This is a genomic window from Endozoicomonas acroporae, from assembly GCF_002864045.1.
Taxonomy (GTDB): Bacteria; Pseudomonadota; Gammaproteobacteria; order Pseudomonadales; family Endozoicomonadaceae; genus Endozoicomonas; species Endozoicomonas acroporae.
Map to the genome: position 1 here is coordinate 1 of NZ_PJPV01000053.1, position 49,422 is coordinate 49,422.

The 49,422-nt window shown below is 49.3% G+C and carries 32 protein-coding genes and 2 CRISPR repeat arrays; of the genes, 11 read left to right on the forward strand and 21 right to left on the reverse strand.

What is annotated here, in order from left to right; translation table 11 throughout:
- Positions 1-482: 482 nt before the first annotated feature.
- The 3 genes from CX664_RS09325 to CX664_RS09335 all read right to left on the reverse strand — a co-directional run bounded on the left by CX664_RS09325 (position 483) and on the right by CX664_RS09335 (position 3,980).
- Positions 483-1,712, reverse strand: a complete 1,230-nt coding sequence (locus tag CX664_RS09325) for a hypothetical protein (protein ID WP_101746474.1) — start codon at positions 1,710-1,712, stop codon at positions 483-485.
- A gap of 235 nt (positions 1,713-1,947) precedes the next feature.
- Positions 1,948-2,874 (reverse strand): Dyp-type peroxidase, encoded by a 927-nt coding sequence (locus tag CX664_RS09330; RefSeq protein ID WP_101746475.1) that lies wholly within the window; start codon positions 2,872-2,874, stop codon positions 1,948-1,950.
- Between the two features lie 371 nt (positions 2,875-3,245).
- Positions 3,246-3,980: an SPRY domain-containing protein gene (locus tag CX664_RS09335; RefSeq protein WP_180966440.1), complete on the reverse strand. Its 735-nt coding sequence runs from the start codon at positions 3,978-3,980 to the stop codon at positions 3,246-3,248.
- A 352-nt stretch (positions 3,981-4,332) separates the two neighbouring features.
- On the opposite strand from CX664_RS09335, the gene CX664_RS09340 reads away from it, so the two are divergent.
- On the forward strand, positions 4,333-5,673 hold the full coding sequence (locus tag CX664_RS09340) for an MATE family efflux transporter (protein ID WP_101746477.1): 1,341 nt from the start codon (positions 4,333-4,335) through the stop codon (positions 5,671-5,673).
- A gap of 32 nt (positions 5,674-5,705) precedes the next feature.
- On the forward strand, positions 5,706-5,984 hold the full coding sequence (tusA, locus tag CX664_RS09345) for a sulfurtransferase TusA (RefSeq protein WP_101746478.1): 279 nt from the start codon (positions 5,706-5,708) through the stop codon (positions 5,982-5,984).
- Positions 5,985-6,214: 230 nt separating this feature from the next.
- Here the strand turns inward: tusA and CX664_RS09350 are convergent, their stop codons facing one another.
- Together CX664_RS09350 and CX664_RS09355 are read right to left on the reverse strand one after the other, a co-directional pair.
- On the reverse strand, positions 6,215-6,499 hold the full coding sequence (locus tag CX664_RS09350) for a hypothetical protein (protein ID WP_101746479.1): 285 nt from the start codon (positions 6,497-6,499) through the stop codon (positions 6,215-6,217).
- 40 nt (positions 6,500-6,539) lie between these two features.
- Positions 6,540-9,809, reverse strand: coding sequence for a hypothetical protein (locus tag CX664_RS09355; RefSeq protein ID WP_101746480.1), 3,270 nt, complete (start codon positions 9,807-9,809; stop codon positions 6,540-6,542).
- A 325-nt stretch (positions 9,810-10,134) separates the two neighbouring features.
- Between CX664_RS09355 and CX664_RS09360 the strand changes: the two genes are divergently transcribed.
- Positions 10,135-10,968 carry a hypothetical protein gene (locus tag CX664_RS09360; protein ID WP_180966441.1) on the forward strand — a complete coding sequence of 278 codons (834 nt, stop codon included), beginning with the start codon at positions 10,135-10,137 and terminating at the stop codon, positions 10,966-10,968.
- 228 nt (positions 10,969-11,196) lie between these two features.
- Here the strand turns inward: CX664_RS09360 and ovoA are convergent, their stop codons facing one another.
- From ovoA to CX664_RS26320, 3 genes are all read right to left on the reverse strand, one after another.
- Complete coding sequence (gene ovoA, locus CX664_RS09365; RefSeq protein WP_101746482.1) at positions 11,197-13,371, reverse strand: 5-histidylcysteine sulfoxide synthase; 2,175 nt, start codon at positions 13,369-13,371, stop codon at positions 11,197-11,199.
- Between the two features lie 749 nt (positions 13,372-14,120).
- The gene (locus CX664_RS25620) at positions 14,121-14,744 is read right to left on the reverse strand and encodes a hypothetical protein (protein ID WP_145999912.1); all 624 of its coding nucleotides are present in this window, start codon (positions 14,742-14,744) and stop codon (positions 14,121-14,123) included.
- 119 nt (positions 14,745-14,863) lie between these two features.
- Complete coding sequence (locus CX664_RS26320) at positions 14,864-15,031, reverse strand: hypothetical protein (protein ID WP_163369798.1); 168 nt, start codon at positions 15,029-15,031, stop codon at positions 14,864-14,866.
- Between the two features lie 137 nt (positions 15,032-15,168).
- Between CX664_RS26320 and CX664_RS09375 the strand changes: the two genes are divergently transcribed.
- The 4 genes from CX664_RS09375 (at position 15,169) to CX664_RS09385 (ending at position 18,313) form a co-directional block, all read left to right on the forward strand.
- Entirely contained in the window at positions 15,169-15,801 is a 633-nt protein-coding gene (locus tag CX664_RS09375; RefSeq protein ID WP_145999913.1) for a hypothetical protein, read from the forward strand.
- Positions 15,802-17,070: 1,269 nt separating this feature from the next.
- A complete protein-coding gene (locus tag CX664_RS26325; RefSeq protein WP_163369794.1) occupies positions 17,071-17,232 on the forward strand; it encodes a hypothetical protein in 162 nt (53 codons plus the stop codon).
- Positions 17,223-17,852: a glutathione S-transferase N-terminal domain-containing protein gene (locus CX664_RS09380; protein ID WP_101746485.1), complete on the forward strand. Its 630-nt coding sequence runs from the start codon at positions 17,223-17,225 to the stop codon at positions 17,850-17,852. Before CX664_RS26325 ends, CX664_RS09380 begins: the two co-directional genes overlap by 10 nt.
- A gap of 38 nt (positions 17,853-17,890) precedes the next feature.
- The gene (locus CX664_RS09385) at positions 17,891-18,313 is read left to right on the forward strand and encodes a ClpXP protease specificity-enhancing factor (RefSeq protein WP_101746486.1); all 423 of its coding nucleotides are present in this window, start codon (positions 17,891-17,893) and stop codon (positions 18,311-18,313) included.
- Between the two features lie 38 nt (positions 18,314-18,351).
- On the opposite strand, the gene CX664_RS09390 is transcribed toward CX664_RS09385, so the two are convergent.
- The gene (locus tag CX664_RS09390) at positions 18,352-23,799 is read right to left on the reverse strand and encodes a hypothetical protein (protein ID WP_101746487.1); all 5,448 of its coding nucleotides are present in this window, start codon (positions 23,797-23,799) and stop codon (positions 18,352-18,354) included.
- A 166-nt stretch (positions 23,800-23,965) separates the two neighbouring features.
- On the opposite strand from CX664_RS09390, the gene CX664_RS09395 reads away from it, so the two are divergent.
- The 3 genes from CX664_RS09395 (at position 23,966) to CX664_RS09405 (ending at position 27,465) form a co-directional block, all read left to right on the forward strand.
- Entirely contained in the window at positions 23,966-24,568 is a 603-nt protein-coding gene (locus CX664_RS09395; protein WP_101746488.1) for an NADPH-dependent FMN reductase, read from the forward strand.
- 254 nt (positions 24,569-24,822) lie between these two features.
- Entirely contained in the window at positions 24,823-26,217 is a 1,395-nt protein-coding gene (locus tag CX664_RS09400) for a hypothetical protein (protein WP_101746489.1), read from the forward strand.
- A gap of 162 nt (positions 26,218-26,379) precedes the next feature.
- The gene (locus CX664_RS09405; RefSeq protein ID WP_101746490.1) at positions 26,380-27,465 is read left to right on the forward strand and encodes an ankyrin repeat domain-containing protein; all 1,086 of its coding nucleotides are present in this window, start codon (positions 26,380-26,382) and stop codon (positions 27,463-27,465) included.
- A gap of 84 nt (positions 27,466-27,549) precedes the next feature.
- Here the strand turns inward: CX664_RS09405 and CX664_RS09410 are convergent, their stop codons facing one another.
- From CX664_RS09410 to CX664_RS09425, 4 genes are all read right to left on the reverse strand, one after another.
- On the reverse strand, positions 27,550-28,134 hold the full coding sequence (locus CX664_RS09410; RefSeq protein WP_101746503.1) for a BON domain-containing protein: 585 nt from the start codon (positions 28,132-28,134) through the stop codon (positions 27,550-27,552).
- A 45-nt stretch (positions 28,135-28,179) separates the two neighbouring features.
- Positions 28,180-28,764 carry a phosphoheptose isomerase gene (locus CX664_RS09415; protein WP_101746491.1) on the reverse strand — a complete coding sequence of 195 codons (585 nt, stop codon included), beginning with the start codon at positions 28,762-28,764 and terminating at the stop codon, positions 28,180-28,182.
- Between the two features lie 98 nt (positions 28,765-28,862).
- A complete protein-coding gene (locus tag CX664_RS09420) occupies positions 28,863-29,237 on the reverse strand; it encodes a YraN family protein (protein WP_101746492.1) in 375 nt (124 codons plus the stop codon).
- A complete protein-coding gene (locus tag CX664_RS09425) occupies positions 29,215-31,194 on the reverse strand; it encodes a penicillin-binding protein activator (RefSeq protein ID WP_101746493.1) in 1,980 nt (659 codons plus the stop codon). Before CX664_RS09425 ends, CX664_RS09420 begins: the two co-directional genes overlap by 23 nt.
- A 275-nt stretch (positions 31,195-31,469) precedes the next feature.
- Between CX664_RS09425 and CX664_RS09430 the strand changes: the two genes are divergently transcribed.
- A complete protein-coding gene (locus tag CX664_RS09430; protein WP_101746494.1) occupies positions 31,470-32,405 on the forward strand; it encodes a T3SS effector IpaJ family cysteine protease in 936 nt (311 codons plus the stop codon).
- A 15-nt stretch (positions 32,406-32,420) separates the two neighbouring features.
- On the opposite strand, the gene CX664_RS09435 is transcribed toward CX664_RS09430, so the two are convergent.
- The 8 genes from CX664_RS09435 to cas1f all read right to left on the reverse strand — a co-directional run bounded on the left by CX664_RS09435 (position 32,421) and on the right by cas1f (position 48,041).
- Positions 32,421-33,443, reverse strand: a complete 1,023-nt coding sequence (locus CX664_RS09435) for a hypothetical protein (protein ID WP_145999915.1) — start codon at positions 33,441-33,443, stop codon at positions 32,421-32,423.
- 114 nt (positions 33,444-33,557) lie between these two features.
- Positions 33,558-35,924: a hypothetical protein gene (locus tag CX664_RS09440; RefSeq protein ID WP_101746496.1), complete on the reverse strand. Its 2,367-nt coding sequence runs from the start codon at positions 35,922-35,924 to the stop codon at positions 33,558-33,560.
- Between the two features lie 433 nt (positions 35,925-36,357).
- Positions 36,358-39,209: direct repeats of the CRISPR family, unit length 28 nt; unit sequence TTTCTAAGCTGCCTGTGCGGCAGTGAAC.
- Between the two features lie 410 nt (positions 39,210-39,619).
- The gene (gene cas6f / locus CX664_RS09445) at positions 39,620-40,192 is read right to left on the reverse strand and encodes a type I-F CRISPR-associated endoribonuclease Cas6/Csy4 (RefSeq protein ID WP_101746497.1); all 573 of its coding nucleotides are present in this window, start codon (positions 40,190-40,192) and stop codon (positions 39,620-39,622) included.
- A gap of 2 nt (positions 40,193-40,194) precedes the next feature.
- Positions 40,195-41,214, reverse strand: coding sequence for a type I-F CRISPR-associated protein Csy3 (csy3, locus tag CX664_RS09450; protein ID WP_101746498.1), 1,020 nt, complete (start codon positions 41,212-41,214; stop codon positions 40,195-40,197).
- An 18-nt stretch (positions 41,215-41,232) separates the two neighbouring features.
- Positions 41,233-42,168, reverse strand: coding sequence for a type I-F CRISPR-associated protein Csy2 (gene csy2, locus CX664_RS09455; protein WP_101746499.1), 936 nt, complete (start codon positions 42,166-42,168; stop codon positions 41,233-41,235).
- Positions 42,165-43,520: a type I-F CRISPR-associated protein Csy1 gene (gene csy1, locus CX664_RS09460; RefSeq protein ID WP_101746500.1), complete on the reverse strand. Its 1,356-nt coding sequence runs from the start codon at positions 43,518-43,520 to the stop codon at positions 42,165-42,167. The genes csy2 and csy1 overlap by 4 nt, the downstream gene beginning before the upstream one ends.
- A 237-nt stretch (positions 43,521-43,757) precedes the next feature.
- Positions 43,758-47,093 carry a type I-F CRISPR-associated helicase Cas3f gene (cas3f, locus tag CX664_RS09465; RefSeq protein ID WP_101746501.1) on the reverse strand — a complete coding sequence of 1,112 codons (3,336 nt, stop codon included), beginning with the start codon at positions 47,091-47,093 and terminating at the stop codon, positions 43,758-43,760.
- A gap of 6 nt (positions 47,094-47,099) precedes the next feature.
- A complete protein-coding gene (cas1f, locus tag CX664_RS09470) occupies positions 47,100-48,041 on the reverse strand; it encodes a type I-F CRISPR-associated endonuclease Cas1f (protein ID WP_101746502.1) in 942 nt (313 codons plus the stop codon).
- Between the two features lie 335 nt (positions 48,042-48,376).
- Positions 48,377-49,245: direct repeats of the CRISPR family, unit length 28 nt; unit sequence GTTCACTGCCGCACAGGCAGCTTAGAAA.
- The last annotated feature ends 177 nt before the right edge of the window (positions 49,246-49,422 follow it).

Below are 49,422 nucleotides of genomic sequence, written 5' to 3' on the forward strand. Positions count from 1 at the left end.
TATCGGGAGCATATAAGTAGCTAACCATATGGAATCATATATTTCTGACTCCTTGTTCAGGCACTCTGCTTCGTTACAACTCCGGTCACATAGCTACGGCTATGCTCCCTCCGTTGTGCCTCGCATAGTACCTGCCCAAGTAGCCAGAAATATATGATTCCATATGGCCAGCTACTTACTCAATACTCCGCCGATCCCGCGGCAATCATACAGAAATATAAGAGTGGCTGCTAATGCTTTTTCGGTCTTTACTGGTGTGTTCTGTCAGCTTTTTTAAGAGCTGGGTACCTGACTGGATTGCCCAGAACCGGTGATGATGCTGGACATCCAGTCAGGGATATGTCCCGGGGCAGGGGGCTGGCAACGATACCTTCCACCCAGTGAGGTATCCCCGGGTTCTGCAATTTTCCGGACAGCTTTTTGGTTAGTGGATCAGATTGGCCCAAACGTCAGTTTGTCTATCTGATCCGTAAACGCCTGATTCAACCGGATTGATTGGACTCCGCCAGCCATAAGGCAATTCTGGCAAACGGTGGCTCAGCCTTGTACTTATTGGCAGTCTCGCTTTTGAAGAACGTTCTGGTGAAATCATCACTGTCTTTCAGGCCCTTAGCGGCAATCTCGTTGCTGAGTTCTTTCTTCTCGTCAGCCTGGCCATGGTTCAGTATGCTGTGTGCTTTGGCTAAATGTGTAAGATTCTCCGGATTGATACCAAGTTTGGCAAATTCGTCCGCAAATATTGAATTTCTTGCGACAAATGAAACCAGCAAGGCTGCATCATTGGTCAGGGTAGCGCGGTTGTCTGCACCCTGTCTGGCCAGTAATTGTTTCAGGTGATACGGTTGATTACCCTGCAGCAATTTAGTGATGCCTTCATTATTGCCCAGCATGTCGATCAGCCCTGAGTCGGAGTCGAACAGCTGTTGTTGTAACGCCAGGATCTCTTTTGCCAAATTATCTGCACACAGCTTCTGCCGTGGGTAGATCAGGCTTCCTGTTAGCTTGCTGACTTGTTCCCGGTCGAATTGGTCAAAAGTTATTGACTCTTTGAAGTTACCGATTCCGGTATTGCCAGCGATCTGCATTTTGGCCATCCTTAATGCATCTTTCAGTTGATCCTTTTGTTCCTTGTCAAAGTTTGCTTCCGAGAATTGGGAGTCAATAAAACTATTCATTAACTGATCCCGAAAAAAACTGAAATTTTGCGATGTCATGCCATAGCCCGGAGGCAGGGTAATCGGATTATCGTTGTCCATGTCGGCGCTATCCTTTAACTTCTGGCAGTCATCCTGATTGTCAGGATTCTCATCCAGTTTGCTGTTAGCAAACGCTTTGAGGGAATTAATGTCATGGCAGTTGGTGAGGGTCAGGAGGATTTGAATGGCTTTGAGCTGGCTGGACTCTTCAACCAGGATATCATCCAGATTAAAAGCACTGGTGAAATTTTTGCACATTAGTGCAATATCGCTAGCGTCTAGCCCTTCAGTATCTGGCTTTTCAGTACCTGTCTTTTCAGTTTCAGACTTTTTAGCATTCAGGATGGCCGATATATTCTCGTTGAATGTGTTCAATCGGGTTGCCAGAATTTCGGCTCCCGGCCGATTGTCGAAGCTGTCAGCTGTAAACTCAGGGACTGATTGTGCTGCTGGGGCCGGTTGTTCGGTTGATTGAGTTGATAAGGGTAATGGGACTTTTGCAGATTCAACGTGCATGTAACCACCTGTTTCGTAGGAGTTTTGTTGTTATGGCTTATTGTCAAAACTGGCAATGTTTTGGGCATAAACCGGTTGGTCTTTGTGTCCATCTGCCTGCGTTGCAGCAATCCGGACACTATCGTAGACCATTGACTACCGAATTAGTTTCATAAGTCGTGCGATTTGCTCAGTTGATTACCAGCATTAACCAAGCACCTCAGAAGAGGTGCTGACAGTGGTTATTGATTGTCGCTCAATTATTCAATGCCAAAAATTCACGAGAGGGCGCAAAGAAGGCACAGCCAGTGACTGGTGTTGAAAAATTCATCAAATGATCATAGTGACCATGGGCATCGGCTTTAATCATCGCTTTCAGCATCAGATTAAAATGTTTTGGTGTCTTGCCATAGGCAATAAAGAACAGGCCTGACTCCCTGGCGTCACCATAAGGCATACTATGGCGGAGAATCTCCATACTGTTGCCGTGTTCGTCTTTCAGGTTGACCCGTTTGATATGGGCTATGGGAGCCTTCTGTTCAGCACTGAACTCAATATTGTCCTCCTTGGTGCGCCCCATAATGGTTTCCTGATCTTTCAGCGGACACTGTTCCCACTCTTTTAAATGGTGAACATAGCGCTGGGTGTGGATATAGCTGCCCCCTGCAAACGGGCTATCTTCTTCCCCCACAAGCGCGACATCTGCACGGTGCTCACCTTCAGGGTTTTCAGTGCCATCGACAAATCCGGTCAGATCACGGCTGTCCAGATACCGGAAACCGCTGATGTCTTCCTGAACCTGCACGTTATTGCCCAGCAGGCGAAGCACCTGGCCCATCAGCAGAAAATTGATGTCCTTTCGGTCTGAGCGAATGTGCAGCAGCAAGTCGCCGGGAGTTGCAGGCGCTTCCCGATCAGCGTCCTTGGTGGCCATAAAAGGGCGCAGAGCCCCGGGTTTGCTGCCGGAATAAAGCCGGTCCCAGGCAGCACTGCCAATACTGATGGTTGAGCTGAGCCTGGCATTGGGGTATTGCCTCGCCAGAGTTTCAGTAAGCTCTGGAATGCCGGAGAGCGTCTGGCGGATTTGCGATAGGCTGTCGCTGTCGTTTTCTTTGATCGTCAGTATCAGAAATTGAGCGTTGGTATTGGCATCCGGAGTGATGCCGGACTGAGGCGTTGGCATGGTCTTGAACCTTGAAAGTCTATGTATCGAATAAAGTCGGTGTCTGGTTGTGGTGGACTGATCATTATATTAAGTAGTTGGCCAAATGGAATCGTATATTTCTGGCTAAGTGGGCAGTTGCTATGCAAGGCGCAACGTAGGGAGCATAGCCGTAGCTATGTGACCGGAGTTGCAACGCCGCACGACTGCATGGATGCAGGAGATAGAGCAACGCAGGAGCAGTTGCCGGGAGTGACTGACAACTTAGTCAGAAATATATGATTTCATTTGGTTAACTACTTACCACCACGGAGCATTGGTTACTGTCAGGGATCAATGTTGTATAGACGTCAGGGTTAAATCATTTTGGTGATGAAAGCAGCCAGTGAAGATTAGTCACTCTGCGGGTGAGTATTTTCATCAATGCTATCAAGGTCAGTTATTGATTTGTCAGCAATGAGTTTTTTCAGTCCCGGAGAGGTAGGAAGGTGGTCGATCTGCTCTGCAAATTTCACCCGGTCTCTTAATGTCAGTTTTGACAGGTCTTGCAGCGAGAGAGGAGTGTTATTACAGCCTTTGTTATACGCGACCGAGATTTTTGCGCCCTCCCTAACAGCGGACACAGCCAGAAAAACGGTTTTATGCTTTAGTCCCGAAAACGCATCTCCCAAATATTCCCCGTTGGTTTTGAAGCCTATGGTTCCTGTAATCATATCTATTATGCAGCTTATCTTTTTGGGTACTTCAAATACCCCATCCACTTTGTCTTTGGGGTAATTGCCTATGGTTTGGCCGTTATGAATCAGTTTATTGTTATTTATGTCCCAGCCCCAGGAGGACTCTGTGCTACCAAGAAGATTGGTATAAAAGTTTGCATGTTTAGGAGCTTCTGCCAATGCAACCCCAATCACCGCATGAGATCCTCGCATCTCGGTCGACCATTTAACATCCAGAATATGCAAGCCTTTAGAAAAGCCGGTATCTGACATGGCAAGCTCGGTACTAAGCAAAGCAGGTTCACAATATAATTTTGATGGCACCCCATCGATGATGCGAACATTGTGACTGCTTTTGTCCGGATCCCAGGTGGTGCAGATAGAGACACAGGTATACTTATTTCTTTCCATGTCTTCCAGACGTATGCCTGTAGGGCTGCACTTGGGCAATGGAACCATTTGCCTGACACTCCTTCCTTCCCGGCTGTTTCCGGTTGCTGCCTGTTGTCGGCAGGGAATATCTTGCAAACGCTTTGGCCAACACGGCAGACAATGTGAAAAAAGACTTTTCAGGTTCACGAATTGATTCTTACAGTTGCAAATTACTAATCAGTCAGACAGCTTTAGAATGAAAAAGTTCTTATTCTTACTGCTATGGGAGAAAATGGTGTAAGTGATGAACGTGAATGATTACTTATTTCTGTTCATAAAGACGCTCTATAAAATACTCCCTTGTGATTAAGGCGCAGAAGGAGTTGACCCCTTGCTATCGGCTTCGGCAACTTATCAGCGGGTGTGGCATTTTGCCTGGCCTGCCATTATTTCCAATATTTCGGTACCGCTGCTGGGGTTGGTGGATGCGGCTGTCCTTGGTCATCTCTCTGCACCGGAATATCTGGGTGGTGTTGCCGTTGCGGCAACCATGTTCAGCATGATTTTCTGGGCTTTCGGTTTTCTGAGAATGGGGACCACCGGGCTGGTTGCCCAGGCAAAGGGCCGCAATGACCGTTACGCCCTGAGAAAGTGGCTGTTACAGTCGGTGGTTTTTGCCGCTCTCACAGGCTTGCTGCTGATTCTCTGCTCCCCGTTGATTTTACAATTGGCGTTGCCTTTATTTGCCGCCAGTGATGTGGTGGCGAGGCAGGCTGAAATCTACTTTCAGATCCGGATATTGTCGGCACCAGCCGTATTGGTTAACTATGCGTTGATTGGTTGGCTGATAGGAATGCAGATGCCGAAGGGGCCGTTGTTTATCCTGGTTGTGGGTAATGCCGTCAATATTGTGCTGGACCTGTTGCTGGTCCTTGGTCTGGGCTGGGCAACCCAGGGTGCCGCGTTGGCAACGGTGATTGCTGACTATCTGGCGCTGGCTCTTGGGTTGTTGCTGGTGAGGCGAATTCTGGCCGGTGATGATGGCCAGTTCAGTACTGACATGGTGTTTGATATGGCTGCGTTTCGTCGGCTGATCATGCTCAATCGCCACCTGTTTGTCCGCACATTGTGTCTGTTATCAGTACAGGCATTTTTTACCGCCCGGGGCGCTCGCCTGGGGGATGAAGTGCTCGCTGCCAATGCGCTGCTGATGAATCTGATGGTGCTGATTTCCAATGGCCTGGATGGATTCGCTCACGCAGCAGAAGCCTTGACCGGTGAGTCCATTGGCAAAGGTGATCGCCGACAGTTTCATCAGATAGTCCGGGTAACCGGCTGGTGTTCCCTGATCTGTGGCGGGCTGTTCTGTCTGTTGCTTGGCCTTGGCGGGCAGGCTTTGCTGGGTTGGTTGACCAATATTCCGGAGGTTGCAGAACAAGCCTCTGTTTACCTGCCCTGGCTGGTAGCCATGCCGCTGATTGCCGTTTGGTGTTTCTGGCTGGATGGCGTCTTTATTGGCGCGGTCAGAACCGATATGATGCAGAACACGATGCTGATTGCCACGGTTCTGGTGTTTCTCCCGGTCTGGTTCCTGTTTCGTGATATGGGAAATCAGGGCTTGTGGCTTGCTTACACGGTTTTTATGGCCGCCCGGGGCCTGGGCCTGATCTGGGTGTATCGCCATTTTAGTAACAACGATGTCTGGTTTGCAGCCCGACATGACCTTTTATGAGGAGCTGGTTTGAAAGACTGGTTTAACGTTTGATGTCAGACATGTTGCTTGAAGAGAACGCTGGCACTATTGAAGTGCAGCATGAGCTGGATACCTGTGGCCTGTTTTGTCCGGAGCCGGTGATGCTGCTGCACAATAAAATCAGGGATATGGCTTCCGGTGAGGTGGTTCGGGTTCTGGCGACTGACCCTTCCACTAAACGTGATATCCCCAGGTTCTGTAATTTTCTGGAGCACCAGCTTCTTCAGCATCAAGAGACAGATGCTGTTTTTTCTTACTGGATCAGAAAGAAAAAGGTGGAACGGGTTTAAGGCGCTGTCCTGAAATAATTTCCACATTTCTGAGTTTCAAAACTACGTTCGCCCTGAGTGCTGAGCTTGTCGAAGCATCGAAGGGCGTGAACTCCGGCCTCATGTATTGTGCCAATCACCCTTCGACAAGCTCAGGATGAACGGAGATCGAGTTCAAAATGTGGAAATTATTTCGGGACTTCCTAAGTGCCCCTTGAAAATATCAAAGGGCGGCATGGGATCGGAAAGGCTTAAGCCATTGCAGCCATATCTTCAGGCAATGGCGTCAGACTATTTATCAGCGCGTCAGCAGCACTGCTGGCGGCGGATTTTTCGCCGTCTTGATAATGCTCTCTAACCATGGCATCACTGCGCTCCAGACCCATTGCCAGGGCAGTGCTATCTGAGAGTGCTGGATTGTCTGCCTGCGCCTGTGTTTTCAGTGATAAAACCTGGGCAGCTTTCAAATAAGACTTCAGGTGTTCCTCCGAGTGGTGCGTGATGATTGAAGCCAGCACCATTGCTTTTGTGGTCATCTCAGATACAGGGTGGGATCATCAAGCAAAATGATTTTTTTTAAAAATATTGACTTGCAAAGACTGCGCATCCGTCAGGAGAATCACTGATAAAGGCATTTTCTCGTTTAAACAGTAAACAATCCAGTACACTGTCTTCGGAGCGGCATTGTTCAAACCATGAGCCTAAAGCCTTACGCAGATTGCTGCCTTCAGGAAAATTCTTAAGGTATTCCAGTACCTGATCTTTATCGATCTGTCGTTCATTAACAGGCTGGCCGGTGATACAGCAGTGTGCCAGGAAGAAAAAATGGATTTGAGATTTCTGAAATGAGCACCTGAGGGTTTGGATGGATTGCCATACCTGCGCTGCCGACACTTTTTGATGGTCAATTGGCAGTTCAAGCTGCATAGCTATGAATTGCAGAATACATTGCAAACGACGTTGCTCTTCTTTGACCGGTACGCTGTTTAAGATTTGCCAGGCCTGGTGAATGATCTCCCTGGCCTCTTTGATGGCATTGTACCGTTGAGATTGAACCAACCTTTGTATCAGGTATTCGGCTTGCTTTAACGAATAATTCCCGAGGGATTTATTAAACGCTGATAATACTTTCTGGTTATCCAGATAGCTGCCATTCAATGCTCTGTCATTCAATGCCAGCAGAGCATAAAAAATAGCGTTTTCGAACAACCAGCCACCGCGTTGAAAGTCCTTGATCACCTCATCCGGTGTAACCGGCTGGCCAGCTAATGGAAGGCCTTTCAGGCAACATTCCGCTTTGAAGCGCACTAACCCCAGTTTGCCTTCCGGATTATCCGGGAAAGCTGTAACGACCAGATCCGGTGTGAGCTGCTCGCCATTTAACGGCAGGCTCCTGAGACAACAATCTGCTTTGAAGCGTGCTATGCCCAGTTTACCTTCCGGGCTATTCGGGAAACCCTGAACCACCTCATCCGGTGTGACCTGCCTGCCATTCAATGGCACGCCCCTCAGGCAGCATTCTGCTTTAAAATGCGTTAACCCCAGCTTGCCTTCCGGGCTATCCGGGAATTTCTTGACCACCGCCTCCGGTGTAACCCGCCGACCACTTAACGCCAGGCCCTTCAGGCAACATTCTGCGGTAAAGCGTGCTAACTCAAGTTTGCCTTCCGGGCTATCCGGGAAAGCCTTAACCACTGCCTCCGGGGAGACCAGCCGACCATTTAACGTCAGCCCCTTCAGGCAACATTGCTCTTTAAAGCGCGCCAGCGCCATTGTTGCTCTGGTGGTCTGAAAACCCTGAACTACCGCCTCCGGTGTGACTGGCAGGCCATTGAGCATCAGGCCCCTCAGGCAACATTCCGCTTTGAAGAATACCAGCCCCAGTATGCTTTTCGGACTATCGGGGAAATCCCTGGCCGCCTCATCCGGCGTGACCTGTCGGCCATTCAACAGCAGGTTCTTCAGGCAGCATGTGGTTTTGAAGCGTGCTCTTGCCAATTTGCCTTCCTGAGTATCCGGGAAACCCTTAATCACCAGGTCCGGTGTGACCTGTCGACCATTCAACTGCAGGCCTGCCAGACAACATTGTTCCTTAAAGCGCGCGAGCTCCAGAGTTGCTCTGGCTGCCTGATAATCCTTGACTACCGTTTCCGGCGTGACCGGCTGGCCATTCAACGAAAGGTTTTTCAGGCAACATTCCGCTTTGAAGCGAGCCATTGCCAGTTTGCCTTTCGGGCTATCAGGGTAAGCCCCGGCCACTTCATCCGGCGTGACCGGCAGGCCATTGAGCAACAGGCCCCTCAGACAACATTGTTCTTTGAAGAGCGCGAGCTCCAGTATTGCTCTAACTGCCTGATAATCACTGACTACCTCATCCGGCGTGATCGGCTGGCCATGTAACGGAAGGCCCCTGAGGCAACATTCCGCCTTGAAGCGTGCAGGCTCCAATGTTGCTCTGGTTGCACGATAATCCCTGGCTACCGTCTCCGGTGTCACCTGCTGGCCATTCAATGGCAGCCCCTCCAGGCAACATTCCTCTTTGAAGCGCGCTATCCCCAGCCTGCCTTCCGGACTATCCGGGAAACCCTTGACCGCCGCATCCGGTGAGACCTGCTGGCCATTCAACGCCAGGCTTTTCAGACAACAGTCTGCTTTGAAGCGCGCCAGCTCCAGTGTTGCCCCGACCGCCAGATATTCCCTGACCACCGTATCTGGTGCGACCTGCTGGTCGTTTAACGGAAGGCCTTTCAGGCAACATTCCGCTTTGAAGCGCGCCAGCTCCAGTGGAGCCCTCGCCGTCTGATAATCCATAACCACCTCATCCGGTGTCACCAGCTGGCCATTTAGCGGCAGTTTTTGCAGGCAACATTCTGCTTTGAAGCGGGCCAGCTCCAGTGGTGTACCGGCTGCCAGAAAATCCTTAACCACTGCATCCGGTGTGATCTGCTGGCCATTCAATGCCAGACCTTTGAGGCAGCAGTGTTGCTTAAAGTGCGCTAGCTCCAGTATTGCCCTGATCGCCTGATAACCCTTAACCACCTCATCTGGTGTGACCTGCTGGCCATTTAACGGAAGGTTCCTCTGGCAACATTCCCCCTTGAAGCGCGCCAGCTCCAGTTTTGCCCTGATTGCCTGATAATCCCTGGCCACCGCATCCGGTGTGACCTGCTGGCCGCACAACGCCAGGCCCCTCAGGCAACATTCTGCCTTAAAGCGCGCTATCCCGAGCCTGCCTTCCGGACTGTCCGGAAAAGCCTTGACCACCGAATCCGGTGTGACCTTCTGGCCGAACAACGCCAGGTCCTCCAGACAACAATGTTGCCTGAAGCGTGCCAGCTCCAATGCTGCCCCGATTGCTCGAAAATTCTGAACCACCGTCTCCGGTGCGACCCGCTGGCCATTCAACAGCAGGCCCTTCAGGCAACATTCCGATTTGAAGCGTGCTATCGCTAGTTTGTACTTATGATTTTGACCTGGCTTGCGGTTGAATTCCCGAATGACCTGGTCCGGGGTGACTTTTTTATCATCATAAAGAATGTTCTCTAAGCAGAGTTTTAGCAGAAAGAAACCACCCCTAAGCGATGTGGTGTCTCTGCCATAGGCTGTGAGCACATCAGCCGGGGTGATTTGGCGTCCTTGTAATGGTTTTTTTTCCCAGAAAGCATCTTCAGTACATTTGCCATGATCCGGGGGGCGAGCTGTGCCACTACTATAAGATGGATGATTTTCAACTTTTTTACCGTTAAAGGCCCTTCCGGGGCGGTCAGTAAACCGGCTTGAGCCAACATGTCGGTTATACCGGCCAGCAGGTTTTGGGTGGGATCTGGTTGATGCTGTGGCTGGCAAAATAAACCCTTCACACCAAGACAATAAATACCGTCATTGGACTTCAAAATAGCGGTTAGGTTCCGTTTACGGTGTATCAGGGCAAGCCGTAAACATGAGACAAGACCCGTTCCTGATTGCATGGCAATCATCTTGCGTAACCAGAAATTTTCGGCAGTGGAACTTTTTTCTGGGCCCGGGCTCAAAACAACCCGGAATAAAAGACGAAGGTTGACTTATGCATCAAGCCGCTGATGTTTCGCTCCAGCTAAAATCATTTATTCTGAATCCTCAAATAGAGGATTCAGATATTCCATTCGCTTTTTTCGGTTTCAGGAAGGTGCATGTGCAGGAAGTACGTAACCAACCGGATACCTGTCATTTGGCGGCACTTCCTGACAAAGCACTGGAACTCATTGCCCGGCAGTTGAGTTTTTCTGATTTCGTCAATTTCAGTGCGACGAATACACGTCATATGTCGTGCCTCCGGTCAGATTCCCTGATTAAAGAAATTTTTGACCGCGATACATCCATGACATCGCTGCTCTTGGAAAGGGCGAACAACAAAGCGAAATGTTACCTGGGCTGCCTGCAGTGGAATGACCAGTGGCTCACACCGGATGCAGTGATTGAGGCCTTCCCGGATTGTCCACAAAGCAAGATGGGAATAGCGCAGTTCAAGGCAAAATGTTGCCTGAGAGGCACGCCGTTGAATGGTCGGCCGGTCACTCCGGAAGCAGTGGTTGAGGCTTTTCCGGACACTCCCGAAGGCCGACTGGCGCTGGCCCTCTTCAAAGTGGAATGTTGCAAGATGGAGCTGTCGCTGTATGGCCAGCCGGTCACCCGGGAAGCGGTGGTTGAGGCTTTTCCGGATACTCCGGAAGGCCAGCTGGAGCTGGTGCACTACAAAGTAAAATGCTGCCTGAGAGAGCAGTCGCTTTATGGCCAGCCGGTCACCCCGGAAGAAGTGGTTGAGGCTTTCCCGAATACTCTGAAAGGCAAGTTGAGGAGAGCGTGCTTCATAGAGAGATGTTGCCTGAGGAACCTGCCGTTGTATGGCGAGCCGGTGACACCGGATGCGGTGGTCGAGGCTTACACGGATTGTCCGAATAGCAAGATTTTGATAGCGCGCTTCAAAAGGGAATGTTACCTGCATGGCCTGACGTTGAAGGCGGTTTGAGCAAGTTTGTAGTAGCGGTAGTGAGCAAACTTATACCAATTCCGCCTTCTAAATATGAGATCGAGCAAGTCATTTTGGACAGCTGGGCAAGGCGGAATGACGAGTAATAGCAGGGCTATTGCGAGGAATTCCAACGAAGACCAGCTGTTCAAAATGGCTGCGCAGTTCATATTTAGAAGGTGGAATTGGTATTACACAACCGGCCTTCAAGTGAGGCGCGGGGCCGGATTACAGCGTTTTATGCCGCCACACTGTGCACTGGGCAACCGAATGCTGATATTTTCGGGCTGTTTCCCTGATCACAAACGGGAGATCAACGGGGGGGCGAACCTCTTCAAAATGTTTGCTCAACGCTCTTTGCAGTCCGGTATAGGTGTCCAGGGCTTCACCATTTTCACGGATGCCTCCAAGCCAGTTCTGCCGGGGCGTATACTCTTCCAGCCAGGTATAGGGCGAAGTGATCACGAGGATGCCGCCGGGGCGTATGCGCTCATGAATCATGTCCAGAAATTGCGCGGGGTTATTCAGGCGATCAATCAGGTTACCGGCAAAAACAAGATCATAGTCGTTAAACATGGGTTTCAGGTTGCAGGCATCCCCCTGGGTAAAGCGGATACGGCTGGTATCGATATTATCCAGACCCATCTCCGTGGTATCGGCAATAAAGTAATCACCCAGTTCGCCTTCTGTGGTCAGGTGGTAGCGTATTTTTCCGCGCTCCTGCAACTCGGCCGCCGCAGAAATGAATCGGGCAGAGAAGTCGATGCCGTCCACATGTTGAAACCAGCGGGCCAGTTCAAAGCTGGTGCGTCCTACTGAGCAGCCCAGGTCCAGTGCCCGTGTTCGAGGTGTCTCGCCACTGACTTCATGGCAGAGGCGGGCACAGGCTTCGGGGTAGTTGGGTACATCAAAGTAAGACTCCCCAAAATGGAACGCCAGATATTGGGCAACCAGGGCATCGCTCTCATAAGGGTTGCTGGAGGTATTGGTCATGGCACTGGACTCTACGTAACGGAAACCGGCATGCTGAAAGAAGTGGCGGCGAAAGGCGTAGCGGGATTCTTTAATAGCGTAGTTGCCGGTTGATATCCAGCAACCCCCTTTAATCAGATTGTGTCGTCCATCAAAGGTCGGGGTTGAGAAATCATCGTAGCAGGGGTGGACACGGAATCCTTCATAACCGTCAATGGGGGTGGTGGTCCATTGCCAGACATTCCCGATAATGTCACACAGCTCCCCGGTTCTGAAGTGGTCAACCGGGCAGGATGAAGACCAGTATTCGAGATTGATATTTCCGGGGGCTTTATCCCACCGGGGCTGGTCAGTACTGATGGCCTCCCTCAGGTGGTACCATTCGGCTTCACTGGGCAGCTGAATCTGTTTGCCGGTCACTTCTGATTTCCAGCGACAAAAGGCCTGGGCTTCATGACAGTTGACGTCTACCGGCCAGTTCCAGGGCATGTCGATCTCTGCCAGCATGGTGCGGTAGCGATAACTGTCCCCATCGGGGATCCAGAATTCGGGGTGGCGCACTTTACCATCGGTGTTGCTGAATGTGTTCCAGGCCCAGCCTTCATCTGTCCACCAGCGTTCATTGTCATAACCACCGGCATCAATAAAGGCTTTAAACTCCTGATTGCTCACCAGGTATTCGCTGGCTTTGAAGGGGGCCACCTCAACCTCGCAGCGGCCATATTCATTGTCCCAGCCGTAGAGCGAAGCATCGTAATTTTTGCCCAGGCGCAGTGATCCTCCGGGCATCTCAATCAGGCGGTTGTCCGGTGCTGACCCTGTGTCTGTGCAGTGTTGCCAGTAACTGTGTGGCTTGACGCAGGCGATTGGCAGCTGGCGAATCAGTACTGATGAGGTTTCCAGATGAATGCGTTCATGTTCAATGCCCATCAGAATGATCCAGGCCTGACTCTCCCAGTTGATGGGTATCTCCAGTGGCATGGTCCGGATGAAACCGGAAACCAGTGCCCTGACTTTACTGCGGTAGTCGCGGACCTGTTGCACGGTTGGCCATTGGTAATTGTTGTCGTCCAGATCATCCCAGGACATCTCATCCACACCAATGGCAACGGTGGACTCAATATAAGGGTCAACTCGTTCCGAGATCAGTTTTGCGGTGATCAGTTTGTTCACAAAAAAAGCGGCAGTGTGCCCGTAATAGAAAATCAGCGGGTGACGGAGGGGGATTGCCTTTTCGTACCAGGCTTCCTGGCAGGCCAGGGTTTCAAACAGCAGCTCATATTGATCAAACGTCTGGTGGAAATAATTTAATAACTCCTGTCGTTTGTTCTCAGGACTGCCGTCGTTTAAGACTATGGTTCGAGTTATTTTTTGGGGATGAGCGTCCGGGGTGACACTGTGGTCTATTTGACTCGCAGTATTCTCAGCCACGTTTCCTCTCCTGAATGTTGGTGTGTGGGGCGTTGAGCAATCAGTTAGCCGTCAGCAGAACCAGCACTAAACAGTATGGTGTGCTTCATTATAGAGAAACAGCATATCCACGACTTATTGCTGTCAAACGATAGTGTACGGAGCAAATGCAATAGGTGATCAAACTTACTGATTTGTCTTGCTACTCCCTTCAGGCTCCTGGTACATGGTTTCAATGATTTTGACGTGCACAATCTCAGTTCACCCTGAGTGCTGAGCTTGTCGAAGTATCGAAGGGTCGTGCCACCGAACTTCGACAAGCTCAGTCCAGTCAGGCAATGAAAATAGGGAAGTTATTTCCAGACAACTCCTTAATACCAGGCCATGTATGGCAAGCGGATGGAGCAGCTGCTGAACTATCTGGAGGAAACCGAAGATGCGGCTACTTTTCGGCATAAACTGGTGGAGATGATGAAGGAAGCGCCTGCGGATGAGGCGGTGTAGACAGTAAGGAATGCTTCGTTTTTTGGGCAGTTGATGGGGTTGATGTCAGGTGGGAATTCAAGATTCAAGACCTAATGGAATGGTCCACCCCGCTCCCAAAACGGCTTAAATGAGCCAAGATAGAATGAGTTTTGCGGAACATCATTCAGAATAAGAAACGGAGCGAACCATTCATGGGCAAGATTAACAAATCAGGAGCAAGCCAGAAAGATCAGGTTGTTTTTTTCACTTTTCATCAGCCAACCAGCGAAAGCCCCCATTATTAATTACCAAAAGCCGAAGCCTGGTAAACCCAGAGAGGTTGAGCCGCCAGAAGTCAGCCTGTAGGCACCGGACGCTACTTCCGAGGTTGATCTACCACTGACGATTTGAGAGATAGCATGAGTAGTAGGGTGAATGGAGCTAAAAAAATTGTCGATGCTTGGCAATGGAGAAGAAGAGTACAGTCCTGGCTGGGACTGAACTGGTGCTGTGCGGATGGAACCAGTTCCCGGGTAAGGCGGTGGTTCAGCCGATAGTGGCTCCTGTTTATGTTGCTGCCTAACAGCAAGGGGGGGCAGTTCGGTGGAGGTGGTGATCTCTCGATTACCAAGCTTAATGTAATCGCAGTCATCTGAGCAGGCATTTACAAAAAGACACATGGCGCAAGAAAAGCAAACGCCAACAGACAGGCCGCTGAAGACACCAACGACAGTGTTACCAACTGTGCCTGCAGTATTATAGGCTACAACACCACCAATAGCAGCACCTCCAACGGCAGCCAACGGTGTAGTGATGCCACACGCAAAGCGATCTTGTTTAATTCGCTCACAATTAAGGGTGTAGTCACATAACCGGTGAGCCTCTGGTTGTGTTGTTACCGTTAAAGACCTGGAATTAGAGAAATTCATATACCTTATTATCCTCAGATTATTTGATACTTCAGATCCATAATTTTTATCAGCAATAATTTTGGCTGCGGACAGATAAAGTTATCTGACTTAATGATTCCCAAAAAGTTCCTTATGAATTACCACAGTAAAAGATAATTTCCTGTGGCGAATGATCGGAAGCAACTTGCTGGAATTTCCTTATTCATGTGCTCAATTGGCAGGCTCATCAAATCAGGAAAGCTGGTGTCGGAAAGCTGGAAAGCTGGGAAAAGGGAAAAGGGAAAAGCTGGTGTCAGGTCTTTCATTGTGCAAACGCCTCCTCTTATCTCTATAAACGACAATTGTTATGCATTATGAAAGACCTGCCCCCAGCTTTTGATGTGGAACTATTCCTTGCATACCTTGTCCGAGAAATCACCTATTTAATTTAAAGTGGTAAATTATGAATGTATCCAATTTAGGTAGCGCTTCAAGCTTACCGCCTGCCTATGAAGCTGTTATGGCCGAGACATTAGGTCCAGAGGTTACCCGATTTATTGAATCAATAGGTGGATATGCCACGGAATTACAGAGCAAAAATTTGCTCGATTATTTGATCAAGGCACATAATGCCCGGCACGGTCAAAACTACTGCTTATCTCGCGGATCAGTGACTCAAGAGATTTTTTCCGGTGGTGTATCAGTTGCAGAGAAGACGCGACAGAAAATACAACAGAAATATCCAGATATGGACAGCAAAATTGCTGAAATTTCAAGTTGTATATCCCATGGCAAGGACGTGTTGAAAGACGTTACACGAAGAAACTTGATCTTTTTGCATAATCTTGTTGAAACATATGTTCAGCAGGAGTTAATTAACGTAAACAACAAATGTGAACGTTTTAAGGATCTTGATCCGTACGCTTCTACCGCATGTCTGAAAGTTGATGATTATCGAGCAGTGGATAACCCACAGAATGCAAAAGAACTATTAATGGAGGGTTTAGATATTCCTTTTTTTCGTTGCGGGGATAATCAGGCTAAAGCGAGAATAGAAGCCTTATTCAAAGCAGCTCTTGGTATCGACCTATCGTAATTGGCCGATTTTATCCTCCTGATCATTCACGAAGCTTGTTTTAAATGGCTGTGACCTGACGTCGGGTCAATAATTTCAGTTATTCGAGTGCTAAAGTCGTTTTAATATCTACTTTTTGTCATTAACTGATCACTGAGTAAAGAGATATTTGATTACCTGAAGGCTATTTCTGTTGCAACCCCTCACTTTTCATCAGCCAACCTGCGAAAGCCCCCATTATTAATTAGCAAAAGCCGAAGCCCCCGGCAAACCCAGAGAGGTTGAGCCGCCAGAAGTCAGCCTATAGGCACCAGACGCTACTTCCGAGGTTGATCTAACACTGACGATTTAAGAGATAGCATAAGTAGTAGGGTGAATGGAGCTAAAATCGTCGATGCTTGGCAATGGAGAAGAAGAGTACGGTTTTGGCTGGGACTGAACTGGTGCTGTGCGGATGGAATCTTTTTCCGAGTAAGGCGGAGGTAGTTCTGACAGGACCCAAACAGACGCTGTAGGGTTGCAACCAGTTCCCGAGTAAGGCGGAGGTTCAGCCGATAGTTGCTCCTGTTTATGTTGCTGCCTAACTGCAAGGGGAGCCAGTTCGGTGGAGGTGGTGATCTCTCGATTACGAAGCTTAATGTAATCGCAGTCATCTGAACAGGCATTTACACAAAGACACACGGCGCAAGAAAAGCATCCGCCAACAGACAGGCCGCTGAAGACACCAGCGACAGTGTTACCAACTGTGCCTGCAATTTTATAGGCTACAAAACCACCAATAGCACCACCTCCGCCGGCAACCAACGATGTAGTGATGCCACACCCATAGCGATCTTGTTTAATTCGCTCACAATTAAGGGTGTAGTCACATAACCGGTGGGCCTCTGGTTGTGTTGTCACCGTTAAAGACGTTCCATTAGAGAAATTCATATACCTTATTATCCTCAGATTATTTGTTACTTCCGATCCATAATTTTTATTAACAATTATTTTGGCTGCGGACAGACAAAATTATCTGACTTAATTATTTCCAAAAAGTTCCTTATGAATTACCACAATAAAAGATAATTTCCTGTGGTGAAAGATCAGGTTGTTTTTCTCGGAATTCTGAACAAAAGTTAATTGAAGTTTTGAAAAAAACTGATCAATACATCATTATCAATTATGCCCGTGAGGTTTTCGGTCAGTAGCCCGGTGGCCATATCTCTCCTGTAGCTACTTATGTGCTTGTCAGTGACACTCTGCCAAAATAACAACAGGAAAGTAAGTATTTGCGTTGCTGGGACTATTATGGCAGGTACAAAGTTTGCTATGATAGTGCGTTATTTCGCGGGCGGCTGTTTTACCCGTTATGCGGTAGCCTGTGGTCATCCTTCGGCTATTGTCATGGCCGGGATTGTTGCCGAACTCTCTCATCCTTTGCATGAAGGCGGGGGTACTTCATGGCTGTAGTTGCCAAAAAGTCATCCATGATTTTTTTCTCGGATCCAGCTGACCATTACTGTCACCGTGTTCGTATTGTACTGGCAGAAAAGGGCGTTGCGGTTGACGTTCAGAATGTAAATCCGGAAAACCTTCCTCGGGAGCTTTCCGATCTGAACCCCTACAACAACGTTCCTACGCTGGTTGACCGGGAACTGGTTCTTTATGAACCAAACGTCATGATGGAATATCTAGACGAACGTTTCCCACATCCACCGCTGCTGCCGGTTTATCCAGTCAGCCGCGCCCAGAGCCGACTGATCATGCACCGCATTCAGAAAGACTGGTGTGCCCTGGTGGATACTATTCTGGATCCCAAAACCAAGGAGACGCCTGCGGCTCGTGCTCGTAAAGAGTTGCGGGAGAGTCTGTTGGCGGTTGAGCCTGTTTTTGCTGAAATGCCGTTCTTCATGAGCGAAGAGTTTACCCTGGTGGACTGCTGTGTGGCACCGATTCTCTGGCGTCTGCCGTTGCTGGGTGTTGAGCTGCCGAAACAGGGTAAGTCTATTCTGGACTATGCTGAGCGTTTATTTGAGCGTGAGTCGTTCCAGGAAAGCCTTTCTGAAATCGAAAAGGAAATGCGTGAGTAACCTGGCTGGCGGCGTGAAGTGTTTGTCCGGAGGCTGTTATGACAATGACCAGTAGCCGTTCGTATATTGCCAGAGCACTGTATGAATGGATTCTTGATAATGATTGCACACCCTATATTCTGGTGGATGCCTATCGCCGTGGCGTTGAGGTTCCCCAGGAGTTCGTCAAGGATGGCCAGATCGTTCTGAACATCTCGCCAACCGCGGTACGGGCTCTGAATATTGGTAATGATTACATCATGTTTGACGGTCGCTTCGGTGGTCGCGCCCTGACGATTACCGTACCTGTTCCGGCATTGATGGCTATTTATGCCCAGGAGAATGGTCAGGGAATGGTCTTTGAGGCGGAGCCGCTTGATGAGCAGGAAGAGGCAGAAGAGGTTCAGGCAGAAGTGCCGGATGAAGAGCCTCCTCCACCACCGAAAAAGCCGGGGCGTCCTCACTTAAAAGTGGTTAAGTAGCCCGTTTCTGATCCAAAGAGCCGCGATGCGGCTCTTTGTCAGGATGCTTCGATTAGCCTCTGTACAAAATTTCTCTGTTTCGGCATAAGCAGGCGATCTTTGAAATTTTCCATCGCCTGGGCAAGTGTTTCCATTTTGTTGCGGATTTCCGTGATGGAATTTTCGGGCAGGGTTTCTTCCGGGGCTGCATTAAGATTGCTTTTCGCACCAGATGATCTGTTTTTCGAAGCGTCACTGCCGACGGCTGGCAAACCGGGCTGACCTGAAATTGATTTCCTGGCCATTACTTCCTTTATAAGCGCCAGCAGTTGCCTTCGGCAGTTAAGGAGCGCTATCAGATTTTCACTGGCTGTTTTTATATTGGATACAAAGCAGGTAATACGATCCTGTGCTTCGATAATCAGTTCAAGGTCAGATTTGATCAGTGATAAATCCTGTGTTTCCTGATCACTGTCGAAGGTGAATAGTTGCAGTACATTGATGATCTCTTTTTGCAGTGTAAACGCATCTTGCAGTATTTGTTGATGTGTTGAGAATAATGTTGCCAGTTCAAAAACTTTATCACTGAGATTACGTATCGGCTGTTTTTGTACAGTGATTTTTGTATTTTTATCGATTTTTGACAGTTCTTTTTGTTTGGCCAGATCGGCTTCCACTTTTTTCAGATAGTCAGTGGAGCACACTAAAATACCCCGGCTTCTCTGCATACCCTGAAGTACGACATCAAAAAATTGTTTAATCAGTATCTCGGATCGTAACGACTTAATCTGAACAATCAATAGTGAGTCGTCCGGCGGGTTATTAAGCATCTCCAATACAAGGGTGTTGGCCTGTGATAGCTGACCACTCCCAAAATGTCGCCATGCCATTTTCAGTGAATCCAGTGAGCCAATTTCGATGTCCAAAGAAGCGATGTCTATATGGTCATCAACGTGATCACTACTGGCACTGCAGGGTGGTTGATGATTTTCCCCTGAGGTGGATTCTTCGCTGTCAGATTCATCGGGTTTCACAGTGTTTTGGTTCTTTTGTTCTGAGGTTATTGTTGACAGTTTGCGATTGATAATGGATTCTAATTTTTTCTGTTCCCTGGCATTATTTTCCTGCTCTTCCCTGATTAAAATATTCCAATACTTTTCTGCTTTGGCATTTTTAATCTCCAGCTCCTGACTGGTCATTTTTTTGAGTCTTTCTAATTGGGGTGACCAGATGGACTGGTAAAAATTGATCTGCTCGGTTGAATTAAATTTTCCCAGTATTTTTTCAACATTTTGGTAGAGAATCAGTTGGTCCTCTTGATCATAACTATCGTCTTGTTTTGCAGTTAAGTACTGAATTTTCAGCAATATTGTATCAATAAGAGGGTTAAACTGTGTGATGAATTCATGGTCACTCAAGTCCAGCGTAATGATCAGCTCCAGTGTCTCCAGCAGATTGCTTTCATCGTGGCAATAGGCTATCCACTGTTTGATCAGAGCTTGTATGGAGGCGACATTTCTATCGCTTAAACAGCTTGCAACAAGGCGCTTACAGGAAACCAATATCAATACCATGTTTTTTAAGAATTGTTCAGATATATCGGCGTACTGTAATGGGTCCAGCAATTCGATGAAGTTGGCTACCAGTTTTTCCAACTTATGATGTTGTTTGACGGTAATGTATTCTGCTGACTCTTTGGTAAGCAGGGTATTGTGAAATTCTACTAATTTCTGCGTCACCTCCTGTTCAAACAGAAGCTCTTCTTTAATATGAGCCAGTGCAGCAAAACCGTACAGTGTGTTGTAGGTTAACATGGCTTCTTGCATTTTGGTTTTTTCCAGAAAACTGTTTTTTGCCCTGTTTTTGGAGGCGTTTTCGAGTTCGCGGGTAATGATGGGGATATCCCGGGTGGCCAGTTCAATGCTCTGGTCAAGTAACTGAATGGCCCGGACATAAATATTGGCAGTGTTTCTTGCTTTTTTGGGGTTGGCATCCTGATATAACTGAATAAAGTCATCTGACAAAAGGTCAACACGTTGTTTCAGGGTTCGAACAATCTCTACCGCTTTTCTGGTTTGTTTTTTTGCTTCCAGTTTCTCGCTGATTTTGTACTTTGCCTGCAATACCGGGTCTGCGCACTGGGTTTTATGGCCACTGGCCAGTCTGTATTCCCTACTGTTTCTGGCGACGAGTGATGTTGTGTCTGTCGTATCGGGTTTTTGTCTGGCTTCGAGAGCCGGGAGTTCGCGGATGGGGCTGCCATGATCAAACAGGAATTTTGTCTGGTGATCCATTAACGACCTAAACGTCTCAAAAGACTCAGGCAGTGTCTGCCCCATCAGTGTGGCTGTTTTGCTGTAGGCGTAGGTAAACCAGCTGTGAGTCCATAGTGTTTCGGTAGCTCGTTGAGCCTTGATAGCGTAGAGCAATGTGTTCAGGCTGGCAGTCTCAAGGCGGTGTCGGATAAGATCAATATGGGGCATCCAGCTATGCAGAAACGGCGCTTCTGTCTGCAGGTTGCACTGCGGATCAATACGGGAAATCAGGCGAATGGTCATATAAATAGCCGAGAGGCCCGCCGCCTCTTCATAATGACTGATATCAGCCCCGTTATCAGTGGCCATTATGTAGGCAATGGCCGATTTTAAAAAGAACGTCAGGGACCGTGGAGTATCACCTCGGTGCAGGGATATATGGCCCTTGTATGCACAGTTCAGCATTGCCGAGCGTATTGTGGTGATGTCGGTTTTAGCATATTCAGGGGAATCACTGATTAACAGTGTCGGGGTTAATAAGCGGTTGATCTCTTCATTTACCGGAAAATGCACATCAATCTCTTGCCAGTCAGCGGCAGAAAAATTCTTTTTTTCTATATAATGCCCAGCATTGTGAATATGTTGGGGAATAATGGTCCTGTAATCAGGGTAGATCTCGTCGAACTCGGCAGGAAGAGTGAAGCGCAGCTTATGATATGTCTGGTTGCAGAAAGTCGGGTAGAGCGGCTGCATGGCAAGATTGAATGCTTCAGGAGATCCGGTCCGGGCCGCCAGAATCGCCAGTACAACGGGGGCTTGTATGTGCCATGCACGGTTGACGGTATGCAGGTCCCTGAGTATTTCAGTCATGAATATCGGGTTGTTCGCGTCACAGTGATGAATGATCTTATGCAGTGCCAGAAACAGTATGGATTCTATGTGATTTAACCGCTTTCCTGTTTCCAGTGCTAACAGTGTCGTATCCGAAAAGGCTTTCATATCAACGGTTATCGGATTCGTCTGGTCGGGTTCCTGAATAACCTTTAACACCTCATCAAATAAACTGTCGCCCAGGTTATCCAGTTTTTTCTTGCTCAGGCTATTACTGGTTTTCGGGTTGGAAATTATGGTTAACACGATCTGGATTTTTTTCCTGATGCGTTCCTCTCGGTCTGACTCTGTGGTCTCTGCCGGATTCGCTGGTCCGGCTGTTGTTTCTTTTGATGGCGTGTTTATTTTTGCAACACTGCTTGCTGGTCTTTCCGGGGGTAGGCTTTCGGTTTTCTGTTCGACAACATCTGAGCTTTGGTGCGCGCAGCCCGCTGTCTCTTCAGAGATGGCCTGCTGATGAGCCGGTGGTTGACTGGCGTCATGTTGTGGCTGTTTACACTCAGTTTCTTTAGCCCGGAAAGGCGCAATAAGATAATGTTCAGTCAGCATATAGGGCCTGAAAACGTTAATCAGCCCTGGCGATGGTGAGGCTGCATAATAATGGTCTCCTCCGGAGTGAGCAATAAATAATAAACTGGTTATTCGTGGATCATTTGCATCGCTATTAAACAGTGCTGGCTGTTTAGCCCTTAATGTTTTAATCAGATTTGGTGTTAATTGATTGGCTTCATGAATACTGTGCTTATGTTTCTCAATGTTTTGTTTTTTGGGATTGACTTTCAGCAAGATAATGGTTGTCCCGGTGACAATAGCCATTATGTGCAATAGAGAGCTCCATCCGTAGTGGCCGGTATCATTGGGATTAGCTGCCGGATTGGCAATGAGTCGGCTCTTCAGCAGGTCATGGATGGATTTGCCCGGCTCCGGAAGGATCAGAGTATTCAGTTCCTCGTACTCAGAGGCGCTCAATCCGGCGTTAAGTGCAGAGGCTATCCAGCAGTGGATCATACACCTAACCATATCAGGACGGATAACAACCTGCTCATGTGCAGTATCGTGGAGCGAGGTGCCCAGCAGAACATTATAGGTTTTCAGGAAGTTGGTTGCTGCTGCTCTGTTTTTATTCAGTCCACTGGCCAGGGACGCATAAAAACAATTGCCATCTTTTGCCGTATTTTCCAGATCAAAATCATTTCTCAGCAAAATCATCAGTTCATTGAATGAGTAGGCCGTTTCATGCCTGCATTTATCGGACGAAAGAATATTGATCAACGCCCTTTTTTCCTGGGATCTGGAATGTTTTAGCTGATAGGGTGAATCAAAAAAACTGTGATATAGCTGATCAGCAGAGTAGATGTTCCTGATTAAAGTAATTGCTTCAACAAACCCACTATTCAGTGCCTTAAAGGGTTCTGACTTATGTAAACCGGGATTTTTTGGGTGATAGTAAAGGGTGAAAACGTGCTTCTCTATTTTTGAAAGAGTCATTGCGCTATTGAGTATGACTCTCAGTTTTTGATTGTCTTCTGTCGTTGTGATTAAGTTGTCATGAAGTTTTTTCAACGAAAAAAGGTCGAGAGCCAGATAACCCATTGTCGACAAAACAGGAATAGTGCCTTTGTACTCTGTACTTATATGGGTGGGGATTCTGATGACATAATCATCCCGGGTGAGGTCCAGTTCTTTCATCCATGCGGTTTTAACCGAGCATTCAATTTTGATCCAGGGTTTTCCGGTATGAAACAGGGTTAACTGCCCTGATAAAGGTGATAGCTCACCATGATACGGTTGGTTACCAACAAGACGGAGGTTCGGGCTACAGTCTTTCCAGGGGAAATCTTTGCTAAACACAATTTGTTGCAGTCTTCGATTGAGTTGAATAAGTAGATTGTTGGTGGTTTTTTCATCATTCAACAGTATATCAATATCATTTACATTTTCATTGATACGAGTGTGTAGCAGGTCAATACCGCAGGAACCAAAGATAACCAGTTGCCCCGGATTATTACAGTGAAAGTACATGATTTCCGTCAGCACTTCATAGAAAATAGACCGTTTGGTTGTTGCCAGAGAGGGTTGTGTTATTTTTGCCGCACTGGCTAACGGCAGGTCTTTTTGTGCGATTTCCGGGGGAGTGCTTGATGCTGCCTCATGCTCAGCAGTTGCTTTAACGGGTGATGCAGGGTTCATTTCTTCGATTTTATAGCGGGTTAGCGGTTTTTCCAGCGGAGTATTTAACGGTGGAGTCTGACGATTTAATTGTCTCTCAACAGTATCGGCGCGAGCAGGGCCACTGGTGTTGACCCCGGTTAATAATGTTGTTGATGGCGCTGCGTTATTTGCCCCATTGGAAACCTGCATGGTGAGACCTTGTCAATTTTATTTATTTAGAATACCTGAAGGCCTAATCATAGCAGTGCAGGAAGCGGTAGTGACGATCCTGCAAGATTGATAAAAATAATCCCGGATGTTGAAACTCTCTGTTAAAGTTCTCAGTGCAATTGTCCAAAGCAGAACAGGAAGAAAAATGAAGCTTGCAATTATCAGTGGCAGTCATCGATTGGAATCCCAGAGTGAGCGGATAAGTCAGGTTTTGGCGAATCGTGTGCTTGAGCTTTCCCTGTTTGACTCGGTTGAGATTCTATCGCTGGCGGGCAACCCGCTTCCCCATTGGGATGAGTCCATCTGGCGTGGTGATGAGCAGTGGCAGGCCAGACTGGCACCCTGGAAACAAACATTGAAAGAGGCGGATGCGCTGATTGTCGTGGCACCGGAGTGGAGCGGCATGGTACCGGCGGGGTTGAAGAACTTCTTTCTACTGTTTGGTACCGCCGAGCTGGGCCATAAACCCGCATTGATTACTGCGGTTTCTGCCGGGCAGGGTGGGGCCTATCCTGTGGTGGAACTTCGTACCAGTAGTTACAAGAATTGCCGTATCTGTTATCTGCCGGATCATGTGATTGTCCGTCATGTCGGGCAGGTGTTCACTGGAGAGGATCCTGAAGGGGATAAACATTTGCAGGACCGGGTGGACTACTGCCTTAAACTGCTGAAGGCGTATTCAACAGGGTTGCAGCACGTCAGAGAGAGTGGGGTTGTTGATCACAAGACATTCCGCAATGGCATGTAGCTGTGATACTCGGGAGACTGTTTTCGGCAGCCTCCCGGTTCCCGCATTGCCTTACCATAGAATTCAATGGCTATCTCCCGCCTGGTTGAATTTCCTTTTGTTATAGAACTATTTAAGCCAACGTGTAGTCCACCATCTGGTCTGGGGTTGATCGGTGGTTGCTGTTTTTCATTTTTCTATAAAGGTATCTAAAGCTGATGATCAGCCTCCTGGTCCATGCCACATATCAATTCATCAGTTGAAGAGGTGCTCAAATGACTGTTGGCAATGCTTCCCTGGCTCCCTTGCCCAATGTCTCATTTCCTGTTGGTGCTGAGGTAGCAGGATCACCGGACGTTGGAACCTTTCAATCCAGGTCTGTGGATGCAATCGACCCGAACCTGCCTCTGACTGGAGGGGATGTTGGTAAGGCAAGGATTTTATCTGAGATAGAGAAAGACGGTGGCAAATCAATACACGACAGATTGCTGGAAAAGCTTCACCTGAATGCCACAGGCTGTGCAAATGACTCTGTGGATGGGGTCGGCCGGGAGCGTCGCAGTGCTGATACCGGGCAACGGTATGTCTCACGCACGCGGACTTCAGTTCCTGTCATTATTGATTCGCAGAGGCCGCTGGGGCCTGAAGATCTTACGGCGGATGATTCGTACATGCGGGTAGGTGGCAGCAGGAATCCGGATAGCTTACAGGTCAAGATTGATCGGGATAACGAGGTTGTATTTCGAATGACGCATCATGACTCTCACGGTAATGCCACGGTATCAGCAGATAACGATATTGGTGTCAGTCCCTGCTTTGTGTCCCGGGGCGAAGACGTCACTAATCCTGATCTGGGCAGGGCCATGGGGGTATTCCATGATCAGTATCGGTGCAGTAATCATTTGTCCTCATACGGTGAGCTGACCCTTAAACTGCAAGCCGGTGACGAACCCGTTGAGGGAACGCTGTTTTCGCTGGAGGAGACCGTTGATTCCAGGCTTTATAAGAGCGCTGATGGCTATCTGTCACACCTGACACCGGATGCGTCGGTGGCAACCTATGAAGCATTGAAAACAGAAGGGGTGACATGGGAAACAGGCAGTGTGTCTCCCATTGCCCTCAGGGTCATGAGTCATGACGGTAAAAACTACCTGACTCTGCAGGCCAGCGCCTACTATGAGCAGTTTAATACCGGGAATCAGGAGTGCATGCCCTCATTTGCAGGGGCGGCCACCTCGCTCAATCAGGCGAAATGTTGTGATGGCGTTCAGGATGGTAAGTATCTTGCCGTGATGCCTCTGCCTAAAGGCTGGTTTGAAATTAAGTATCAGGTTCAAAAGAGTGTGTTTTCAACCACCGGGGGGGCATCTGGCGGGAAGGTGAAACTGTGGGTGGACGGTGAGTTAAAAGCAAGCGCCTTTTGTCGTAACGGTAATAATAACCAGTTGGTTTTTGGGGGTGGTGATCTGCGCCCCAAATTTGGCTTGTTTGATGTGTCGGCCAAAGAGCTGAAGGCCAAATTCAAAAAAACCTCGTTTTCTGACTCCTTCCAGAGTAAGAGTGCTTATGAAGATGAACGGGCAAATTATGTAGGTCATCCACATGTCAAAGGCCAGTGTGACAGACCGGTTGGAGGGTCCGATAATGATCCAAGAAACCCATACTGCTAGTTAGAGGTTGGCTTAACCTGAACAACATTCGGGTTGTTGGCCGGGGGCTACCACCCTTGGCCCTTGTCGATTGGTCTAAAAATTTCCGATTTTTTATCCTCAATTTTCTGCCACCCTCGCTAAGGGTGCTTTTCTACACCAGACCAGACAATGAGGTGATCTATGGAGTCAATTAGAAGGTTTATTGGATTGCCCTCCTATCAGCGATTTGATAAACCCGATTCTGCCAATTCTAGAGCAAGCTGTGCCAATCCCTACAATGAGCCCGAACCACTGGCGGCCTGCAGGGTCGGTGATCTCGGCCGTCTGGATAGGGAACTGCAAAAGAACAGATCTATTGTTTCCCAGGATTACCGATCGGTAAAATCCGGGGATATCGTTTCCTTGCTGGTTATTGCAGTTGCTGGAAGTCATGTTGAGCAGGCTCGACTACTGATCGATCAAGGGGCTTATGTTGACTATGTCACTAAAGATGGGTTCACGCCGCTCAGGTATGCTGTGCAAGTAGGTCATGTTGAGCTGGCCCAGCTGCTGATCGACAACGGGGCTTGTGTTAACCAGGCTGGTAAAAAAGGGTACACGCCGCTCTATGATGCTGCGACAAAAGGGTATGTTGAGCTGGCCCGTCTGCTGATCTACGAACGGGCTGATGTTAACCTGAAAACTAAAAAGGGGTTCACACCACTCTCTTATGCTGCGGAAAAAGGGCATGTTGAGCTGATCCGGCTGCTGATCGACGAAGGTGCTGATGTTAACGTGGCTACTTATAAGGGGGCTACGCCGCTCTATTTTGCAGTTCAGGAGGATAATGATGAGGTGGCCCGGCTACTGATTAGCAGGGGGGCTAAAGTTAACCAAGCTAATGAAGACGGGGTCACGCCGCTCTCTTATGCTGCGGAAAATGGGTATGTTGGGCTGACCCGGTTGCTGATCAACAAAGGGGCTGATGTTAACCTGGCTACTAAAGAGGGGGCCACGCCGCTCTTTTATGCAGCTCAGAATGGTAATAATGAGATTGTCAGACTCTTATTAGCTAATGGAGCAGACCCAGAGAAAAAATTGAAAATATTGAACTTGGGGCGTTATTCTTTCACCAAGGCACCTCTTAGCGCCGCCCTATTCAATCGCGGAGACAAAGAAACTGTGGAAATGATAGAAAAAGCCATAAGAGAAAGAAAAATCCATTCATCCAGTGAATGCACATCACTGCGTGCTGGTCAAAATGTTTCTTACGGTGCAATTCGATAAGCTGGCATCAGTTGTGTTGATCGGCTTCCAGCTCATCAAAAAAACATACCAATCGAAAGTTCAATTGGTATTCCTCTATGCTGATTATTGAACGTACTCAAACACCTTTACAACGCGAGACACTCCGTAGGTATTGGCGGCAATCGATACGGCCTCCTGTGCCATTTTGGGAGTAATGAGTCCCATCAGATAAACCGTTCCCTGTTCTGTATTGATTTTGATTCTGTCAGCGACAACGGCTTCACTGGTCACCATTGAGGTTTTGATTTTGGTAGTTAACCAGCTGTCATTACTTTGCACCAGGATATCGGCGTTTGGGCCAATTTCCAGCTCATTGTAGACTTGACGGACCTTTTCCACCCTCTGTGCAGTCTGACCAGCCAGCCTTTTCAGGTTGGCGTTGGGAACCTGGCCAATAAGCAAGACAGTACCGTTAAAGCTGATCACCTTGACTCTTGACTCTCTCAGGGCCGGATCTGCCTTGTTAATGTTCACGGCGGTGACGGTTTCAATGGTCTGGTCATCTACCCAGGACCCCCAGGTGCGTTTGCTGTTATCAATGTTGACCGGCTCTTCGTTAACGGAGTCAACCAGCGCGGCGCAACCACTTAACAGGGTCAGTAATCCGGTGAGCAGGCAGGTAGAGAGCGCAATGCCGATAGGTTTCATGGTTACCCTCATGCATAGTGAAAAATTACTGGAGATAATGCCAGATTATTCAGCGGAAAACAGGAACTCATCAATCAGATCGCACAGGCAATGAATAACCAGGGTATGCACCTCCTGTATGCGCTGTGGGCTTATGTCAGGCACCCTGATTTCCACCTCTTCCGGGTGGAGCAGGCGCGCCATGTCACCGCCGTCCCTGCCGGTCAGGGCGATCACCTGAATGCTCCTGTCATGGGCGGCCTGTATGGCCTGAACCATGTTGGGGCAGTTGCCGTGGGCTGAGATGGCCAGCAGTATGTCACCTTCATGACCCAGTGCCCGTATCTGTTTAGAGAACACTTCGTTGTAACTGGAATCGTTAGCGATGGAGCTCATGGTCAGGCTGTCTGCGCAAAGTGACAGGGCTGGCAGGGCAGGGCGTTCACGATCAAACCGGTTAAGCAGCTCAGAAACAAAGTGCTGGGCATCGCCGGCTGCGCCACCATTGCCACAGGCCATGATTTTTCCCTCGTTCAGCAGAGATTGAACCATCATCTCTGCGGCGTCGGCAATGAGCGGAGGGAGCGTATCGGCCGAGCGGATTTTGGCGTCAATGCTGTCGGAAAAGTGTTGCGTTATACGTTCATGCATGCCTGAAACCTTGAAATGAAAACCATCCGGTTTTCTTTCTTCTGAAGTCGCTCTTCTGAACAGCGATCAGAAGATTTCTCTGCTTCTAAGATAACTTCTTAAAAAGCACTTTTAATCCATTTTAAGCTGTTTTGCCCTGTGCCGTCATGATTGTCAATGGATATTGCATCAAATCGACAGATCCTGTGGCAGTGCTGGCGGTATTTTTGCAAATAAACGGCGGCGGTCTTGCGAATTTTCTGTTGCTTGGTTCGGTCAATTGAGCTGGCGGCATTACCGAATTGGACATGGCTCCGGGAGCGAACTTCGACAAAAACCAGGGTGGCATGGTCCAGCATAATCAAATCAACTTCACCGGCTTTGCAGGCAAAGTTTCTATGCAAAAGCGTCAGCCCCTGCTGCTGCAAAAACAACAGGGCGCTTTTTTCTGCCTCGGCACCCTTTCTGCTACTAAGGTTGAGCTTCCAGGGCATAGAGGGCGGAAGTAGTAGTGGTTGCTGGTTTGGTCACTCTGTTTTTCACAGAGGTGACACGTTCCGGGGTTTTGGGCTTCACAATAGGGAGTGGCGTGAGTCGGCCATTCCTGAATATTTGCCACGAGAGTTCACGACGGACTTTTCCACTCGGAGCAATACTCAAAGATCCGGTCATTCCCGGCAGTTGGCTGCCTTGCAGGTTTGCCAGTTGCTGGAGTCTTGGGTAGAGCCTATAGGCATCGGCACCCAGTGCGTAAAGTGTGCCCAGTTGGCCTTTGGATTGTTGCCACAGGGTATTGATCTGTTGTTCCAGCGGGTCTGGTGTTCCGGGAATTAACCACGGCATAACAGGAACCCGAATACCGTCCATATCCTGATCCTGACTGGTATTGGTGATGCCGGAAAATGCGCTGGATGTTGCATAGACCGGAATATTGCGCGCGTATTGATAGGCCAGGGCAGGTTTGATCTGTCTTGCTTCCTGGGGGCTGGCACCAATAAAGACCATGTCCACGTCCTGGCGTCGACGAGCCTGGAATCCCAGGTCTTCGCCCAGAACACGGTTCAGCTGTCTGGCTCTCGCTTCGCTTTGATCGGTGTGCAACAGGCTGCCAGCCAGGGTACTGAACTGGGTTCGCGGGTCAAATTCACCGGAGCCGACAACTTCACCGCCGAGCTCTGCCCATCGGGCAGCAAAAGTGGCGTTGATTTTCTTGCCCCACTCGGTGTTCGGCGTAATGATAATGGCCGTCCTGTGTCCATCCAGTTTGCCTCGTTCAGCGGCCATAATGGCTTCATCTTCTGCCGAGAGCCCGAATTGGTAGAGACCCGCACGATACCCGGCCGGTGTTGCCGATGCGCCATCGACGGACAGCGGGTCGGCTGCGTCCTCAATATAGTTCAGCGCCAGAACCGGGATACGGTTGGTAATATCACTGTTTATCGCTTTTACCCGGCTTTTACTCAGAGGGCCAATAATCAACTGTGCTCCTTCCTCAATGGCCCGGGTGGCCAGATCGTTGATATCGGTGTCCTGGGTATTATAAAACTGAAGTTCCGGGAGAGGGTCTCCTGCTCCCATGGCTTCATAGTGAGAGGCCAGCAGGCCGTCTCTAAGGGCTTCCCCGACCTTGCTCAGCCTTCCGGACAGGGGCAATAGAAGAGCGATTTTGTCAGGACGACTGGTTGAGCTGCTCTTCAGGGTTTCAAAGTCCCCGGGCAGATACTTGTGCGCCGGATGGGATGACCAGTCCCGCTTCCACTGTTCAAGTCCGGCCAGTTGCTGATCCAGGCTGCGACCGGTTTGATAGATTAAGGCCAGAGCCAGCCAGCCTTTCAGTTTTTGTGACTTTTCCTGTTGAAGCAGGCTGTTGAGCCGCTCTGCCGGGACATGCAGGAGTGTCTGCCAGAAACTGTCGTAATGGGGTTCACGTTCTGCTTCTGTCAGGTAGGGGCCAGCCAGCAGCCACTCATCCAGGGAGGCCTGATATTCACCAAATCTGGCATAGGCCAGTGCTTTCAGAGTGCGCGCCCGGGCATTAACGGAGGTGCTGTTACTGACAATGACCGCCTCGCGATCAAGCCACTCAAACACCGCCCAGTCCTGACTATTGATCTGGGCAATCTGAGCCTGCTGAACCGCCAGTTCTGCCTGGATTGGCTTGGGCAGTTGCTGGTACGGCATTTGATCCAGAATCTGCTGTGTGCGGGTCGGTTCTTCACTCAACAGCTCTCTGGTGATGGCAAGCGTCCGGGTGGCCCGCTCCGGGTAACTGAGCCGCGCTGCCTCGGCCAGCTGCTGGTCGAGGCTTTTGATCGATTTTGCGATTGGTGCAAGTGGGCTTTTGGGCTGTGATGAGCAGGCAGTCATCAGTGCAGGAATCAGCGCAGCGATAGCAATGGCTGCCAGCTTTCGGGGCAGGCTGTTACTCAGAGCAGTTGTATAAGTCATCATTTGCAGTCGTGGGCCAGGGGGGCTTTGTTAATTGCTTCGATTGTACACAGGCCATGGAATCGACACTATAGGTTATGGCTATTGTTGGTTCGAATTTATTTATCTGCTTTCATACCGTTTCCCCTTTTGTGGGAGGCAAAGTGATACTTACGTTCAGTGGTATGAATTGTCAGGTTTACTTGCTGTTTCGTTACTCAAGTTTTGGTAATGACGAAGTAAGATATTCCAAATGCCCAACCATTGTTGGGTTGTGACAGCTATTCAGGGAAGAAAATATGGGTGTTGCTATCAGTGAAGGTTATGTGCAGTTTTCCGGTCGTGATGCTGGATCCTTTATCTACAATACCGGGAACGGATTGGGCAGGCTTAAAGGGTTTGCCTATTGGCTGTTTCGCTGGAAAGTGACGGTGCCGGAATCCGATGTGGTCAGGCAAATCTGGGATTTGCGTGATGCCAGATTTATCAAGTCTTACCTGGGCAGCAGGCGCGTAACATTGGTGGGTGCAAACCACTTCAATACCTTGCCAAAGCAACAGTACAACAATAGCTGTGCGGCCAGGTGCCTGCAGCAGGCAGCTTATGAGCTTGGTATAAAGCAAATATCCAACAATAGACTCTATCAATTTAATGGCCAGTCCATTCTGGACCGAAGTGCTGAGGCGGCGATTTATGCAATTACCGGCAGACTGGTCAGCGGTAATGGGGAGTTGCAGCCTGATCTGCTGGGAGACCTGAATAACGGCCCTGCTTCCGGTCCGGTGGGTATCAGGAATGCGGCCAGACTGCTTGGGCTGGACAGTCGCTTATATTGCTCATCATGGCTTACCGAGTGGTATTTCGGGCAGAGAGATCCTGTCAGCTGGAGAGAAATTAAACAATATTGTCCGGTGCATCGCACTTCACCGCCGAGGTTGTGCCAGAATGAGCGGCTGCTGGTACATGTTTGCAATTACTCGATGCTCGGTCTGGACGATCATGGTCTCAAAGTCCGGCGGGATCACTATATTATGCAGCGGCCAGATGGCAGTTGTTATAATCCGGAAACAGGAATCAACTACCCTTCCGTGAAAGCTTACGCCAGGCGAACGGGAATAAGGCCCAGTGGTGTTTATATGCTGGTCAGCGATAAAGATTCCTATGCAACACTGCCTTCCCTTAAAAGCAGTGCAGGTAATGTTGGAACAGGCAGGAGTGCTTTTGCTGGTGGTTAAAACTAATCGCTTCTATTACTTCCTTGTTATCCGGGCAGGAATTTTCGATCCTCTTGTACTTAATCTCAGGTGAGAACAAAAAATATTTCTTTCACGCCACCAGCCACCCCGTTCATATTCCCTGACCACCACATCCGGAGTGACCAGCTGGCCATTCAACGGAAGATGTCTCAGGCAACATGCCTCTTTGAATCGTGCCAGTTCCAGTGTTGCCCCGACTGATCGATATTTCTTAACCACCTCATCCGGAGTGATCGTCTGGCCATTCAAGGGCAGATGCCTCAGGCAACATTCTGCTTTGAAACGTGCCTCCTCCAATGTGGCCCCAATGGCCCGGAAATCCTTAACCACCTCATCCGGAGTGACCGGCCGACCATTCAGCGGCAGCCTCCTCAGGCAACATTCTGCTTTGAAGCGCGCTATCCCCAGAGGTGCCCAGGTGGCCTGAAAACACTTAACCACCATTTCCGGAGTGATCGGCTGGCCATTCAGTGGCCGCCTCCGCAGGCAACATTCCGCTATGAAGCGCGCCAGCGACAGCGCTGCCCCGGTTGCCTGATAACCCTTAACCACTGCATCCGGTGTGACCTGTTGACCATGCAACGGCAGTCTTCTGAGGCAACATTCATCCAGAAAGCGCGCTATCGCTAATTTGTACTTATGATTTCGGTCTGGCATCCGGGTGAATTCCTGAATGACCTGATCCGGAGTAATCTTTCTTCTGTTACATCGCATGTTCCGTAAGCAGAGCTTTTGCAGGAAGAAGCCGCTTCTAAGAGAACTGGTGTCCATTCCGTATACGGTAAGCACATCCGCCGGGGTTACTTTACGTTTTTGTAATGGTTTTTTTTCCCAAAAGGCATCCTCAACATCTTTGCCATCCAGGGGAATGGCTGTACCTCGATAATACAGATGGCTGGTGACTCTTTTACCGTTAAAGGTACTTTCGAAGCGGTCAGGAAACCGGCTTGAACCGGCTTGTTGATCAACCCGGCTGGCAGGCCCCGGGTGATAGTAAGCTGAGGCTGTTGCTTGCAAAATAAACCCCTGACTGCAAATAACGACATTTGACCTCAATATAACTGTCAGGTTCCATTCATGTTGGGGGAGGCCATCAAACATACCGCTCTTTGTTGCAGCATGTTCATGAAATCATGAAATACTTAAAAATAACTCAGATTTTGCAGGCAATGGCAGATGATAATAAAAAAAATCCCGGTCATCTAACCAGCCTCCCCGTTCGTATTCCTTAACCACCTCATTTGGTGTGACCAGCTGGCCATTCAACGGCAGGCCCCTCAGGCAAAATTCCGCCTTGAAGTGTGCCAGCTCCCGGGTTGCCCTGACGGCCCGGTAACCCTTAACCACCTCATCCGGTGTCACCAGCTGGCCATTCAACGGGAGATGCCTCAGGAAACAGGCCGTTTTGAAGCGCACTATCCCCAGTTTACCTTCCAGACTATTCGGGAATTGCTTGTCCAGCTCATTCGGTGTGAACTGCTGGCCACTCAACGGCAGGCCTTTCAGGTAACATGCCGCTCTGAAGTACGATAACTCCAGTTTGGCCTGAAGTGCCTGATAGTGCTTAATCACTGTATCCGGTGCAACCTGCTGGCCACCCAACGGTAAGCCCCTCAGGCAGCATTCCGCTTTGAAATACGCCATTCTCAGTTTGCCATCCGGACTCACCGGAAAACCCCTGACCACCTCATCCGGTGTGACCTCCTGGCCATTCAACAACAGCCCCCTCAGGCAACATTCCGCTTTGAAACGTGCCAGCTCCAGTGTCGACCTGGCTGTCTGAAAATCCTTAACCACCTCATCCGGCACGACCTTCTGGCCATTCAACGCCAGGCCATTCAGGCAACATTGCTCTTTAAAGTGCATTGCCCCCAGTTTGCCTTCCGGACATTCCGGGAAATCCTTCATCACCTCATCCGGTGCAACCTTTTGGCCATTCAACAGCTGGCCCCTCAGGCAACACTCTGCTTTGAAGCGTGCCAGTTCCAGTGGGGCCCTGGCGGACTGATAATCCTTAACCACTGAATCCGGTTTGACCGGCTGACCATTCAACGCCAGGCCCAAAAGGCAACATTGTCCCTTAAAGCTGGCCAGTTCCAGTATTAATTTGGCGGCATGAAAGTCCTTAACCACCACATCCGGTGTGACTGGCTGGCCATTCAATGGCAGGTTTTTCAGGCAACATTCGGCTTTGAAGCGCACTAATTCCAGTGTTGCCCTGATTTCCTGAAAGTCCCTGACCACCTCATCCGGTGTGACCTGCTGGCCATGCAACAGCAGGCCCCTCAGGCAACATGCCTCTTTGAAGCGTGCTTTGCCCAGTTTGCCTGCCGGGCTGTCCGGGAACTCCTTGTCCACCTCATCCGGGGTGACATGATGGCCATGCAACGGCAGACCTTTCAGACAACATTCCGCTTTGAAGCGCACCAGCTCCAGAGTTGCCCTGGCTGCCCGAAAATCCTTAACCACCGCATCCGGTGTGACATGCTGGCCATTCAGCGTCAGCCCCCTGAAACAACAATCCTCTTTGCAGCGTGCCAGGTCCAGTGTCGTATTGGCTTCCTGAAGATCCCTGGCTATTGTCCCCGATGCGACCTGCTGGCCATTTAAAGACAAGCCCTTCAGGTAACATTCCGCTTTGAAACGTGCCAGCTCCAGTACTGCACCGGCTGTCTCATAATCCTTAATCACCTCGTCCGGTGTGACCTGCTGGCCATTCAACGGCAGGCCTTTCAGGTAACATATCTCTTTGAAGCGCGCCAGCTCCAGTATTGCATTGATTGCCAGATAACCCTTGGCCACTGTATCCTGCGTGACTTGCTGGTCATCCAACGCCAGCCCACTCAGGTAATATTTCTCATTGAAGCGCGCTATCCCCAGTCTGCCTTCCGAACTATCCGGGAAACCCTTAACCACCTCATCCGGTGTGACTTCCCTGCCATTTAACGGCAGGTGCTTCAGGCAACATTCCTGCTTGAAACGGGCTAGCTCCAGTATGGCTTTGGCTGCCTGATAACCTTCAACCACTGCTTCCGGTGTGACCTCCCGGTTATTCAACAACAGACCCCTCAGGCAACATTCCGCTTTGAAGCGTGCTATCGCTAATGCCTGCTTGTTGTTTTGAACTGGTTCCCGGTTGAGTTCTTGCATGACCTGATCCGCGGTAATCTTTTTATTGCCATGTAGAATGTTCTGCAAGCAAAGTTTTTGCAGGAAGAGGCCAGGCCTCAGAGAGCTCTTGTCATATTTATAATAAGCTTGAAGCACCACCGCCGAGGTCACTTGACGCCCGTTTAATGGTTTTCTTTTCCAAAAGGCATCCTCAATCCATTTGCCTTCATCCGGGGCAGTGGTTCTCTTTCTGTGAGACTGAAGATTTGAAATTCTTTTACCGATAAATGTGCTGCCGGAGGGGGCAGGAATCCCGCTGGAGCCGGTTTGTCGACCGGCCCGGAAAACAGGCTTCGGGTGAGAGTGGGTTGATACTGTTGCTTTCAAGATAAACCCTGCACACTTGGCTATAAACACCGCCTTTCGACCTCAATATGATTATTTGGTTCCATTTATGGTGTTGTGGGGGGAGGTGTAAGCATCCCTCTATATCCAAAAAGTTGTTGATAGTGGTGAGGCGTTTGTCTTGTTTTCGGGGTGGCTTTGAGGTAGTGAACGCAAAAGTAGACGCCATTGTCGTAGAAATCGACTTTCTAAGCTGCCTGTGCGGCAGTGAACTGGCCCTAGTACATGGTTTCAATGAGTTTGACGGGTTGTCGTGCCTCCGCACTCCGTTCGTCCTGAGCTTGTCGAAGGGCGGAAACTCCGGACTCTGATAGATCGTGCCAAGCACCCTTCGACTCCGCTCAGGGTGAACGGAGATCGTACACGTCAAACTCATTGAAACCATGTACTAGGCACATTGGATCAGAGGGCTTGCTTTCTAAGCTGTCTGTGCGGCAGTGAACCGGACAGGCCGGCCAGACTTTCCTTTCTGACTTTTCTAAGCTGCCTGTGCGGCAGTGAACAAATTACGGCCACTGATTCGTTGTCCCATGGTTTTCTAAGCTGCCTGTGCGGCAGTGAACATGGGAATCAATTATTACAGTGGTACTGGGTGCTTTCTAAGCTGCCTGTGCGGCAGTGAACACGGTCCAGGGCAGGGGCGTTGCGTTCCGAGTTTTCTAAGCTGCCTGTGCGGCAGTGAACGCAGCTGCACGTCGTCGGCCTTGATGTTCAGCTTTCTAAGCTGCCTGTGCGGCAGTGAACCGAACTTATCAAACATGATGTTATGTATGTTTTTTCTAAGCTGCCTGTGCGGCAGTGAACTGGAATGTAAAGCTATGTTAGAAAGTGTGAAATTTCTAAGCTGCCTGTGCGGCAGTGAACTCAAAAGCATGTCGTTCATGATGACTGCTGGTTTTCTAAGCTGCCTGTGCGGCAGTGAACCGTCGGGGACAGCTGGTGGTCAGGCCGTCGGATTTCTAAGCTGCCTGTGCGGCAGTGAACCTGGCGGGCCGTGAGTTCCGGTTACTGCTGGTTTTCTAAGCTGCCTGTGCGGCAGTGAACAATCAGAGACTGAAGAAAGACGCAACTTTGCTTTTCTAAGCTGCCTGTGCGGCAGTGAACTCTCCCTTTCTTTTTCCGGAGCCAGGGCCGTTTTTCTAAGCTGCCTGTGCGGCAGTGAACCGGGCGACTAGATCTAATAGCGCATAGAAAACTTTCTAAGCTGCCTGTGCGGCAGTGAACTGAATCCGTTCTTTTCGAGTTGGCTTATTTCTTTTCTAAGCTGCCTGTGCGGCAGTGAACTCCATCGCCAACAAGCACTGGGAAAGCACCGTTTTCTAAGCTGCCTGTGCGGCAGTGAACTGTACGACGAAACAAAGATAGACCTCATGTGTTTTCTAAGCTGCCTGTGCGGCAGTGAACCTTTGTCTCTTGGCATAACAAAAGCTTCGTGCTTTCTAAGCTGCCTGTGCGGCAGTGAACGACACCGCGCCCGTATGACCTTCACTCTCTTTTTTCTAAGCTGCCTGTGCGGCAGTGAACAGGTGTCCAACACGCCTTCGGAAAGTTTCAGATTTCTAAGCTGCCTGTGCGGCAGTGAACTTGAAATCAAACGCCACCGCACCGCCACCGATTTTCTAAGCTGCCTGTGCGGCAGTGAACTCGGGGCTGACTTCCGGATTCATTTGGCCAATTTCTAAGCTGCCTGTGCGGCAGTGAACGCAATCAGACAGCAACAATCGGAATGCCGGTTTTTCTAAGCTGCCTGTGCGGCAGTGAACTTTGGAAACTGTTTTAGTGCTGTGTAGCCGTATTTCTAAGCTGCCTGTGCGGCAGTGAACTTCGTGGGAAAAGTCGTGACCGTAGCAGATGCTTTCTAAGCTGCCTGTGCGGCAGTGAACGGCTCCCGGTCCGTGGCGGCAGCTGGGGCAACTTTCTAAGCTGCCTGTGCGGCAGTGAACATGGCCATATCCAGCTCGCGGCCTGTGCTGTCTTTCTAAGCTGCCTGTGCGGCAGTGAACACTGGATTGCTACCGTGGTTCCCCTGGCCAGCCTTTCTAAGCTGCCTGTGCGGCAGTGAACACATTCATGCCTCCGTTAGCGGCCCTGCTTCCGTTTCTAAGCTGCCTGTGCGGCAGTGAACGTTAACAATTTTTTACGCAGTGCATAGCTGTTTTTCTAAGCTGCCTGTGCGGCAGTGAACAATCCAGGCCAAGCTCCACACGCTCAGGTAGTTTTCTAAGCTGCCTGTGCGGCAGTGAACGGTGATGATCGCCATGAGCGTTGGTATCGGTTTTTCTAAGCTGCCTGTGCGGCAGTGAACAGTTTCCAGAGAAAGCCAAGGAAGTAAGAACGTTTCTAAGCTGCCTGTGCGGCAGTGAACGATATCTGATAACTGGGTTCTGAAGCGTGCGCTTTCTAAGCTGCCTGTGCGGCAGTGAACGGTCTAAGAAACTGCCGGTAAGCAGAACTATCTTTCTAAGCTGCCTGTGCGGCAGTGAACTTATCTGAATGACCAGCTTATTGAGAGTGTAATTTCTAAGCTGCCTGTGCGGCAGTGAACCGGTACCAGTATGCGTTCCGGTACGATCCAATTTTCTAAGCTGCCTGTGCGGCAGTGAACGGCAGAAGCCATGCCGGATGGCGCTCCTGAATTTTCTAAGCTGCCTGTGCGGCAGTGAACGATACCTGGGACGGGTTTGGTAGAATGCAATGTTTCTAAGCTGCCTGTGCGGCAGTGAACTTATGGACAATTAGACTCTCAAATGCAATCTTTTTCTAAGCTGCCTGTGCGGCAGTGAACATGCAGAACGCCAAAGAAGATATCGTCAAAATATTTCTAAGCTGCCTGTGCGGCAGTGAACGTCTTTGACCCGGCCATCGGCGGACAGGGTTTTTTCTAAGCTGCCTGTGCGGCAGTGAACAATGTCTCCCTGATCATCACTACCGGATACACTTTCTAAGCTGCCTGTGCGGCAGTGAACGTCTGCACATAGATATCTGCCCGCACCCGGTATTTCTAAGCTGCCTGTGCGGCAGTGAACAATTACGACACCGGCAACGGCACCGCCCAGGTTTTCTAAGCTGCCTGTGCGGCAGTGAACACGGAAATCAAACTTGTATTCAAGGATCTGGTTTTCTAAGCTGCCTGTGCGGCAGTGAACATCAAAATCAGGAATTATACATTGCCCAGTCTTTTCTAAGCTGCCTGTGCGGCAGTGAACACCAGACTGCATATTGGAATCCTACTAGTGAACTTTCTAAGCTGCCTGTGCGGCAGTGAACAAAGACAATATGCGCAAAGAGTAGTTGCTGCAAGGGTTCCATCGAAAAAAGGGAGAGTCACCCTATTTTTTAGAGTGAATTTAAGTCATTGATTGTAAATATATTTTTAGAGGGCGAAAAAAAAGGGTCTTTGAGTGCCGCTGGCGACAGTGGCTTCCTATAGGCATTAATGTGGCCGCGCTTTGTTATGCACACAGACCCTCATTCCCAAGGTCCCGAGGCTGTTCAAGCCCTCCGAACATATTCCCACGGACTCCCGTGAGAATGCACACCGAACCGCTGCACAAATTAGAACCTTCGTTTAACTTCAATGATTCCGGGTAGAAATGGATTGTTCCACATCCAGAAGGCTCCGGTATGCACTCCCACGCAAGCATGGGAGTGTGTATGGGCATTAGCGCTTTTCTGTACTAGAACTCAGGAACAGTGGCGTGATCCAAAGCCAGCCCGTAGCTGTTAAATTGGCCATCTACAGCCCTGGCTTTGTTATGGCGCTCTATAAACAGCAGAAAACTTTGCCCGTTGCTGCTGCTCTTCAGGCCAACATGAGGAAGACGCAGTGGTTTCGAGATTTGTGCATGCATAGCCTGCTCCAATGTCTCTGACCAGGTTCCCCGCTCAAGGTGGCGCTTTTTTTGCCTCTGGTAACGGCTGTTGCCCTTAGGTTGCTTTCGAGAGTAGCAGCTGTGTTTAGAGATCCCTTCAGGTATCCCACTGACTGGTGTCAGCAGAGCGTAATCCCGGATAACGGAATGGTTAGCCAGCACCGAATGGAAGGCATCAATATCCACCTTTTTACCAAGGATACGTATTATGCCACCCAGTGTGTGCTGTTGTCCTTGTCCATAGGCAGGGAAAGCAAGACCGATTCGCCCCTCATAGGTTGGCAACAGCTTGTGCAGTGCCTGCATGAGTGCCGACACCACAGCAGACTGGATAATCTCTGGGTCAGGCAGTGCTTTTAGCTCACAGTAGCTGTCCATAATTACTCCTTGCCGGATTCACCAAAGACGCCACCACGGATCAGGATAGCCATTACATAGTGCTGTTGCTCTACAGAAGGTTCTTTATCCTTGAGTACCCAGTTATCAAACAGGCTGTAGAAATCCATCTTTACCTTTGGCTGCCGGAACGCCATGCCCAGGGTTGTTACAGAGCCATAGGGCTCAATGGCGATGGGCATCATTGCATCGTCACTGTACCAGGTATCAATGGTGCGAATAGCATTACCGACTTTTTGGGAGTGCATGCCGGCTTGACGAGTGGATTCATTGACAACATAGAGCTCTTTGCTCTTGGTCTTTCCTGTATCCAGTACCAGCTCCTGAGAAGGGTAAACTTCCTGACCAAAGCCGAGGCGGGCATGAGCCTCAATATTGAGAAGAATAAATTGCTCACCACGCAGACCAGATGCTATCCATTGAGCAACAGTGGTGATGTCATCGGACTGGTGATCAAAATTCTGCAAGCTCAGTTGACGGGCATTATCGATGGCGACACTCTTCTCAGCGCCATCTATTTTGCAGCGCACAATGACTGAAACCGACTCACTGCCGATACGGTTACGCCACAGCCAGCGGGCGTTAAGAATATTGGCTGCGTAACGCCTTGCCAGTTCTTCTACACCATGCTCCTGAATATATTGAGCAACAACTTCTTTCACCTTGGCCTGATAGGGTTGGTTATTACAGACACTGGGGGTGCCATCAAAAGGGATAACCTTGCAGGTGAAGTTGACCTTGAGAGTGTCATTGTCATTATTCAACATGGCTACATCGACGGTTTGCAGGTTAGGTACCTGAATTTTTGCGTCCAGTTTGGCCGGGTCGCTGGCATCCTTGTTTTTCAGGCGATTGGAGATGGTGCCCCGAATGGATTTGGTGCGAATGGCAATCACAGACTCCTGAGGGTGATCCAGTTCACTGTTGAACTGACTGAATACCCCATCGGAGATATCCAGATTACGTTCGAAAGCGAGAACTGAGGCGGTTGTTAGTTTAGTCATTGCATAACTCCTTTGTTATCAGTTGCCATTTTGCTCAATCAGGTACAAGCCGTTTTCACCGGTGTTCATCCGCCAGAAGGCGTTATCCAGTGAGTTAAGGCTATAAGGAAAAACCCAGCGGCCAAGGCTGTAGAGTGTCTCGACATACTGGCTTGGGTAGTGGGGAGCCCGGCTATGTTGCATGGCTTCCGGTTCAAAAAGCGGTGAGATTGGCTGATAACCGACCGGTATTGGCACCAGCCAGCCACGACCATGTTTGACACTGGTCGTCTTCCAGTGCACGGTTGGTTCTTTGTCTTCACCCCTGGTGGGCCGCTGCTCGGGAATATGATGCAATATCGCCGTTTCGAGAAGTGCATCAAGTGCGGTTGCATCGGGTGATTGCTGTTGTAGCTGTCTGGTAATCTCTATCAGTTCCTGACGGGCATCCATAAGAATAAAGGCTGGTGCCAGGCGGGCTTTCAGTTGATCCAGATTTTCTGCCGGTACCAGCTCAACCGTTTTGATACCAAACACACTGCCACTCGCCATTCTCTGTTGCTGCAGGGTTTGGCTGACCCAGTGACAAAACGCTTGCTCATTGTCATTAAGCCAGTCTTCGTCGTCGTAGTCTGCACAGAGTATGGGGAGGACCAGGCTGATGGTCATATCAACCTTGCCTTCTTCGACTATTGCTGCGGTCTCTCCGTTTTTCCTGATTGGGTTGCGGCTTTGATTTAATGTGTAATCGCTAAACGCATGGGGACGATACCGCTTTACCCGGCACTCATGACTGGCGATTAATACGCCGTCAAACGTCAGGCTGACAGGAAACCGGATTTTACGTTCAAGAGCGTGAGCAGCACCCAAAAAGCCAGTGAGGGCAGGAAAGCCATAACTGAGGGGGCCGGAGATCGCGTTGGCACCTTGTACCTTTATCTGGGAAATATGCAGGTAGAAGTCCACATCACTCATGAAAATATCCCCGCATTATTTCGCTGGCTGGCTTTGATGGTTGCTTCCATTTCCCGTCGCCATTCTCTGAATTCCACATCGTCAAAGTCTGTGGCCTGTTTTTTGAATCTGGTGTGCAGCAGATTATTCAACCAGAGTGAGAAATCCTGCATAACGCTCTGGACCCATTCGCCTTTTTCCCTCTGGTGTTTGAAGGCGGTTTGACCCTCCTGATTTGCCCGCAGAGGATCAAGCCAGAGTTTGTGTGCCATTTTTAGCTGGTAGTTTTCACTCCATCCTGCAGGAAAGCTTTGTTGTACATAGGCTGCCATTTGCAGAATCTGGCCAAGAATAAGGTCGAGAGCCTCCTTGCGCTGATCGCGGATATCCTTGTTGCTGTTGGCAGCCTCGATGACCGCATACAGCATCTGCAGAGCTTCATAACAGTGATAAGCAAGACTCCTGCTAAAGAAGCTTTCTTGTCGTTTGCTTAGAGAAAAATCTTGCTGTCGGGAGTAGGTGGGTGGCAGGGATTCAAGCAGCAGGTTAACACCACGCTGTTTACTGGTGAGAGAACTAATGTTTTGCGGATTTGAACCACCTATTTTAAGTGCTGCCAGGGATATTACAGAAACATAGGCTTTCTGCTCAACGCTCTTTTTTTTGCGATTGTCCCGGGCATTTTTGTTCTCTTCGCTGAAGCGTTTACTGTATATCGTGCCAGAAACGTTGTTGATCAGTGCCGAGGGGTGCAACGGTACCAGGCAATGATAGTTATCCTCTGCAATCGCATTATTGCGGGGCCAGAGCAACTGTTTGTTACGGCCTGAGGTTGTGGGTGAATCTGTTTGTGCAGCCAGCGAGGCATAAAATTTCTGCTGATATTGAGCAGAAAGTGCCGGATCAGTAGCAAAGGTTTTCTCAAGACCGGGGAGGTTTGCAAGGATTAGATCCCGCAGGAGAACACCGTTTACTGAGATGTTAAAAAAAGCGACTAATGGTAAGGCAGCGGCATTGCCGTTGGCATCTAATGCTGAGGCTGATAAGCACTGGGTTCCGACAATACCGGCAGGCAGAGTTGAGGAAGGCCTGAAGTTTATATTATCCCCTTTGGAATCAGGGTGAACGCCTTTGGATATGTGGGTTCCAAATTTGATTTGCCCGGTATATTTGTTTGCGAGCGTCTCCATCCAGTTAGCTCTGTCATAGCGATTTACGAAATCGGTTATTTTATCGCTAATCTTTTGTGCTTGATCGCTGCCAGGCTCTGCCTTGTCCAGTTTCTTCTGTTCTGGCTCCAGCTTGCTCTGGAGCTGCTCGCTAAGATACTGATCAATAGCCTGGATGACGTCATCACGTGTGATTGACTCCATGGCTTCTCTTCACCTCTACTTGCTCAAAAGGAATTACAGCATAACAAGTTGTTTTTGCCATGCATGTGCGATTCTAGACAAATTTATAAAGACCTACAAATTTTTATGGCTGTGGTAGACTTTCACTCTCTGCCGAGTAGGCAGCTCATAAAATGCAAGTGCGGTTCTTTACGCACAAATTTACTGCCGAACAGGCAGACTCCTGAAGGGCTTTTGGTAGAAGCCCTTTTTTATGACTTAGTTCGGCCAGAACCCAAACCATGGATGGAAGCACCAGCTCCTCTCTTGAGCCAACCGTATAGAAGCAAAGCGGATAGCCGTCTTTAGTGATGATTCGTTACCCAGTTGTGCACAGAGATCATCCAGTGCCGTGTGGAAATCACTGACCAGCCAAGGCTGGCTTGTGGTACTTTCCGGTACAAATTCCTGATAAGCAAACTTGCTGTTTATACTGTCCTGCCCTTTGGGATTCTCCCAGGCTTTTTCTGCGTAACGGAATCGAATCCCTGAACAGGAGTCCTCGTCAGGTACCGTAACAACATCAACTTGCGGTATCGGATCATACCGAAATGGAGTAGCTCGCTGCATATGGGTGTTGGCCTGTGCTGCACTGTTGTGCTGCCAGAAGGCATTGACAACGTTGGTACCCGATGCGTTGAGCAGATCAGCCATAACCGCGTGTTCAAGGTCGGCTAGCCGTTGGGTTGGCTGGAGATGATCGGGCCTGGCTATTCGAGGAATCGAATTGATATTGGCCAGCTGCTGAGCAGTAATCAGGTCATCGGAGCAGCGATGACTGTTGAGAAGATGGCTGTTACTCTCAAACCCGGGCCGCAGGAAGACGGGAGCGCCGACCCCCAAATGACTCCCGGCCTGCAGGGCTTTGATATTGCTATCAAGAATCAGCACATTGGCTTCGGTCACTACCTTGTCTGGTCGGTGTCGCCAGACTCGCCCAACCAGCTGAATGATTGAGCGCATGGATGATGGCTCAATAATGGCCCAGTCGTAATCGTGATCCCGACCCACTTCAGCCACGGCTGTGGCGAGCACGATAAAAATATGATGTTTTTTATCGCCACTGTGAACAGCGCTGGTAATTTCCGGATGGTCAAACAGACTCTTACCATTATTCCGGTTAAGAATGCGATCCAGCTTATGTTCCAGCCGACTGCGTAAAAAGAGCAATTGTCGGGCGTGATAACAGCAGATGTGCAGTTGGATATTCTCTGGCAACGATGACTGGTACAGTGCCCTGGCCAGATCAACCATGGGATCAATATTGGCCATCCGTATCAGTCCAACACTGGCGGTTCTGTGACTTGCAGAGCAGGTTTCATGGTAGTTGTTGTGCAGGCGCGTACAGGCATCGGTAATAATTTGGGCCAGAGTGCGGTTATGAATTTTTTCCTCCTCAGTTGCCCGGGGAAGTACCGTGGGCAGAATCTCTCCCACACGTTTCGGTGGCAGCGCGTTCAACGCTTTCATACGCTTGCGAGTGAATTGTGTATGGCGTTCGGCAAAGGTTTGTTCGTTACTGCATGGCTCAATATGCTGGTTGAATTCATCAAACCATGCACAATAGATCCCTGTGCTTTTCTCATTCTGGTTGAGCTGCCATAACTGACGACCTTTCTGGTAGGCTACATAGAGCCCCTGAACCAGATCGGGTGTCAGGGTTGCAGAAGAGAGCAGGATATTACTCCCCATCATACCTGCCATATGCACCAGACGACTCAGGGCAGGCAGATCATTTTGATCAAAGTCATCCGGCTCATCAAGAATAAGATCGCTGGTCAGCAGACGGAGGATTGGCACAATATGACGTCCACCGCGCAGCGTTTCTGTGGCACTGATAATATGGTCAACAGTGCAGGATACTACCGGAGCATAGAGCAGGTCGCTGGCCTTGGGATCCTGAATAATGGTTCCCAGAGTTGATTTATCCAGTACACAGTTTTCGTAGTCGAGTTTATCGATAATCAGATCGCTGGCCGATTCACTGCCGTTATCCTCTGAACTCTCCTCTGCCGCCTGCTGCTGTAAATCAAACAGTGTACGTTGTGCTGCACCACCAACCAGGATAGCCAGTTCGGTATCATCCAGGTTTAGTCTTTCCCGCAGAGCTATCCCTGTCTGAAGGGTCAACACTCGCAAGCCAAGGGCAATGGTAAAGCGGGGGCCTCGCTCGGGATCAGCGAGTGCGGCCATAATCCGTGCATTACCCAGGGTTTTACCACAGCCAGTGCTGGCCAGGTTCACACCAAAGAAGCCTTGCTGACGAGCCTCTTTCTGATGCTTTTTTACCAGGTTCCAACTTTGGTTTTGCCACTGAAATCTTGGCGTTGAAGTACGTTTGGAAAATGGGCTGATATCTTCAAGGTATGGCAGTTCCTGGGCAAACCGTGGTAGTAATCGTGCAAAATCACCTGTAAACCGGGCAACCCCCAGCAAGTGCTCATCCAACGCTTGTTTTGGTTGTTTTGACTGGCGATCAGTATTGGCAATCAGTGCTGTTGTAAGACTTTGGTCGCCGGTGACGCGGCGTTTGTCATCCGCAGGCAGGCTGGAGTAATTATGATCACCCACCATAAGACATAAGCGTGCCAAATGCATCAACAGTGGATTACTTGTTTCCGGTAAGTTCAATAGCGGAGGATGGTTCAATGCTTTAGTTGCCCAGCGCTTCACGGTTTTTTGCCACACCAGACTGTCTGTAGCCTGGGCTGAAAAACGCCAAAAATCCCCTGCGTCATTGCGTTCATTTTGCGCTTTTTCCGAGAAAACCCAGTAGTTATAAGCAGACAGTCGTTTGTAGAAGCGGGCAATATCCAGTCCCAAAAACTTGGATTGATGGCGCAGTTTCTCCCTTTCTTTGAAATCATGCCTGTCATCACAAGGGAGGCGGTGGTGGGTAACTGTCAACCAGGCGACCAGTTTTGCCAATGGCGGGAGATGGGCGATGCCTTTGGACTTATTCTTGTGTGCATAGTCGTTGTATAGGGAGTCAACCCAATTGGGGTGCTGTTTGAAATAGACGGGAAGGTTGCATAACCTTTCCAGCCATTCCTTATCAGTCGAGCAGTCATAAATCAGTGCCTCAAAGAGGCGAAGGGTTAGCCACTCGTGACGGTAAGGGTCCGATTGTTGAGTCCCGGATTCCTTAAGTTTTCGTTGGAACCCAACCGTTGCTTTACCCAGATCATGCAGGAGTGCAGCGAGTACGGCAACAATCTGTATAGAGGTTGCCATAGTCCAGCTGTTTTCCCACTCTGTGCCAATCAGAGTCCGCCGGGTTTGATTGACTGGTACCAGGCCTTTGTTATTAAAGGCACTGCGTTTGCCCACCACCCAAACCAGTTCACTGCGCGACCGTGACCGAAGCCAGTGGCAGCTGACTGCTGTGCTTTTAGTCGCGGTTTTCCTCAGCAGTTTTTTAACGGCGTTTAATCCATCCTGAGTAATAATGGTTTGCCAGGTGTTGTCGCCAATTCGGTCCGCAAAAGCATCCAGAACCCGTCGTGTTTTTTTCAGGGCGTTTTTTTCGCACTGGGAGACAAAGGTGACCATCATGGCTGATTACTCCCAGTCATCTTTCAGGGCGATTGCTTTCACCTGGTCAAACATAACATCCAGGGCCTTATGATCCGTAAAAGCCTGCAAACACTGTTGACGGAACTCTTGCTCTGTAGCGCCTTCCTTTGCACAGATAAACGACCAGGGAAGAACCAGCGTATCCTTGATCAGATCAGCTACATCAAATACCAGGGCTCCCCGACGGGTTTTGCCGTGCATCACTGCAAAGCCGTGAGGGATACCCAATACCCAAAGCGTGGTTGCTGCCAGGCCGTAAGCCAGATAATTACCATGATTCAAAAATGCGTTGGCCTGATCTTCTGCGCTGCGTTCACGGGTAAATGAGCCATAACCGGTTTGCCGTGCGGCAAATTTATACAGCGTTTTGGTTAGCCGAGCCTCTGCCTGTAGCAAATCATTGACTTTACCTACCTTGTTGATGGTGCTTTCAGTACTCTCAAGCTCAGACGTGATGTTATCAATGAGAAAGCCGTCACTTTTAAGGTCTCGGTCTTTGCCCCAGATGGTTTTCATAAAGTGAATTCTGGCGAGCTGCAACTGTTTGGCTGCTTGCAATCGTTTCTGGTCATCAAACCAGAACTGCATCCAGCCTTGCAGGTATTCCGTAGGGCGATACTCACTTTGCGGCGATAACCATTCCACTTCATTTGCCATAAGCAAGGGAGTACCGCCGCCGCCACAAAAGCCGATTAACACACCAGCGGAAGCCAGCATACGAACAGCAGCTTGGGTGATAGAGGTTCCGTTCCCCAATAGCAGACAGGTGGTATTGGCAATGGGGATATTCCAATACTGGTTATTATTTTTGGCTTCGGTGAGATAGAGCACCCGACCATCCTTCTGCATGATCCGGCACTTTTCCAGGTAATAGATATTGGCCCTTTTTGAATGCAGAATCGCCTTGAGATCAGTCAACACCTCCATTGTGAGATACTCCTGTGCTGGACACTGCTGTTCATTTTACGCATCAGATACTGACGGGTAGCAGAGATAAAGCGAAACGCAGCCTGTATTTTGATCAACTTATCTGCCTTTTTTTGTAATTTATGCCGCCCAGCTGGCAGGGTGAACCTTAGTGCATTGTGCCGGTGAGTGAATATTGATTCAATTGACCTGAGTTCTATATTTCACCCTTTTTTTGGGGCAAAAAAATGGAGCTTATAAATCAAGTGGTTACAGATAGTGTTATTTTTTGGGTCAAAAAGCCTTTTTAGAGTTCTATCCCTTTAAATACGGGGGAGGTTATACTCAAAACTCAGGTTCACTGCCGCACAGGCAGCTTAGAAATCATTGCTCCTTTAGTGAATCAGGCGTAATGAGTTCACTGCCGCACAGGCAGCTTAGAAAATCGGTTGAATATCAACACTGATCAGATTGACGTTCACTGCCGCACAGGCAGCTTAGAAAACTTTCGATAACAATTTACGCCCTTTCTGACTGTTCACTGCCGCACAGGCAGCTTAGAAATTAGTGGTTGCTAACCGTCAAGCCTTAGAGTAGTTCACTGCCGCACAGGCAGCTTAGAAAAGATCAAAAGTCGCATTGTATGCCTCTCCTTTCGTTCACTGCCGCACAGGCAGCTTAGAAATGGGAAACAGGGAATTCTGTAGTAGTGGTCGTGTTCACTGCCGCACAGGCAGCTTAGAAATTTCCAGAAATCCAGTGTAAAAAGATCAGACAGTTCACTGCCGCACAGGCAGCTTAGAAACGATCCATCGGGCCTTCTCTGATTATCCTGTTGTTCACTGCCGCACAGGCAGCTTAGAAAAGAAAAAGAAGAACTCGACAAACTAAAGGAACGTTCACTGCCGCACAGGCAGCTTAGAAAATGAGGAAAGCTCGACCAAAAGCGCCAGGGTAGTTCACTGCCGCACAGGCAGCTTAGAAATTGAACCAACTACTAACGTAGTTTTTACTTACGTTCACTGCCGCACAGGCAGCTTAGAAAAGAAGGAGCGCGAGTTTCTCGGCTTCCTGAACGTTCACTGCCGCACAGGCAGCTTAGAAAAGTTAGTTGAACTCGGTTATGATGTTCGTGTAGTTCACTGCCGCACAGGCAGCTTAGAAAACAGGCCAATGGTAAGGCTCGACCTTCTTATAGTTCACTGCCGCACAGGCAGCTTAGAAATTTACAAACTTTGGCCCCGTTCCGATGCTTCTCGTTCACTGCCGCACCCCCTGTGTCAGCATAGTTGTCGCCTCTCCTGAAATTAGAAATCTCAACAGGGGGCGGTCATGAGTAATCAATGGCCCGCTATTCAGAAGAGTTCAAAGAGTCCATCATTCAGAAGATGATGCCACCCAA

What these genes read in the sequence shown, in the direction of transcription:
- CX664_RS09410 (WP_101746503.1), bottom strand. Translation starts at nt 28,134, where the DNA reads ATGAAACCTATCGGCATTGCGCTCTCTACCTGCCTGCTCACCGGATTA.
- tusA (WP_101746478.1), top strand. Translation starts at nt 5,706, where the DNA reads ATGTCAGACATGTTGCTTGAAGAGAACGCTGGCACTATTGAAGTGCAG.
- cas3f (WP_101746501.1), bottom strand. Translation starts at nt 47,093, where the DNA reads ATGATGGTCACCTTTGTCTCCCAGTGCGAAAAAAACGCCCTGAAAAAA.
- CX664_RS09335 (WP_180966440.1), bottom strand. Translation starts at nt 3,980, where the DNA reads ATGGAAAGAAATAAGTATACCTGTGTCTCTATCTGCACCACCTGGGAT.
- CX664_RS09350 (WP_101746479.1), bottom strand. Translation starts at nt 6,499, where the DNA reads ATGACCACAAAAGCAATGGTGCTGGCTTCAATCATCACGCACCACTCG.
- CX664_RS09380 (WP_101746485.1), top strand. Translation starts at nt 17,223, where the DNA reads ATGGCTGTAGTTGCCAAAAAGTCATCCATGATTTTTTTCTCGGATCCA.
- CX664_RS25620 (WP_145999912.1), bottom strand. Translation starts at nt 14,744, where the DNA reads ATGAATTTCTCTAATTCCAGGTCTTTAACGGTAACAACACAACCAGAG.
- csy2 (WP_101746499.1), bottom strand. Translation starts at nt 42,168, where the DNA reads ATGAGTGATGTGGACTTCTACCTGCATATTTCCCAGATAAAGGTACAA.
- CX664_RS09390 (WP_101746487.1), bottom strand. Translation starts at nt 23,799, where the DNA reads ATGCAGGTTTCCAATGGGGCAAATAACGCAGCGCCATCAACAACATTA.
- csy1 (WP_101746500.1), bottom strand. Translation starts at nt 43,520, where the DNA reads ATGGAGTCAATCACACGTGATGACGTCATCCAGGCTATTGATCAGTAT.
- CX664_RS09375 (WP_145999913.1), top strand. Translation starts at nt 15,169, where the DNA reads ATGAATGTATCCAATTTAGGTAGCGCTTCAAGCTTACCGCCTGCCTAT.
- CX664_RS09420 (WP_101746492.1), bottom strand. Translation starts at nt 29,237, where the DNA reads ATGCCCTGGAAGCTCAACCTTAGTAGCAGAAAGGGTGCCGAGGCAGAA.
- CX664_RS09400 (WP_101746489.1), top strand. Translation starts at nt 24,823, where the DNA reads ATGACTGTTGGCAATGCTTCCCTGGCTCCCTTGCCCAATGTCTCATTT.
- CX664_RS09415 (WP_101746491.1), bottom strand. Translation starts at nt 28,764, where the DNA reads ATGCATGAACGTATAACGCAACACTTTTCCGACAGCATTGACGCCAAA.
- csy3 (WP_101746498.1), bottom strand. Translation starts at nt 41,214, where the DNA reads ATGACTAAACTAACAACCGCCTCAGTTCTCGCTTTCGAACGTAATCTG.
- CX664_RS09325 (WP_101746474.1), bottom strand. Translation starts at nt 1,712, where the DNA reads ATGCACGTTGAATCTGCAAAAGTCCCATTACCCTTATCAACTCAATCA.
- CX664_RS26320 (WP_163369798.1), bottom strand. Translation starts at nt 15,031, where the DNA reads ATGAAAGACCTGACACCAGCTTTTCCCTTTTCCCTTTTCCCAGCTTTC.
- cas6f (WP_101746497.1), bottom strand. Translation starts at nt 40,192, where the DNA reads ATGGACAGCTACTGTGAGCTAAAAGCACTGCCTGACCCAGAGATTATC.
- CX664_RS09425 (WP_101746493.1), bottom strand. Translation starts at nt 31,194, where the DNA reads ATGATGACTTATACAACTGCTCTGAGTAACAGCCTGCCCCGAAAGCTG.
- CX664_RS09330 (WP_101746475.1), bottom strand. Translation starts at nt 2,874, where the DNA reads ATGCCAACGCCTCAGTCCGGCATCACTCCGGATGCCAATACCAACGCT.
- CX664_RS09405 (WP_101746490.1), top strand. Translation starts at nt 26,380, where the DNA reads ATGGAGTCAATTAGAAGGTTTATTGGATTGCCCTCCTATCAGCGATTT.
- CX664_RS09430 (WP_101746494.1), top strand. Translation starts at nt 31,470, where the DNA reads ATGGGTGTTGCTATCAGTGAAGGTTATGTGCAGTTTTCCGGTCGTGAT.
- CX664_RS09385 (WP_101746486.1), top strand. Translation starts at nt 17,891, where the DNA reads ATGACAATGACCAGTAGCCGTTCGTATATTGCCAGAGCACTGTATGAA.
- CX664_RS09395 (WP_101746488.1), top strand. Translation starts at nt 23,966, where the DNA reads ATGAAGCTTGCAATTATCAGTGGCAGTCATCGATTGGAATCCCAGAGT.
- CX664_RS26325 (WP_163369794.1), top strand. Translation starts at nt 17,071, where the DNA reads ATGGCAGGTACAAAGTTTGCTATGATAGTGCGTTATTTCGCGGGCGGC.
- cas1f (WP_101746502.1), bottom strand. Translation starts at nt 48,041, where the DNA reads ATGGAGGTGTTGACTGATCTCAAGGCGATTCTGCATTCAAAAAGGGCC.